50 protein-coding genes are annotated in these 40,636 nt (G+C 33.2%); 42 read left to right on the top strand and 8 right to left on the bottom strand.

Annotated features, from left to right (window positions below; translation table 11 throughout):
• Window positions 1–1,275 precede the first annotated feature (1,275 nt).
• A complete protein-coding gene (locus BHU72_RS05270) occupies window positions 1,276–1,881 on the bottom strand; it encodes a hypothetical protein (protein WP_069701596.1) in 606 nt (201 codons plus the stop codon).
• Window positions 1,882–1,900: 19 nt separating this feature from the next.
• The gene (locus BHU72_RS05265) at window positions 1,901–2,986 is read right to left on the bottom strand and encodes a hypothetical protein (RefSeq protein WP_176720413.1); all 1,086 of its coding nucleotides are present in this window, start codon (window positions 2,984–2,986) and stop codon (window positions 1,901–1,903) included.
• A gap of 308 nt (window positions 2,987–3,294) precedes the next feature.
• Here BHU72_RS05265 and BHU72_RS05260 point away from each other — a divergent pair, with 308 nt between their 5' ends.
• From BHU72_RS05260 to BHU72_RS05250, 3 genes are all read left to right on the top strand, one after another.
• Complete coding sequence (locus tag BHU72_RS05260; RefSeq protein ID WP_069701594.1) at window positions 3,295–4,908, top strand: SIR2 family protein; 1,614 nt, start codon at window positions 3,295–3,297, stop codon at window positions 4,906–4,908.
• A gap of 451 nt (window positions 4,909–5,359) precedes the next feature.
• Complete coding sequence (locus tag BHU72_RS05255; RefSeq protein WP_218076104.1) at window positions 5,360–6,034, top strand: hypothetical protein; 675 nt, start codon at window positions 5,360–5,362, stop codon at window positions 6,032–6,034.
• A complete protein-coding gene (locus BHU72_RS05250; RefSeq protein WP_069701592.1) occupies window positions 6,027–7,829 on the top strand; it encodes an NPCBM/NEW2 domain-containing protein in 1,803 nt (600 codons plus the stop codon). Before BHU72_RS05255 ends, BHU72_RS05250 begins: the two co-directional genes overlap by 8 nt.
• 92 nt (window positions 7,830–7,921) lie before the next feature.
• Here BHU72_RS05250 and BHU72_RS05245 read toward each other — a convergent pair whose 3' ends face one another.
• The 4 genes from BHU72_RS05245 to BHU72_RS05230 all read right to left on the bottom strand — a co-directional run bounded on the left by BHU72_RS05245 (window position 7,922) and on the right by BHU72_RS05230 (window position 10,534).
• Entirely contained in the window at window positions 7,922–8,401 is a 480-nt protein-coding gene (locus BHU72_RS05245; protein ID WP_069701591.1) for an ImmA/IrrE family metallo-endopeptidase, read from the bottom strand.
• Window positions 8,402–8,405: 4 nt separating this feature from the next.
• Window positions 8,406–9,383 (bottom strand): DUF3800 domain-containing protein, encoded by a 978-nt coding sequence (locus tag BHU72_RS05240; RefSeq protein WP_069701590.1) that lies wholly within the window; start codon window positions 9,381–9,383, stop codon window positions 8,406–8,408.
• Window positions 9,384–9,502: 119 nt separating this feature from the next.
• Entirely contained in the window at window positions 9,503–9,922 is a 420-nt protein-coding gene (locus tag BHU72_RS05235) for a hypothetical protein (RefSeq protein WP_069701589.1), read from the bottom strand.
• A gap of 210 nt (window positions 9,923–10,132) precedes the next feature.
• Window positions 10,133–10,534, bottom strand: a complete 402-nt coding sequence (locus BHU72_RS05230) for a helix-turn-helix domain-containing protein (RefSeq protein ID WP_069701588.1) — start codon at window positions 10,532–10,534, stop codon at window positions 10,133–10,135.
• 159 nt (window positions 10,535–10,693) lie between these two features.
• Here BHU72_RS05230 and BHU72_RS05225 point away from each other — a divergent pair, with 159 nt between their 5' ends.
• Window positions 10,694–10,939 (top strand): helix-turn-helix domain-containing protein, encoded by a 246-nt coding sequence (locus tag BHU72_RS05225; RefSeq protein WP_069701587.1) that lies wholly within the window; start codon window positions 10,694–10,696, stop codon window positions 10,937–10,939.
• A 77-nt stretch (window positions 10,940–11,016) separates the two neighbouring features.
• Here the strand turns inward: BHU72_RS05225 and BHU72_RS05220 are convergent, their stop codons facing one another.
• Window positions 11,017–11,340 carry a hypothetical protein gene (locus tag BHU72_RS05220; protein ID WP_069701586.1) on the bottom strand — a complete coding sequence of 108 codons (324 nt, stop codon included), beginning with the start codon at window positions 11,338–11,340 and terminating at the stop codon, window positions 11,017–11,019.
• Between the two features lie 176 nt (window positions 11,341–11,516).
• On the opposite strand from BHU72_RS05220, the gene BHU72_RS05215 reads away from it, so the two are divergent.
• The 38 genes from BHU72_RS05215 to BHU72_RS05045 all read left to right on the top strand — a co-directional run bounded on the left by BHU72_RS05215 (window position 11,517) and on the right by BHU72_RS05045 (window position 40,158).
• A complete protein-coding gene (locus tag BHU72_RS05215; protein ID WP_069701585.1) occupies window positions 11,517–11,741 on the top strand; it encodes a hypothetical protein in 225 nt (74 codons plus the stop codon).
• Complete coding sequence (locus BHU72_RS05210) at window positions 11,738–11,950, top strand: hypothetical protein (protein ID WP_069701584.1); 213 nt, start codon at window positions 11,738–11,740, stop codon at window positions 11,948–11,950. The genes BHU72_RS05215 and BHU72_RS05210 overlap by 4 nt, the downstream gene beginning before the upstream one ends.
• A 463-nt stretch (window positions 11,951–12,413) precedes the next feature.
• Window positions 12,414–12,572, top strand: coding sequence for a hypothetical protein (locus tag BHU72_RS15820; protein ID WP_176720412.1), 159 nt, complete (start codon window positions 12,414–12,416; stop codon window positions 12,570–12,572).
• 50 nt (window positions 12,573–12,622) lie between these two features.
• On the top strand, window positions 12,623–12,898 hold the full coding sequence (locus BHU72_RS05205; protein WP_069701583.1) for a hypothetical protein: 276 nt from the start codon (window positions 12,623–12,625) through the stop codon (window positions 12,896–12,898).
• Window positions 12,899–13,074: 176 nt separating this feature from the next.
• Window positions 13,075–13,257, top strand: coding sequence for a hypothetical protein (locus tag BHU72_RS05200; protein WP_069701582.1), 183 nt, complete (start codon window positions 13,075–13,077; stop codon window positions 13,255–13,257).
• Between the two features lie 16 nt (window positions 13,258–13,273).
• The gene (locus BHU72_RS05195; protein WP_069701581.1) at window positions 13,274–14,512 is read left to right on the top strand and encodes an Alp7A family actin-like protein; all 1,239 of its coding nucleotides are present in this window, start codon (window positions 13,274–13,276) and stop codon (window positions 14,510–14,512) included.
• Window positions 14,496–14,888, top strand: coding sequence for a hypothetical protein (locus BHU72_RS05190; protein ID WP_141709259.1), 393 nt, complete (start codon window positions 14,496–14,498; stop codon window positions 14,886–14,888). Before BHU72_RS05195 ends, BHU72_RS05190 begins: the two co-directional genes overlap by 17 nt.
• A gap of 39 nt (window positions 14,889–14,927) precedes the next feature.
• Complete coding sequence (locus BHU72_RS05185) at window positions 14,928–15,410, top strand: hypothetical protein (RefSeq protein ID WP_218076103.1); 483 nt, start codon at window positions 14,928–14,930, stop codon at window positions 15,408–15,410.
• Between the two features lie 238 nt (window positions 15,411–15,648).
• Window positions 15,649–15,984, top strand: a complete 336-nt coding sequence (locus BHU72_RS05180; protein WP_069701579.1) for a helix-turn-helix transcriptional regulator — start codon at window positions 15,649–15,651, stop codon at window positions 15,982–15,984.
• 47 nt (window positions 15,985–16,031) lie between these two features.
• Window positions 16,032–16,193 (top strand): hypothetical protein, encoded by a 162-nt coding sequence (locus BHU72_RS15815; protein ID WP_176720411.1) that lies wholly within the window; start codon window positions 16,032–16,034, stop codon window positions 16,191–16,193.
• Between the two features lie 61 nt (window positions 16,194–16,254).
• Window positions 16,255–16,482: a DUF551 domain-containing protein gene (locus tag BHU72_RS05175; protein WP_069701578.1), complete on the top strand. Its 228-nt coding sequence runs from the start codon at window positions 16,255–16,257 to the stop codon at window positions 16,480–16,482.
• A gap of 41 nt (window positions 16,483–16,523) precedes the next feature.
• On the top strand, window positions 16,524–16,766 hold the full coding sequence (locus BHU72_RS05170; protein ID WP_069701577.1) for a hypothetical protein: 243 nt from the start codon (window positions 16,524–16,526) through the stop codon (window positions 16,764–16,766).
• A gap of 190 nt (window positions 16,767–16,956) precedes the next feature.
• Entirely contained in the window at window positions 16,957–17,127 is a 171-nt protein-coding gene (locus BHU72_RS15810) for a hypothetical protein (protein WP_176720410.1), read from the top strand.
• A gap of 197 nt (window positions 17,128–17,324) precedes the next feature.
• A complete protein-coding gene (locus BHU72_RS05165) occupies window positions 17,325–17,702 on the top strand; it encodes an ASCH domain-containing protein (RefSeq protein ID WP_069701576.1) in 378 nt (125 codons plus the stop codon).
• A gap of 51 nt (window positions 17,703–17,753) precedes the next feature.
• Entirely contained in the window at window positions 17,754–18,014 is a 261-nt protein-coding gene (locus tag BHU72_RS05160; protein WP_069701575.1) for a hypothetical protein, read from the top strand.
• Window positions 18,015–18,131: 117 nt separating this feature from the next.
• The gene (locus tag BHU72_RS05155; RefSeq protein ID WP_069701574.1) at window positions 18,132–18,818 is read left to right on the top strand and encodes a hypothetical protein; all 687 of its coding nucleotides are present in this window, start codon (window positions 18,132–18,134) and stop codon (window positions 18,816–18,818) included.
• Between the two features lie 32 nt (window positions 18,819–18,850).
• Entirely contained in the window at window positions 18,851–19,825 is a 975-nt protein-coding gene (locus tag BHU72_RS05150; RefSeq protein WP_069701573.1) for a hypothetical protein, read from the top strand.
• A 609-nt stretch (window positions 19,826–20,434) separates the two neighbouring features.
• Entirely contained in the window at window positions 20,435–20,842 is a 408-nt protein-coding gene (locus BHU72_RS05145) for a hypothetical protein (protein WP_069701572.1), read from the top strand.
• Window positions 20,839–22,611 (top strand): DEAD/DEAH box helicase, encoded by a 1,773-nt coding sequence (locus tag BHU72_RS05140; protein WP_083248272.1) that lies wholly within the window; start codon window positions 20,839–20,841, stop codon window positions 22,609–22,611. The genes BHU72_RS05145 and BHU72_RS05140 overlap by 4 nt, the downstream gene beginning before the upstream one ends.
• Window positions 22,612–22,861: 250 nt before the next feature.
• Window positions 22,862–23,032 carry a hypothetical protein gene (locus BHU72_RS15805; RefSeq protein ID WP_176720409.1) on the top strand — a complete coding sequence of 57 codons (171 nt, stop codon included), beginning with the start codon at window positions 22,862–22,864 and terminating at the stop codon, window positions 23,030–23,032.
• On the top strand, window positions 23,019–23,246 hold the full coding sequence (locus BHU72_RS05130; RefSeq protein WP_069701570.1) for a hypothetical protein: 228 nt from the start codon (window positions 23,019–23,021) through the stop codon (window positions 23,244–23,246). Before BHU72_RS15805 ends, BHU72_RS05130 begins: the two co-directional genes overlap by 14 nt.
• 280 nt (window positions 23,247–23,526) lie before the next feature.
• Window positions 23,527–24,684 (top strand): three-Cys-motif partner protein TcmP, encoded by a 1,158-nt coding sequence (gene tcmP / locus BHU72_RS05125; protein ID WP_069701569.1) that lies wholly within the window; start codon window positions 23,527–23,529, stop codon window positions 24,682–24,684.
• Window positions 24,668–25,441 carry a radical SAM protein gene (locus tag BHU72_RS05120; RefSeq protein ID WP_069701568.1) on the top strand — a complete coding sequence of 258 codons (774 nt, stop codon included), beginning with the start codon at window positions 24,668–24,670 and terminating at the stop codon, window positions 25,439–25,441. Before tcmP ends, BHU72_RS05120 begins: the two co-directional genes overlap by 17 nt.
• Before the next feature lie 12 nt (window positions 25,442–25,453).
• Complete coding sequence (locus BHU72_RS05115; protein ID WP_069701567.1) at window positions 25,454–26,674, top strand: PIN domain-containing protein; 1,221 nt, start codon at window positions 25,454–25,456, stop codon at window positions 26,672–26,674.
• A gap of 299 nt (window positions 26,675–26,973) precedes the next feature.
• The gene (locus BHU72_RS05110) at window positions 26,974–27,609 is read left to right on the top strand and encodes a recombinase family protein (protein ID WP_083248271.1); all 636 of its coding nucleotides are present in this window, start codon (window positions 26,974–26,976) and stop codon (window positions 27,607–27,609) included.
• Between the two features lie 330 nt (window positions 27,610–27,939).
• Window positions 27,940–29,910 (top strand): DEAD/DEAH box helicase family protein, encoded by a 1,971-nt coding sequence (locus tag BHU72_RS05105; protein ID WP_141709257.1) that lies wholly within the window; start codon window positions 27,940–27,942, stop codon window positions 29,908–29,910.
• A gap of 412 nt (window positions 29,911–30,322) precedes the next feature.
• On the top strand, window positions 30,323–30,598 hold the full coding sequence (locus BHU72_RS05100; protein ID WP_176720408.1) for an HU family DNA-binding protein: 276 nt from the start codon (window positions 30,323–30,325) through the stop codon (window positions 30,596–30,598).
• Window positions 30,599–30,650: 52 nt separating this feature from the next.
• Entirely contained in the window at window positions 30,651–31,220 is a 570-nt protein-coding gene (locus BHU72_RS05095; RefSeq protein WP_069701564.1) for a hypothetical protein, read from the top strand.
• 12 nt (window positions 31,221–31,232) lie between these two features.
• Window positions 31,233–31,481 carry a hypothetical protein gene (locus BHU72_RS05090; RefSeq protein WP_069701563.1) on the top strand — a complete coding sequence of 83 codons (249 nt, stop codon included), beginning with the start codon at window positions 31,233–31,235 and terminating at the stop codon, window positions 31,479–31,481.
• A 7-nt stretch (window positions 31,482–31,488) separates the two neighbouring features.
• Window positions 31,489–33,987, top strand: a complete 2,499-nt coding sequence (locus tag BHU72_RS05085) for a type IV secretory system conjugative DNA transfer family protein (protein WP_069701562.1) — start codon at window positions 31,489–31,491, stop codon at window positions 33,985–33,987.
• Window positions 33,988–34,159: 172 nt separating this feature from the next.
• Entirely contained in the window at window positions 34,160–34,363 is a 204-nt protein-coding gene (locus BHU72_RS05080) for a hypothetical protein (protein WP_141709256.1), read from the top strand.
• Complete coding sequence (locus BHU72_RS05075; protein ID WP_141709255.1) at window positions 34,360–35,211, top strand: hypothetical protein; 852 nt, start codon at window positions 34,360–34,362, stop codon at window positions 35,209–35,211. The genes BHU72_RS05080 and BHU72_RS05075 overlap by 4 nt, the downstream gene beginning before the upstream one ends.
• Window positions 35,198–36,082 carry a hypothetical protein gene (locus BHU72_RS05070; protein ID WP_069701559.1) on the top strand — a complete coding sequence of 295 codons (885 nt, stop codon included), beginning with the start codon at window positions 35,198–35,200 and terminating at the stop codon, window positions 36,080–36,082. The genes BHU72_RS05075 and BHU72_RS05070 overlap by 14 nt, the downstream gene beginning before the upstream one ends.
• A gap of 15 nt (window positions 36,083–36,097) precedes the next feature.
• Entirely contained in the window at window positions 36,098–36,964 is an 867-nt protein-coding gene (locus BHU72_RS05065; protein ID WP_069701558.1) for a hypothetical protein, read from the top strand.
• Window positions 36,964–37,299 carry a hypothetical protein gene (locus BHU72_RS05060; RefSeq protein ID WP_069701557.1) on the top strand — a complete coding sequence of 112 codons (336 nt, stop codon included), beginning with the start codon at window positions 36,964–36,966 and terminating at the stop codon, window positions 37,297–37,299. Before BHU72_RS05065 ends, BHU72_RS05060 begins: the two co-directional genes overlap by 1 nt.
• Window positions 37,289–37,642, top strand: a complete 354-nt coding sequence (locus tag BHU72_RS05055; RefSeq protein ID WP_069701556.1) for a TcpE family conjugal transfer membrane protein — start codon at window positions 37,289–37,291, stop codon at window positions 37,640–37,642. Before BHU72_RS05060 ends, BHU72_RS05055 begins: the two co-directional genes overlap by 11 nt.
• Before the next feature lie 112 nt (window positions 37,643–37,754).
• Complete coding sequence (locus BHU72_RS05050) at window positions 37,755–38,213, top strand: Panacea domain-containing protein (RefSeq protein WP_069701555.1); 459 nt, start codon at window positions 37,755–37,757, stop codon at window positions 38,211–38,213.
• Window positions 38,214–38,223: 10 nt separating this feature from the next.
• Window positions 38,224–40,158, top strand: coding sequence for a hypothetical protein (locus tag BHU72_RS05045; protein WP_069701554.1), 1,935 nt, complete (start codon window positions 38,224–38,226; stop codon window positions 40,156–40,158).
• Between the two features lie 281 nt (window positions 40,159–40,439).
• Here the strand turns inward: BHU72_RS05045 and BHU72_RS05040 are convergent.
• The coding region (locus BHU72_RS05040) for a transposase domain-containing protein (RefSeq protein ID WP_141709254.1) at window positions 40,440–40,636 on the bottom strand (197 nt) is incomplete at its 5' end.

The following is a 40,636-nucleotide window of genomic DNA, read 5'->3' as shown; positions in this document are numbered from 1 at the left end:
AATGACATATATACCCTTTGCGAACTGCTTTGCTTAGCATTGCAAATTGGAGTAAAATGAAACCAACGCTAAGTTTATCCATTCTATAACCATAAAAGATAATTAAATATTATAAATCAATTTCAAAGCTACTGGTGCAAATGTGTTACATTTTAATTGGACAAAAAGTGACATGGTAATATAAACATGTTGGCGCACCTGCAGATTACTTTTTAGATAATCACTACAAATATAAAATAGTCTTCCATAACGAAGTAAAGACATAAGGGAGTTATCCAAAGTTTAATCAATTGTTAAGTCTGCCTCTGCGAGAGAAAGGGACATACTACTTTTACAACGCCTGAAAAATAGGATCGACAATGGAAGTAATGTATGGTGCGGTATAAAAATAGGGGAAGGGTCCAAGTTCTATCCCCATAGATTGTCCACAACTTCCTTAAAATTAGTTACCTTTGTTTATTCGAGAAACTAAGTACGAAGTAATCCACATAATAAAAGAAATCAATAGCACTAATACTGAAGTATAGAAATTATTCATATAATATGCAAACCCACGCCATTGACCATATAATATTACTGCTAATGGAAATTCCCAAATTAAATATGTGTCACTAATAAAAGAATATACTATTGTAAACGCCATAAATACGTTTAGAAACCAAAAATACACGCAATACCTTATTATTGTTTTATTATAACTTGCTGTCCCGAATAACAAGATTAAAATCCATATTAATACATAGGAAATGGTGACGTAAACATCTAACATGTTTGCTTTAGAACCGTTTAGGAATGAATTAAAATTTATCAACATCCCAGATATAATAGCTAGCAAAGAAAATAATACTACTAAAACATTTGAAATTTTTATCTTATTCATTTTAATCCCCATTTTTATTATGGTTTGAAAAAATAATGTTAATTTTTGATAATCTTTTTCATTAATTTAAAATATTTTAGAAATGGATTCATTACCATTTTCTTATTGACTACTACTGATAATTTAAAATAGTATTATTGTAGTTAGATCGATAATATTATGCATTTATTACGAAAAAATGTATTAAGCTTTTTCTTATAATTATAAAATGATTGCATATACACACTGCTTAGCTTTTTTTATAATAAAAAATAATAGAGGATAATATTTTGACGCTATCACATGAAAATGCCTCAGCACAAGACGCAAGTGTTTACATAAACCTCTTAAAAAGGGTTTAGACTGCCGAGGCAAAATTGCTCTACAGTCTAAACTTTTTGATAGATGTATAAAAATTATGGTTTCGTAGTTTGAACTAGAGTCATATAATTTTGTGCTTGAGTATTTGGGTTTATAGAAAGTGATGCATGTTCCTCAAAATATTTTACGCCCTTTCTAGTTATATCCCAATATGTACCTCCATAAATTTTGAAACCATGCCATTCATAGCAGTACTCAACCACACCATCACATCTTAAACTAATTATGTCACCAGGGTAAACCCAATTTGGATCTCCACTTAAGTTGTAATTAATTTGATATAAAAAATTATAAGATATTGACTCTTCTGTAAGCTTTTGAGATGTTGCTATTACTAAATCTCTTGCATATGATGTCATTGCTTGATTTGGTCTATATACACCTTTGAAAACATTATTATCAATAAAACAACACCACTGATGCTTTATTACTCCATTTGAATCACCTAAAATATGTGTAACAGGGTACCAATCATTTGAAGTAGGAGAATTCATAAGTCCAGCATGCCAAATACCAGTACCTATTACACCATCTCTATATACAGCATATCCTGCATTACCAGTAGCTGCATCTGTTATATTAACTGGTACTGATAGAACAAGTACTACTAATAAAATAATTAACCTAAACTTCATCTTCATAAGAAACCTCCTTTTATATTTAATAGTTAATCCACTTTTTATTAACAGGATTACCCTCTGTTTCAATTAAACTAGTTGAAAATTGTTTATTTGGTGATTGCTCCATTACCTTTTTTAATGGAGTTATTAAATCAGTTATAGGGTATATATTCATAGCTTTAATAACTATTTCAATATTTTCATCTGATAAATTATTATTTATCATTGATAAGAGGGTAGTATAATTTTGGTCTATACAGTAAACTTTTAGGTAGTCTTCAACATCATTACTAGATAATATGTATGATATTGCTGCTTCATTTTGTAGTTCTGATAATGAAAAGATCGCTGTATCTTTCATTAATTCATATGATGGGTTCTCTAACAATTCTATACATAATGATATAAAAGCATCAGACTCTTTCGTTAATGATTTGTTATGTCTAAAAAATTCGACTTTTGCCTTAACAGCAGATCTAACCCTCTCATTTTGTATTTTATCAGAGTAATATTTAGCAATTATTTTGTCTGCTATTTTTATTGCTTTTTCAGAATCATAAGATCTTATTTTTTTCATTGCTTGGAATGCTAGTTTTTCATCATCATTAAATACGATATCTTCAAGAGTACTTGTTGTTGCAGAATTATTGTTAAGCGTCCAAATCAGATTTTCTCTAACTTCCTTATCTATGTTTTTATTTTTTACCATTTTCAAAAATTCGGAATCAATATTTTTATCTAAATTACCTGACTGATTTTGTAAAGATTGAATTAAGATTATTTTAAGATTATTACTATTTGATTCATCTTTAATATTTTTTACTACTTCTTCATCAGATATCTCATTTAACCTTTTAGATACAGTATTAGCATGAGCTATTAAATTTGAGTTGTTTATACCATCACCGCTAATAATATTAATTTCTTCAAATACTTTAGATAGAGGCTTCTTTGACAAATCTGATAATATTTTTTCTTGATTGGAGTTAGCGTAGTTGATTTTTATTGAATCAATTTTATTCAAGCTCGAAAATCCAGTAAGTATTATTAAGCAGAGAACAACTGAAACCATTAATACTCTTCCATTCATAGTATAATGCTCCTTTTTAGTATCGATTTTATTCATGTGTATTTAAACTTTAGAGCTTATATATATCAGTCCTTTCTTATTTCTATTTCCATATAATAACATGCTATTTTCAAATAATTTGTCGAAATTTGTAAAAATTACATAAGGCAGGAAATTTAACTTCCAAAAATATACTAAATTTACATATTGGCTCTAGCTAAAAATAACATTTCACAAGCTACTAAAGGTTCGCAATCTTGTAGTCAATACGTTTGCGAACTGAAGAAATCAGACTTTGTCATAAGGAAGAGTCTTATTTTTTTTGCTAAAATATGTTACTATTTATAAAAAACGGGAGAGATTGTATGAGGACAATATTAGACGATTTAATTGAGAACAATGAGTTTCCGTTAGTATTTATTGGTTCGGGTATTTCAAAGCGTTATCTAGATGGGTTTCCGAATTGGACTGGCTTATTAGAAGAATTTTGGAACGCAGTTGGCTTTGGTCTTAACTTTTATGGGGAATTTAATAAAAACATAGATTCTTTAAAGGCAGTTAATCCTGGGTTATCAGAAAAGGAATTAGAACATTATTCAAATATAAGAATGGGAACCATCTTGGAAGAGTCATTTAACGAAGCATTTAATAGTGGTTCAATTACCTTACCAAACTTTAATCAGAAAGATGCTTATCAAACTAAAATATCCCCATTTAAAATGGCAATATCAAAAAGATTCAGTCAATATACTATAAAGGAGAAACTATTAGAAGAATATAATTCCTTTAAGAATATGCTTATGAAGACTCAGATTATTTTAACAACTAATTATGATTGTTTTATAGAGAATTCTTATAACGAGATAAGTAGAAATAAAGTAACTAAATATATCGGTCAAAAAGGTTTCTTCCAAGAAACTTTCGGGAGCGCTGAACTATATAAATTACATGGGTGCGTAGAAAGTCCAACTGATATTGTTATTTCGGAAAAAGATTATGAAAGATTTGATAAAAACTCTGTGCTAATCAGTGCAAAAATAATATCTATGATGATGCACTCCCCTATTATATTCATGGGATATTCTCTAACAGATGTAAACGTAAGAAAAATCATAAGTGATTTCACAAGATCATTAAATGATCAAGAACTTCAAATATTAGAAAATCGCCTTATAATAATTGAAAGGAAACAGGGGGAAGACCAGCTAATCCAAGAAGTAATAAGTGAAAGAGATCTGGGCTGCAAACTTAAAGTGATAAAAACAGACAACTACAAATTGATATACGATAAAATTAGTAAGATAAATCAGGGGATAGCACCTACAGAACTAAGAAAATACCAACAGATAGTTAAAAAACTTATAGTTGACAGAGGTAAGAAAGGAACGTTAAAGTCAGTTCTTATATCACCAGAGGAATTAGATAATTTAGAAGAAAATATTCAAAATAGAAATCTTGTTGTAGCTCTTGGGGATGCTAAATATATATTTCAAATTCCTGACATTGTAAGTTATTGCCTGGATTACATTTCTGATACTGATGAAATAAGTAATGATACTAGAATGAGATTTGCAGTTAGTCGAAACGGAAGATTCCCCATTAATAAAATATTAGATGAAAACTTAATAGAGAACAGTAACCTGCACACTTCAGAAAAAGCAAAACTTATTAACAAAATATCTGAATGCACAAATTTCGATGAGCACTATGACAGTATCAATCAATCATCGATACTAACTAAAAGAAAAACAAGTGTCGAAGAAATCTGCAAAATGGATAGTAAAAGAAATAAAATATATGCAACAATCTCCTATCATATTAAAGATTTAGAACTAGAGACAGTAAAACGATTTCTAATAGCTAACTTAGCGGATTTAAAAGATAAGGGTGAAATTTCTATTTCAACTGAACTAAGAAGACTATTATTGTTGTATGATATTTTGGTAAATGCAAAAGGAGCAACGACGAACCAACCCTAAGTTGATTGTCCTTGCTCCCAAGCACTAAAGTTTTATTTAGTCACATCCTATATCATAGGATATAAGATGTCAATTATTATTATGTGTCAATATTGTGAAATATAACCTAACGGCACCTGTTTAGATTTTATTAATAAAGTTCTGAGGTAGTTAGAACGACGCTCAATATGAGTGTCGTTTTTATGATTTTAAACCATGGCAGGCAGACAATATTTTTAGCCTAATTCAACATAAATGTGCAAAATAAACAAAACACTAATGTAACAATTTGTCGAAATTTGACAAGCTTTGTAAAATAGAAGGATTTTTACAGCATCATTTAGAAATGTTATATGTTGCAATAAAACGCTATTTTCTCTTAATGGGATTACGCTTGGATTATTGCATTTCGGAAAATGATACTTGACAAAAGGAGCTGTAGAAAGTGAAGAAAAATATTTATGTATTATTATTGAGTGCAATGCTGCTAGTCATGCTGCTTACTGGATGCGCTGACATTCAAGTAAGTTTAAATCCAGATGGATCGGGAAAAGCAACCTACACCATTGCAACTGGTAGCTTGATTCCACCTGAAGAAGTCAAGAAGGAGTTAGAAAAAGAGATAGCTAAAATTAACACTGAAGTTGGTAAACAAGTAATAAAAGTAAATAGTATTTCTACCAAAAATAACGCATTTACTGCGAATCTTGAGTTTGAAAACGTAACTCAATTAGACAAGTCCTATTTATTAGTCACAGTAGAAGACTTCATGGACTATAAACCGTCTTTATTAAACAATCTAAAAGACCAAAACAATAACAACGTATCGAAAGATGAATTAGAAAAGTATAAAGATTATGCGCTTTTGAATATCAATAATTTTGACAAAAATTCAGTAGGTTTAGTTATTACTCTACCAAGCAACGTGGAATACATGTCTGAAGGTGTATTATTTGTTGATGGTAAAAAGAATAAAATTCGTATAGACGGAAGAAATACAATAGTCATATATAAGGCGAAAGGGTCAAATATCATAAACTATTTAATAGCAATACTTCTAATTGTAGCAGGTTACTTTATATACCGAAAATATGTTGCACATAAAACAGAGGATAAATTGACTGAAGGAGGTGTGACAAATGAATAATAGTTTCAAGTATTTACTGTTGATCTTTACCATTCTCTTATTGAGTGCTTGTAGTGGAAATGATTCTAGCTATAAGAAGGAAATGGACAAAGCGCGAGCTGCAATGGAAAATTTAGAAATTGAAGAAGCAGTTAAATCATATAATACTATCTTAGGAATGGATCCTGAAACTCTAAAGTTTGGTTATGGAAGGCACAAGATAACGGAGGAACTACTAAGTAACGCGAATAAATTAAAAGAAAACCTTAATAAACTCGTATCAGAGTTAGAGGCCGTGAAGAATAATGTTAATGACGTAAGCTTTGAAGATCCTAATTATAATCAGGTCATATCAACCCTTGATAACATTTACGTACTACACAGCAAACTAGAGAGCTATGCTCAATCAAAAATGTTCAAAGAAATTGAAGAAATTAGAGTTGCTTATACTAGTAAAGTTAAAGACATTGTTTATCCTAGACTAAAAGACGAGATAGACCGTGGTATAGAAAATTTACTGCTAGATACAGCTGAAGTTAACCTTGTTGCTTTAAGCTCAATAAGTAAGAATCTGCCAGAGTTAGTACAACCAGAGGTAATTGTACAGTATCAAGAAAAGATTAATTCGGAACGAGAAAAATATATAACGTTTCCAACGGAAATTAAGACAAGAGGACAAGTTTTATATGATGATGGTACTAGTAAGATTACGTTACTAGGAGAAGGTGTAGATAATAAACGGAATGCACTTTTTTATAAATACGAGGGACCAGCTCGTTACGCTGCAGAAAAGATGAATTTCGATTTTGAGACTAGAGTTATCTTCGACAATGGAAATCACAATACTAATAATTCAAAGCAATTTCGTTTTTATAAAGATTATGTTATTGGCATTCAGCATCTTGATAAAGATATGGGTCTTAAGATAGTTCGAGTCGATTATCGTTTCCCAGCACTAGCGAATCAAAGCGAATACAAGACACTTTTATTTAGCGATACAACAGATAGCACTATATTGCCTGGTATGCAGCGTCACCAAACAAATGGTTTAGAAATTGCATCTGATGCAACATACTCTAATGAGCAATTTACAATTGGTATAAAAAAAATAAAAATAGACAACAACAATATTACTGTTGAAGGTACTATTACTCCAAAAATTGACTTCTCGTTTAATGGGCGGAATCATTTATATTTGCCATTAACAAATAAATTAGTAAGCCAATTCTATAAAGAGGAATTTTTTAAAGATATTCCAAAGAGCTTTATTATTTCTGATAAATTCGATCAAGATATATCCACTGAACATGAATTTGTGAAACTATATGTATTAGATCATCTATTCAATATAGATTTGACGAGTGGTAACATTCATGTAAGTAATAGCGAACAGCTAACGCGTCAAGCATACTGGGTGAATGGGAGTATTGAAACACATGTAGAAAGTGGATTCATGTCAACTCGCTTTATTAAAGACGTAGATAACATAACACATCTAAATTCATACATTATGCATGGATCATATGCAAGGAGTGAACCAACATTACGATTCGCGCTTAACAAATATTATAAAAGGCTAAGCGTTGGTATAGGAATAGATCATCGTTTTGCGTCTGACAAATATGGATCAACAAAATTAAAAATTTTAGGCGATGATAAAGTGCTGAAGGAAATTAATATCGGTCCAGGGTTTAAAACAACTAATTATGAATTAGATGTTACAGGCATTGAACGTCTAGTGTTTCAATGTTCCTATAAAACCAATAGCTATGAAACACAACGTTTGATTATAACGAATGGAATACTATACCAATAAGACTTTGATAAGATCAATAATCTAACAAAGTTAAATACAGCATATTATAATAGCCCGAGATATCGATCTCGGGCTATAAATGTTTTACGGTCTCAAACAACTTCCCCGGTTCTTAACTTTGTATTAAGTGAATCAATTATAAGTTGTTTTCTAATTGTTATGAGTTTTTCTGGTACTCCATAGAGCTCTATCCAATCATATTCTTGATAACCGGCGTTTAGGGTAAACAACATATGTTTATCGGGCATAAGAAAATATGCAGCGAAGACATCAGCTTCCTTTTCTCGTCTGTTATGAACAACTTTTGTTTCGAAAAAGTGATTATTAGGATGTAAGATAATATGTCCGAGCTCGTGTGCTAATTTATATCTGTAATCGGCCGTATCATCAATCTTTGGTGGAGATATAATCGTATTATCAATGACAATCATCTGGTTCATTTTTATACGATGACTAAAGCAAAACTTATTGGTAGATATTATATTCTCTATGATGTGAATTGGCACGGGGAATACATCGATTTGAAACTGTGCATGAATACTATTAACCTTTCTTAAAATGCTACGGTACAATAGATCAGCTCCGTTTATCTTTGCTAAAAGTTCTTGCTCTTCCTTCTAGCTCATTTATATATCCTCTCAGAGTTTTAAGTCGAGAGTTAGCATAACCCATTTCTTTTAAGTAAAAGCTTTCTAAAGCATTAGGATTATTATCAATAATAGTTTTTAATTTGAACATTTCTTTGTTGTCATAATTATTTTTATGCAAGAGAAAATCATTAAGATATTTAGAATAAGAAACTTCAACTAACTGACTATCCATGTTCCATACAAAAATTCGGATTTTATCTTGCATATCTTTTAATCCTGTGTGTATTAATCGATATATAAGTTCGCTTTTTACTTTTGAGGCTATACTATTATTAGAATACTTTTGCTCAATAACAAAAGAAGTGATACCTAGTAGATTATCAATTATTTGGAGAAAAATATTGTCTTTTGAATCATGATCCGTAACTTCGTTAATTATATATTTTAGGTTTCTATAAGCAGATTGAGCGTTTAATTGATCTTTTATTTTTGAATTTAACAAGAGTGCTGTGTATTCAGCCGATTTATCAATATAGATATTAGTAGGCTGGGCATTTGCGTTATTAGTCTCGATATCACGCGTTATTCCGTAGATTAAACGCTCTGGTATTTTAATATAGAATAAATTCCGAATATCATTTAATTTTAAATTTAAGTATTTTGAAGATTTAAGCACAGATATATTTACTAGCATAATTACATTGATTTTTATGTTCTTTTTTAATGCTGTACTAAGCACGTTATAATAACGGTCTATTAAAGTATCGCTAGTGAAATCTACAAAATGCAATTCATTTTTCCCTAAGAATGATTGAACTTCACTTTCTAATTTTGTAGCGGAATGTTGGTCTATCCCAAGTGCTCCATAAAATGAATATATAGTATTAGGGTTGCTTTCAATTTTATTTGACTCGTCAAAATATATCTGATAATACTGAACCTTTGAATTTGAACAATTGTTCATATCTTACCCTCCATTGACAAAACGGATTTTTTTTTGCTATAATTAGTTAACTCCTTACCACACGGCGAGGCTATAAGATCTAAAAGACCTTTCGTTACCATACGGCGACGCGGGGTCTTTTACTTTTTAATTATAATTCTATAAGTCATATTGATATTTCTAAGTATTTCTTCGATTTTTCTGGAGCTGATTTCAATTCCTGCATTTTTCATTTCAATTAGTTCTTGATATTCGTAATAGTGAGTACGAACGTGACAATTTAAATAATATTTACAATAATTATCATCTAAGCTTTCGTTATTGAGCTCTACGTTTTTAATATCTGGGATACAAAACGTGATTTGTTTGTTATTGTCTAAAGACTCTAAGTTTAGAATTAAAAGATATCCTGTGACGGTAAGTAATAAATTGTGACTAATGTGTTTATATTGCTTTTCTTCAATAGGTATGTTTGGAGTAAAACTTAACTCTATTGTATTACTCTCGTTCAAATCAGTTTGGAAAAATCTGAATAAAGCTTCGCCAGGAGTAGATTTCATTGACTCATACCAACCTTTCTTATTTAAATCTTAAATAATGGCTTAAGCAGAAGTGATAATATTTTACTGTGTGTTAAATCTTCGTCGTTCACCTAATTTTTCACAACCTTCCTTATTATTAAACCGACAACATATTTCATATTTCAACAAAATTCGACAAATGGTATAAAAGCAGAAAAACGACTACTCTATTTTTGAGTGTCGTTTTTCTTATTCTGATAATTTATTTACATCTCTCGACATTTTTTTCGCCCGTAAATATGCAATCAATTCTTTCTTATCGTCGTCTGACCAATTATCATAATCAGAGAATGCAACTAACATCGTAGGATCAGATAATAATTCCTTTAGTTGCTCGTCAGGAGTTTTTTCATCCTCGATATTATGAACTTCAGCAATGGACGGGTTATTGGTTCTTCCAAGGAGGTAGTCGGTTGAACAATTAAGTGCTTGAGACAATAATGCAATGTCCTCATGGTCTGGGTCAGAGTATTCTCTTTCCCAATTAGAAATAACTTGAGGCGAACGGTTAACTTTATCGCCTAATTCTTTTTGTGTAAACTTACGAAGCTTTCTAAAATATTTAATCCTATCCCCGGTTCCTATAGACATATAAAACAACCCTCCAATCATCTATAATATAGCAGTTACTAACGGATTTGGGTATAAAACTAACGATAAATGAGAAAATATCTAAATTATATATTGACACTAACAAAAATCGTTAGTATAATTCAACTAACGGAAATCGTTATTATAGGAGGTGAACATATGAGTAATGTAAATGAAAATGTAGAAAAAATCAGAATTGCTAAAGGAGTATCAAAAACACATATGGCAAAACGCCTTGGCTATAAGACGATACAAGGATATAAACATTTAGCATCAGGAAGCACTAAATACACTGCAGAGAGGATTATGATAGCTGCTGACACATTGCAAGTTAATGTCCAGGTTTTTTATGACAACAAACTAACGGAAACCGTTATAACGGAATATTCTAGAACTACAGCGTAACTTTTCGTAGCTATCGAAAAAAGAGGCAAATGGACTTAAAGATTAACATCCACTGCCCCTACTCTAAATTTACAGTATTACTCTTTTTCTGCTATTTGCTTCAAATACTCTGCGGAACGACGAGTATTATCTGCAATATTCACAACAAGTTGGATAATTTCGGCGGTTAGTTTTATCATCGCCCATAGAAACGCAGCCCCAACTGTGTAAAGCAGAAACTGAAAAAACTCACCATCGAATAATGCATTTAATGCACCAATAAGTACCACACCACCAGCGATTAAGGCTAAATACGTATAGATAAGAACGATGAAACTCAATACAGGATATGCCTTCATGCTGTCTTTGGAAGAAGTTCCAAGAAAGATATTCTTCCAATCGTAATCAAGATTTGAATTCATAATGTCACTCCTTAGTAAAATTTAACAACAAGGAAATAAATTCTAGATAACTTCAATAAAAACCTTCTCACATTAGAATTTTTATCTAGAAAAGATAGCTTTCTAAGTTGATCGGTCTTGATTTTGTATCGGGTGACAGTAGAAGAGAGAAAAAAAGTAGAAGGTAGGGATGTTTAATGATAGAGCAAGAAAAAGTAGTTGAGTCTATTACTGCTGAGATTGCTCAAATACAGCAAGAGCTTGTTAAATGTTTTCAAGAATATATCTTGGGCGAAGAACTCACACTTGAAGAAATCAAAGTTCTAGCTGAACAAATCTCTAATGATATTCGTTTTAATGTTATTACACCAAAGTTATGTAAACACAAGTTGAGAATAGTCGAAACGGAGGTTTCACTATGAATGAAAGAAAAGAACTGAGCACAAATCATGAATTAAAAAGCAAACTTAAAGACTGTACTGATCGCTTGGGTGATGCAATTTATCGCTTGATTATTGCAAGAGATTTAACAGTCATAGAAGCGATGGTCGTCAGAGATAGCGTAGATTATACAATCGAACAAAAAGTGATGCAACAGGCTATTGACAATTTAAAGTTTAAAAAAATATAGGCTGGGCTAAATTTAGTTACTTATAGTAAGGACAATCTTTATATTTGGCAGTGCTATGCCATTCCTCTTTTGTCAAACAAAATATTTTAGAGTGGTTATCATCAATGTTCCTATCTTCAAAGGATACCTTGCAAATATGTTTGTCACTAAAAAAAGTAGATTTTTTACATGAATAATGTTGGCAAGTCAAATTGATCACTCCAATATGTGCCCAGCCTATAAAACTTAACTGAATTTTAAAGATAGTTGTCTTAGTAAAATTTAACAACTAAGAAATAAATTCTAGGTAACTTCAATAAAAACCTTCTCATATTAGAATTTTTATCTAGAAAACATAGTTTTCTAAGTTGATCGGTCTTAATTTTGTATCGAGTGGCAGTAGTAGAAAAAATAATAGAATTTGGGTGAGAAACTATGGTAGTCCGATGATCATCACCGCATATTCTGTAACGAGGTGATATGTATGAGCAGCAAATTAAAGCTAGGAAAAGAGAAATTCAATAACGCAGATGCTGCCAAAGCTTTCAATGATGCATTTTCCCCGTATTTTCAAAGTGTATCTATTAAGCCTTTAAGAATTACATCTACGAAAAGCCCCATAAAAAAGGTCGTTAATGGATAGCAGAGAGTATTCTCTGCGTATTGGACAAGTATTAGAGAGGAGGGAAACAAATGTTACGAGCTGAACCAAACGAAGAGGCATTAAAGGCAATGGCTTTAATAGAACTAGACGGACATGCAATCGAGCTCATATGCCAAGGATTAGATTTAGGTATTAAGGAAGCTAATGCAGAAAGTTATGAGTTACGCGCTAAGTACATGGAGAAGTTACGAGAAGACTTGCAGGAAAAAAAGAAGCAATTCCATGATGCCTGGGCCAAGAAACTCCTAGCTAAATACAACATAGAAAAACAGACAAAGAAAAAACGCACTAGGTTAGGAACCTAGCACGCTTTGGAAAATCGGATATAATGACGCTTGACACCCTCATTATATCCGATATTCCCTCGAAATACAACAGTTTTTTACTAGTAAATAATCCCTTAAAACCATTCAATTTCTTTTCAATCAAAATCACCTTTAATTACCGAAGATCGAATTTAATAATAAAAGGAACTTTCAGTATGTTTAATTCTGAAAATTTTGACTACGGTTGGTTTGCCAGTTTACCGTTTACGGATCCCAATCAAGCTATATCTATAGCTAAGCTATATCTAATTGACTGGGAAGAAGTTGACATACAATCTAAGACAAGCTTAAAGGGTCAACCTGTATGGATCATCCTATATCGAAAAAAGAGAATATGAGAGGAGCAACATTATTATGAACATTACACGTTGTATCAGTGATTTCGGAAACTCTATGAGCCAGCATCTAATCGATGGGAATTATTTCGAAATGCCATCAAGTATTACTGAAATTTCAGAGAAGAAGGCAAGTTCGTTATTTACGGATAGTGTTGATATGGAACAGCTAAAAGAACAATTAGTTATCAAAATCAATCTTGATGGAAAAGACAGATATTTCAAAGTCGGGCGGAAGGCAGAGACTGATATTTTCGGCAATGAACACATTTTCAAGCTGCATGATAAAACGGAGTCTTTAACGGTTATTGTAACTTGGCTAGCAGCTCTAGCATTCTATCATGTAAATCAGTCTATTTCAGATCCAGAACAATCTATCGAAAGCGAATTGAATCAAGACGTTTATTTAATAGATATTGAGTATTTCCTTACCATGCTACCGATATGGTTAATCAAAAAATCGGATAATTTCGGCGATATGCTAAAAAAGATGGAACAACGATTTGAGAAAAATCATGAAGTAGAGTTGATCACTCCCAATTACCAGCGAGTATTAAATATTACCGTAAAGAAAGCAGTATGCAGAGTAGAAGGAGAAACATCAAGATACGCACTCAAATTCGATCTCCAATTAGCCCCGAAAAATATCTCGAAGTTTGATATGTCACATTCAGTCATTTGCGACTGGGGAGCACAGACTTTGGACCTTACGAAACTACAACCTAGATTACGCAAACCAGCCGACACCGATGATTTTGCATCCTTTACAGATAAAAGTTACTTAAAAAGCCTTGAAGATTTAAGAACTACAAAGCTGATGGATTACTTCGGCGATGTAAGAACCTTAGAACGGTTTATTTTAGAGAATATTAAGTTTGGAATATTTGAATATGAGGATCCAACGACAAAAAAGAAAACCGATTTTACAAGCATTATTGAAAACGCGCTCCAGGAATTAGCAAGTATTATAGTTATTAAAGCACTCAATACCTTTCATTTCTCCCATGGACAAACAGTTTATTACATCTGGACCGGTGGAGTGTCAGAGATACTGAAAAAGTACATTGAGCAAGTATTAGTACAAGCATTAAATAAAGATATAGCAAGTAATTATCACATATTTCCTGATGAATCTCGAAAACTCAATATCTTTGGCGGAGAGATATATGCTAAGAGCCAACTTGCGAAAATGGGATTGATTGAAAAAACTACGGTTCCAACTACTGAAGTTGGTGAAGTAAATGACAACCAGGAGTAGAAAGAAGCAGCTAAATATTACTACAGACAGGATGACAGAGGAAGTTTATAACTATCTAAACTCTTTATCTGATCAAAGGTTATTAACCAAGCAAGCGATCAAGTGGGCAGAACAAGATTTAGCGTTCAGTTCTAATCAATTAACTAATACCCACCAGAATCAGAGATCTAATGAATTACAAATTAGTAGAGAAATCGCTGATCTAAAATCCATTGTCTTGTCACTATCAGTTGAGATTCAAAGACTATCAAATCAAGGTTTCGTTATGAATCATCAATATCCAGTAAACACAGAGATTGATAAACCAATGGAACGCTTATCGAACGACATTTGTTACAACGTTATAGACGATGAGGACAGTGAGTACGGATATTAAGGACAAAACCCAATTGATCAAACGAATGGAGGCGAAAACGTGACTGTACTTGATCCAAAAGCTGAATGGAAAGAAATGTTGAGCGATTATGCCCAAAAGCAGAGAGAAGACTTAAATACGAAGGCGAATCGCGAGGATATTAAAATATCTCTCACCGACAAAGAGTATAGCAACTTGAAACTAATGGCATATAAAGCTGGATTCCGAGATGCAGGGGAGCTTATATCATCTTTTGTTGGAGATTTAACCGGTTGGCAATCGAATGGATCTGATGAGAGGGATAAAGCGAATGAGTGGTATGAAAGAGCCTTCGGTACGAGTGAGTACCACTCGAATATCCGCCATTACCTATATGACAACGATTATAGCCTAGATGACATGAATGATTTATTAGAAGATGAGGATTACTTCGAAGAGATATACCAAGCCTACATCTCAGAGAATAGCAGAATGAACAATGAATCGAAAGAGCAATGTCTACAAACCCTTAAAGACATTGTAAGTAAAGGGGTAGAGTTGTAACTCGTAAGACTAATAAAAATATAAAAAGAGAGATAATGTTCCCGCATTATCTCTCTCAGAAAGGACTGGTGAAATTGTTACATTTCATCCAATCAATAGGTTATCTAAATTTTATCATGATTTCTATTTTAGGTCTAGTGCTTTTCCCAACATGTTTGTATCTATTAAGCTTACCAACACTCAAAAGCCAAGAATCACATCAATACATGAATATTAAGGCAATAGGAAGGAGATTAACATGCTAAATTCCATAAATGATTTACCGGAAAGATTAGTTAATGAATTCCTCAGTGAATATAAGCTTACCAACACAGAAAGAGAAGTTGCGTTTCATCTTCTAACAGCAAACGAGAACGCAGTAGGAATAGCCAAGATGATGCATAAATCGGTTAAAACATTAAAGAATCAAATCAGTTCCATTTATATCACTACTAACTCTAAAGCTAGGTCAGACTTTCAGGCCAAGTATATAGAATATTTACATAAAAACATTCAAGAACTAAGCTCAAAGCAAATATTCGACATTCCCAGCTTTCGAAGAAGAGACGGAAAGCAAATGAGACATGCAATCTAGATTGCGTAATTTGATTATAATACGCAGTACTAAGGGGTGAATTGATAATGTTAAAGAATGGTGACAAAGTAGAGTATGAAGGGAAAATAACGACTTGCTTGTCGGATGAATTTAAGCTTTTTGGAACAGGACCACTTGTAGTTATGCTAGAAGGTTTTCAGGGCTTGGTTAACGCAAAACTTCCTATTTCTATTGAAGAGGGCGAATAGGTTTAAATGAAAGACAAGTTAGATAACCCTATAAGTTAGTTAATAAGGAAGGGATGATTTTGTGAATAAATGGATAGATGTAAATGAAAGAATGCCTGAAACAAAAAAAGATTGTTGGGTGTGGGTACAACCTACAAATGGTGAAGAAGGTTTCTGTTCGAAGATGTATCTAAGCTCATCTGGTAGATGGCATATAACTATGATTAAAAGCTTAGACGATAGCGACCAATACCAAGTAGTAGCTTGGCAACCTTACTACGAGCCAGAACCGTATGTTGCACATAAATAAGAGAATGTGAGCTGAGTCTTCAATCATATAGGGGGAAGGATATGAAAATCCATACATGCAATCCTATTTTAGAAAAGAAGCTAGAAGATATGGTACAAAGTAGTCATTCACAGAGAGAATCGGTTTTAGAGCATGATATCGATAACATACCTTTTGATGAACGAGAGTACCTATTGTTTTTAGTAGATGCAATAATGGGTAACTATATCCATCATGTGAAAGAGTTAAAAATATTAAAAGATCGATTACTACTTACCAAACCAAATTTAAAGGTTATCACTTGATGATTAGAATATGTAGCAGATAAATTGAAAGGATTGGTTCAAGTGTCAAAGACTTTATTAACTCCGGATGGTTTAAATGTAATAAAAAATGAGTTAGAAAATATTCGCAGTAGAAATAGATGGCCTATCTATTACACATAAATAAGATGATGCAACGGATCGTGATTATATTGCAACGGAGTGATTTAAAATGAAATATGAAATATGTAAAGGGATTCAAGATGGTGACAGTTTGATTTGGACAGCCATAGCTTGGAGTGATGTGAAACCATATGCGGAATATGTATTATCTGCTCTAAGTCTTGCTTACGACAATAGATTTGCTATCCTTTGTAATGGCAAAGTTATTAAAGAAAGCTAATTTCACATTGGATCATCTGTTAAATCTTCGTGAGTAGCTTCTACATGCTCCATAAATTTTGTCAAATCTAACTCTGACTTCAAGCCAACGCATAATATCATGCAATTACTCCATAAAATGGATGAAGCCGAAAGACAAGGATACGAAAAGATTAGTTATTACACATCTATAAGACAATGATGATCAGGAGGAATGACATGAAAGAAATAATTCAAAGCATTCATCCAAAATGGACAAAGCTTATATTTGACGGCAGAAAAACAAAAGAATTAAGAAAATCAAAGCCAAGAGACATTACTTTTCCCTTTAAAGTTTATATTTATGAAACAAAAAAAGGCGTTGGCGCAGTAGTAGGAGAGTATATTTGCAAAGGTATTACAACAACTAATGTTCCTCAAGTATTTCAGGATGGTAGTTGCGTTCATCTGGATGAAATTATTGATTATATGGGTAATGGTAAGATTTCGGGTTGGGATATTTCTAATGTTAAAAAATACCCTAAACCTATACTAATTTCAAAACTTGGATTGACTACAGCTCCGCAAAGTTGGCGGTATATTGATACACAAAGATAAGATACTCATACAGAAAATGATTTGAATGTTCACCAGGATGGAGGGTCATTTATGGGATATATAAGGTACGAGCCTGTTAATACCATTATAGATGGAGAAACAATCGAAATGATAAATAGTTACGGATGCTACACTTCAAAATACGTTAGATTATCAGGAAAACCGTACTATAAGGGAATCGAGAATAGACCAAAAAATTTGTATTCAAAAACACAATGCAAAAACATGAAAAGGCAAGTCGGTGAAAAAGAAGAGCCCGTTGCTTTTTCAAAGGCTATGCATGGATATTATCCTTTGTTTTTGAGGGTTTAAGCTAGAGGATGGCTGTGCATCTAAATAACTTACAGTGGACTATAGACATTTGCAAATAATAGCAGTGAATTTAGAAGGTGCAAAGACATTGAATTTAATAGGAAGGAGGAGCGCGGTGTGAGTCTACCAAACGGTGAAAAGCAGTTGAAGCAATTGTATATACGGCAAAAACGCTATTTAGAGAAGATTGTCCATCCGGATGTTAGAAACGAAATACAGATAGAACTAGATATGATTAAAGATCAACTGATTAAAGTGGCAAAGAATAAAGAAGCTATTAGCAATTTTTTAAGTGAGCAGCTGGTAATAGATGAATGCCAAGCTCCTTCTCCTAAAATTTATGAGAAAAAAGTGGTCCAATGGTTAAAAGGAGAGTATATTAGCGCCTTAAAAGAAATGAAGCACTGTCTAAAACGTTCTGAGGACAAGAAACTATATGTACATAATCTTCCTAATAACACTGCAAGCTATAGTGATTTAGAAAGGGTTGTCGGTGGAGAGATTCATCTTAGTAAAAGCGAAAAGGTGCTAATAAGACTAGAAGAAAAATGTGATGAGTTTTTTGCTAGATATCTAGAACTAAAGCTCAAAGTAGACGACATGGAAAAGATATTAAGTTGTCTAACATTAGAGCAAAAGGAAGTTGTGCGCATCAAGTATATTGAACCATTCACTAGGGGTCAAAATGCTAGAAGCGATGAAGAGACAATAGCAGAATTACCTTTCGAAAAGACATATTTCTATGAACGTAAACTAAAATCATCTGCGCTGGCTGCATTAGCGAATGCATTAGGATATATGTAAACACAGATAATAAAGAGAGGAGGGAAGTAGAATTGAGTTTTCTTCAGACAACATACAACCGGGCATGTAGAAGAATGTTAAACAGATATCCTTCAAAACTCAACTTTTCTATTAAAATCCCTCGTCTCTTTTTATTAGAGAAGTCAAGAACATGGACCAAATCAGAGAATGAACTGATGGAATACTTATATACAGTTTGTGATCCCTCAACAGGAATCGTACAAAATTATGAGCATTACAAGACCGCACTAAGCTTTAATATGCCAATAGAGAGTTATATGAGAGCCTTTAGAAAACTAGCGGATAAAGATGAATTTACATATATAGATTCTAAGAAAACTATATTTCTCAAAGACTATCAAAAAATGCATTTAACAAATCCAATCCATCATAAAGATCTTCCACTCGAAGAACAGAAGAATCTTGGTGGATATATTACCGTTTCTATCAAACCGATCATATCCGGTATAAATCGCTTAATTCGACCTAGAGCTAAGCGTATATTGTTATATCTACTTGCTAGAATAGGCAAGCGAAAAGAATCATTAAAATTTGATCAGAAGAAACTATGTGAAATATTCGGGTTAATGCCCTGTGAATTAAATAGTTATATTTATGAATTGATTCATGTAAAAGCTGTACATGGTGAATTTAATGATGCCAAGAAACAATGGGAATTTGCTTTAGGTGATAGTGTAGTGGATAAGAATGAAGATACACTATCTTTCTTGATGGATTTGAAAAATACAGCCCCCGATATTATATCCAGCCTTACATCACAGATATTAAAGATGTTAATTATGTACCAATTCACAACGAAATTTAAGATCAGTGAGGCGATGACAATCGTGAATTTAGCTTGTGTATATGGGGTATCTGCGATTGACGATATAATGTTTAGGCTGCGATCGAAAATAGACTACGAAAAAGAATGGCCAAAAAATATCATAGGATATATAACCAATGCTGCTAAGAGGAATACAAATACAGCAGCACAGTTAACATAAAGACGGATAGACTCAAACGATCCGTCTATTCGTGTTTAGTAATAATAGAAGCAATTTCTACAGTCATGGAAATACGAGGTGGCAATAACAGTCTTGGATGATAACAAGTATAAAAAATATACAAATTAACGGTCAAAATTACAGATTATGTATTTTTGACCGTTTTTATGTCTGTGGATATTCCCAAATTCCATGAAATAAATAATATCCACAATCAAGTGCTCCCAAAAGCCATAAGAAATTATACGTTATCTACAGGCATTATTCCTAAATTCCATACGCCCTTGATTATAAGAATTGATGTAGTAGGCATTGTACGCAACTATTCCTGGCCTATATTTTTGATTAATTACTTTTATATACTTAATATTATTAAGATAGATTTACTTTTATGGCATTCTTTATTTTGCCAATAACAATAATGCTAATAAATAAAAAAACGCGGAGAAAATGCGGAGTTTTGCGACTGAAAAATGTGGTATTATGATTATAGTAAGAAATATACGGTAAGCAACTTAATAATATGCGCGGGTTAGTAGATAATCTATCGTGCTCAACGGGTCACCTATCGTGGGTGGCTTTTTTACTTTTAAGAAAGGGAGTGTGTAAATGCTATTTAGAAACCTAGCAAATCAAAATGTAAATGTGCCTTTTATCATTAAACTTTTAAAACAGTTAAGGCTTCCGGTAACAACCTCTGAGTTTGATATCCAATACGAAATTAAAAGGATCCTTGATCAAAACAACGTAGAATATGAGAAGGAAAAAGTATTGGCCCCACGAAACCGCGTGGATTTTTTTATTTATACGGGTGATAACACTGGAATTATAATTGAGGTTAAAAAAGGCAAGCCAAATCGAAATCTTGTCATTGATCAATTAGAAAGATATGCACAGTTTGAAAGTGTATTGGCTGTTATTTTAGTCTGTGATAATCGAGTGAAGGTTCCAGAAAAAATAAACGGTAAAACGTGTGTTAGTATAGGCTTAAATCGATTGTGGGGGGTGTCCTTGTGAATGCAGCTAAACAAATGAGTAGGAATTATTCTGCCCCAGCATATTTACAGCCTCAGAGAGAAACAACGTACTACGGAAGTATTGATTATGAAGACCGAACCGGTTCTTGGATCATACATGCACAACCAATCGTTCTGCAGCTAATAAAAAGATTATTTCCATCAGCTGATAGTCGAGGATCTGGTGTGGCAAGATTTAAGGCTAATAAGAGATCAACAGGGGATCTTAATTGGTTAATGCTCCGGTACCCACTAGAGGTTAAGTGTTATGAGAAGTGGGATAGCGAATACGTTAAGATTGTTAACCATGCGATAGAAAGTAGGAAAATACTTTTTCAACCAAATCAAAAGAATCCAGGTAAGATATTCAAAGGAATATTAAGAAAGTATCAAAAAGAGGGCTTAGCATGGATGCAACATTTCAAGAAAACATTATTGGCCGATGAGGTGGGGCTTGGGAAAACAGTGCAATTTTTAGCACTTGTAGCAACGGTAAATCAGTGGCCTGTCTTACTGGTTGTGCCAAAACATTTGATGAAGCAATGGCGCAGAAAAATTGACGAGTTTCTAGAACTTCCGGTTATGAAGGGACAGAACTATGCATTATTTGATAGGGATGACAATATTCACTTCATCACGGGTACCAAGCCTTATGAATTGCCACAGGTTCCTATGTATATTACACACTATGGGTTAATCGGTTATTGGAAGGACGCATTAGATGCTTACAGCTTCCCAATTGTAGGCTTTGATGAAATCCATCATTTACGGCACACAGGTACACAAAAGTATAGTGCAGCGTCCTTGCTTAGTGAACAAGCTGAATACTCAATAGGTATGTCGGCCACGCCAATCTACAATTACGGCAATGAGATCCATAGTGTATTAAATATTATTGAACATCACTGTTTAGGGGATTGGGAAAGCTTTTCGAGGGAATGGTGTACCGGTTATGGTACCAAACTTGTTGCCGAGCCTGAGGTGCTAAATAATCATTTGAAAAACGAAGGATTGTTATTACGTAGGACTGAAGATGAGGCTAAGCTGGAATTACCACCATTAAACCGTAGTATAGTTGACATCGATATGGACCAAGATCTATTCGAAAAGTTACTTAAGGAGTACGAAACATTAGATAAAGCAAAGAAATACAGTGAGACCAGTGAATGGAGCCTTAAAGGGCAATTAAAAACGAAAATAGTGGAAGAAACCCGTAAAGCTACAGGAATAGCGAAAGCTGCCCATGTAGCTATTTTTGTGAAAAGTTTACTGGATACAGGGGAAAAGGTTCTGTTATATGGTTATCACCACCAGGTGTACGAGATTTGGGAAGAAGAATTTAAAGAATATAACCCAGTGTTCATACATGGAAAGTCAAAGAATCGAGATGAAAGCCTGGATCGATTTATGAATGGGGATTCGAAGCTATTGGTGATGTCTCTTAGAACTGGGGAAGGAATTGATGGCCTGCAGCATGCTTGTAGATTCATTGTGTTTGGTGAACTTGATTGGTCAGCTGGTATTCATCATCAATGTGAGGGCCGATTAGCTAGAGACGGTCAAAAGAGAACTGTATTTTCTTATTACTTAATTGCTTCTAATACTTCTGATGATCAAATCTTAGAGACTGTAGGGCTAAAGAAAAGTCAGTTTATACAGTTGATGGGTGATAAGCAGGAAACGCCAGATGAACAACAGCGATCAGAACTTCTTGCAAATAAGCAAATGGAGGTAGTGATAGATAACTTAAAAAACATGAATGTTAAGTGATTAGGAGGTCAATATAATGAATTTAGGTGAGAATTGCAAGCTTTGCTATTGTTCCAGATGCGAAAAGATTGAAACATGTGATATCAGTGATCTGGATACTAAATCGTATTGTGAGTATAAGTGTAAAGGCAAAAAGGAGTATGTTACAAAATGCTCTGATTATAACCGGACATCAAGATCTAAAACAAAAGAAGCATCTTAATTAAGCACCTAATGTAGGTGCTAAAATTATTTTAGGAAGGTGATCTTTGTGAGTCGTAAGAATAAGAGGTGGTATTTATTATTTAGAATTGAAAACGAACAAAAGGTAACTGTGTATGAGCCATTAACATTTCATGAGCTTAATAAAAAATTACGAGCTGGCTGGAGAGTTATATCCCTGGATCATGCTGAAGGAGGGAAATATCGTGATATTAGCTAATCAAGCGAAGATGGGTAGAATCTTGGTACCTGTTTTAAAAGATAATGCACCAATACTTAAAGAAATGCTTACAGATGAAGGGTACCGGGTGAGGCTAAGTAAACATAACTCGAAAAATCAAAACTTTGTTATCTACGAGGTTACAAATAAGAGTAGTAACTATGATTCCATACAGTTGATCATAGAAAAAGCAAAGAAACTATACGCAAGCTAGGAGGCGAAAGATGATTGAAATCTTATTGTATTGGTGGAAGTATATACTTTATGTTGTAACAGTACTTGGTGTTGCTGGATGCATTACTCATTATTGGGTACTAAAAGATTAGATAAAAAAATTCAGATTGGCTTTTAGAGTTTTTTTAGGCACTAAAACTTTAGTTTCCATAGCAGATTTTGTCGAATAATGACTAGTTTTGTCGAGTTGAAGGTTATCTCATTTCTTTGTAGAATAGTAAAAATTATTACTAACTACTAAGAAATGGGATGATAGGGCGATGGCAAAAGATACATTCTTTGTTGAAAAAAAGGAATGGTCAAAAACGAAAGATAAGTTATTAGGACATTATCTAAAATTGTATTTTAATAAGATCTTAGCAACTAGGGCTAATGTAAAATATATTGATTGTTTTGCGGGGAAAGGTCGTTTTGATGATGGAGAAATTGGTTCACCACTAATGGCATTAGAAATAGCAAAAGAGGCATTAAAAATATCAAAAGTACACAACAGTATTGATTTTTGTTTCATCGAAAAAATGTATTCTAATGACCTTAAGGACAATACACAACAATATAAATGCACAATTTATCCTGGTGCATATGAAACTTCATTACATCAAATATTGGAAAGCTGTAAATATCAGAACGTCTTTCTATATATTGATCCATTCGGAATTAAGAGCTTACATTTTGATATTTTTTCTTCTTTAAAATCTTACTCCTGCAGGAGTATGGAAATGTTGCTAAACTTAAATTCATTTGGGTTTATTAGAGAGGGTTGCAGGGTTTTAAACGCAAAGCCACTTTCGGAGGAGATATCTGCTCTTGAAGAAAGAGAGAACGATTCTGGTAGCACTAAGAACGACATACCGAACATGAATCGAGTAGCAAATGGTTCATATTGGCAGAAAATCATAACTGATTATAATTCTGGAGCAATAGATGCTTTTCAAGCTGAAGACCGATTTGTTGAAGAATACTGCAACCAACTTCGTAACGTATTCTCTTATGTTATCAATATACCGATTAAAGTTAAAATACAGAATATGCCTAAATATAGGATGGTTTTTGCTACAAATCACAAACATGGATTAGTTGAGATGGCTAGTAACATGTGTAAAAAATCGAGCGAGCTGATTAATGGTGGACAAATGACACTTTTCGATTATAGTAAAGGTGATGGTGTAAAAGAGGTAATAATGAACTTCATTTCATCTGCCGACCAAAGTTATGATGATATATTGGTATCATTTTATTTAGAAAAGGGGCCTCTGTATTCTGAATCAGATATTAACGCTGCCATTAAAGAATTAGAGGCTATGAATTCGATTGTTGTATCAAGAAATCCACCGATCACGGAAACTGGAAGAAGAGCTACATGGATTTCATATAAAAAGGATATGAAGGTGAGGAGAGGATATGAAAAGTGTCACTGATTATATCCAGAGAAAATCATTATTGTATAAAACGAACGTAGAATATGGCGATTATACAATCAATCACGTACAAGGCTGCTCTCATGGATGCTTATATCCTTGTTATGCATTTTTAATGGCTAAGAGATTCGGAAAGGTAAAAAGTTTCGAAGAGTGGTTGGAGCCTTGTATTGTTTCCAATGCTTTAGAGTTATTGGAAAAAGAAATCCCAAAACATAAAAGTAAAATAGAGTCAGTCCATTTAAGTTTTACAACGGACCCTTTCATGTATCAATATGAAGAGATTTCTGATTTGAGCATTGAAATCATAAAAAAATTAAACAGCAACGGAATTAAGTGTACTGTATTAACAAAAGGGATTTTACCAGAGGTGCTAGCCGACTTTTCTTTGGACAATCAGTATGGTATTACACTGATTTCATTAAACGAAGCTTTTAGGAAGGAAATTGAGAAGAACTCTGCGCCATATATAGATAGAATTAACAGCTTGAGAAAATTACATGAAAAAGGATGTAAGACATGGGTAAGTATTGAACCATATCCTACGCCAAACATTATTGATCAAGATTTTTTAGAGATTTTGGAATCGGTTTCTTTCGCAGATAAAATCATTTTCGGAAGGACTAATTATAATACAACGGTATCAAAGTATCCGGGAGTTAGAAGCTTTTATAATAATTTGTGTGAAAAACTAATCGATTTCTGTAATGCACGCGAAATTGAATATTATATAAAAGATGGTACTTTGACAAAATAAAAGGATGATATTATGTATATTTTCTTAGATACCAACACCATTTACAAGGATCCTTTCTTTACAAAAGGTAAGAATAAACTTTTGATGAAATTGGCAAAACTTGACGATGTATATATTGTGATTAACCCTACTGTATATGAGGAACTTTTGAGAGCTCACTTAGAATTTTTAAAGAAACAACTAGCGGATATCCAATCAGCGTACATCAAACTTAGGCCATACTTAGAGGGTAATGACCATATATTTCAAATGAATACAAATTTAGATGATCTTATTAAGGAATTTCATGATAAATTTTATCAATATCAAAAAAATGACCAATTGATAATTGTCGATTATGAAGCTGATATATTAAAACATATTGTAGAAATTGATATGTATGAAAAAGCCCCGTTTATAAAGCAATGTCATGTAAAAACAAAAGATAACGATGCGTTTAATTACCCTAAGAAAGAAATTAGAGATGCTATAATTTGGTACTCGTATCGATTATTTATCGAGAAAAATAGTATAGATGATTGTCATTTTATTTCTAATGATATTAAGGCTTATTGTGATGTTATAACGAAAGCTACCCCGGATGGTCAATATCAAATTCATCATGATATTAAGGGAAACGTTGATATCAAAGCTTATAAGTCAATAGAAGATTTTTTAACGATTAATGATAATAAAGTAAAAGAATTGCATTCGCATATTTTATCACAAGATTTGTATAATAAGTTTTTAAGTGATATGAAAAATGGTATGGCCGAAGAAATTATTCTGAAGTACTTTTCCGATCAGATTCTTTCAGAAGTAGATGATTACATTTCTAACTTAAGTCCGGAGAATATTCGTTCAAATTATTTTATTGACGGGTACATACAAACTTATTTTGATGGAGATATAGTAAATGTAAGTTTAGAAGATATTGAAATATTAGGCGATGATATTATGGTAACAGCTAGTGTAATAGTAGAAAAAAATGTAGAGATATATGCTTACAATCCAGTTTATGATACTAGAGATGAGAAATTTACATCGGTTGGCGAAGATGAGATAGAAATTACATTATTGGTGAAATTTCTTTTAGATATTGATACAACTAAAGATATAGACGAAGCGAATTTTTCAATATTAGAATACATAGAAGGAAATGATCCGTGGTCTGTTGATATAGAAGTTAATAAATTAAAAAATTTAAACTATGTCATACCACAATATGAAGAAGATTATGAATATAAGCTTTGATTAATTAATAAGAGTACCAGATTTAGATATATATCAAATGAGTTTAAAGTGACTAGAAACATTTTATTTAACCATCTGAATAGGTGGTTTTTTATTTTGGGAATCTATAAGATCCTATTTTGACTTAAGGATATTTCAGTGGTTTATAAAGGCAGACGTTTAAGGAATAAAGATAATAAAAAGAATAAAAGTTTATAAAGGTATTAAAATACTTTGCAACTGTTTATAAAATCCCTAGCACACTATCCAAACGTATGTAGTGTTATAAATGTATCAGATAAGTAAAAAGGAGCATTGAAATGAATAAAACATTTGCTTATGTGAGAGTAAGTGCTAAAGACCAATGTATTGATAGACAATTAGAAGCGCTTAAACCTTATAATCTGGATGATAGAGATATATTTATCGACAAGGCTACTGGAAAGAACTTCGAAAGAGTCGCATATCAAGCCTTGAAATTAATCCTTCGTCCTGGTGATGAAATCATAGTAAAGGAATTGGATCGCCTTGGTCGAAGTATGGACCAGATAAAAAAGGAATGGAACGAACTTCGGAGAATGGGTGTTGAGATTACAATAATCGATACTCCTATCCTGAATACAAATAACAAGACGGATCTTGAAAAGAGTCTGATTTCTAATATCGTATTCGAGTTATTATCTTACATGGCGGAAAAAGAACGCCATAAAATAGAAGCTAGACAACGTGAAGGTATAGCAGCAGCCAAAGCAAAGGGTAAGCATCTTGGTAGGCCGAAGATGAATCTAGATACGCTTACTAAACACCAAAGGCAACTGCTGGATAAACACTATCAGGAATGGAAAAAGGGTAAAATAACAGCTGTCACATTTCAGAGTATCCTGGATGTTAAGAAGAATACGTTTTATAAGATTATTAAGCAATACGAGATGAATTATTCGGAGCAAGTGAAGTGATGATTCCAGCTTTCAAAGGAGCGATTATATTGATTTTTGTGATAGCCTTAGGATTCATAGGACTTATGTTAATGGTTTTAAGTGAGATTATTGAAAAAGTACGTTAATAAAACTACTTTTTTGCAAAAAAACTTCCTATTTTCGAAATTAATGGTATAATACAATTATTATGCTGGTTGCAGAAACCCTGTTGCTGGTGTTTATGAAATGAGAGGTGATGGATATGGTATTCTATTTCTTCTGGCATGGTTCATAAATTCCAAGGGTAATGCTTTATGCATTGCCCTTTTTATATTTATTGAACTATACAAAAAAATGGAGGATACAAACATGAGAATAAATGAATTGGTTCAGAGCTTTGCAGGAATGATATTGCTGCTTATTGGTAAATCAGGTGTTGGAAAATCCACTTTTATTAAGCACTTAATTCTAAAAGATTTTAAAAAATCATTTAATGTACTTGATGGGATTAAATCTACGACTACAGTACTGATGCATTATTTGTTTAAGAAGGACATAGATAAAGTAACAGTTGGTATTAAATTTAAATCAAAAGAGAAATTAAGAATTTTGTTTGCTGAGAATTTATTTTCAGGGCTTGAGAGACTTATGGGGCAATATGTTTCAGGGCTACCCAAAAATATGAGTCCATATGAAGAAAGTGAATGGATTAAGAAACAACTTAACGATATAGCTACTAAAGATTATACAAAATTCTTTAACATTGACAAGTTGATAGCAGACGACAAAGATGTTTTTGTGAAAATGATACACGATAAAATCTACATGGAAATGCAGTATCTTTACCAAGAAAAGCGTAGTTTAGATAAAGTAAAAGATAAGCAAGAAGATCTTAGGCTACAGATAGCATCAGCATTTAGCACTAGCTCAGTTATTCAATCGAATTTTAATGACATTTTTGAATGGCTATACGAAAAGGCTACTAGTAATATAATAAATAGTGGTTTTGCTTTTAAAAATGATAATGATGATAATGACGAGGATGTTTACTTTGAAGGTAAATTTTTGAATGGATCATCATTGCAAAAGGCATTACTATCTATAAATAATTCAAACAGAAATTATAAGTCGCAAGATGATGTTAGTTCTATTTCTATGGTTGAAGAGATTTTTTTAGAATTGCCAATGTGTAATAATGATTGGCCTGATCATTTTGTTATTACAGATAGCTACGGACTCACACATGACGGAAGCAAGAATATAAACGAAAACCTTGAAGCAATACTTATTGGACAAAGATACAATGGCATTATTTTATTTAAGGAGTACGCAGATGATGACGGTATCGAGAAAATAGTAAAGAATTTGTTAGATTCTGCTCATTCATGCCATGTTATTCCAGTAATAAATAAAATAGATGAAATATTTTCATCATATAGTAGTGACGATGAAGATGATGAAGATGAGTTGAATAACGACTTAATTACACAGTTGCTTAATAGATATATACCACAAGAAGAAAATAGTTTTAACCAATTAATTAAAGAATTAGTAAAGGATCAGATTCGATTTAAAGTTGGTTCTGTAATTAGTAGCACTAGTAAAAAAACCAATTTCAATCTTCCAGAAAGATTTTTGATGGATTTTACGGCTAAAGAAATAATAAAGCAGGGGTATTCTGCATATAAACGTGCTCAAGTTTCAATTAAGTTAAAAGCTAAAACTCCTGAAATACAAAATATGAAGTTTTACGATCAATATTTGATATTTGAAGAATCACTATCTATTTTTACTCCTCAAATCATTGCAGATTTAAAAATTGGTGTTGTAAAGCAATATCAAGAATACGTTGCAAACTCTGATGATTATCATGGCAATACAGTGAATACATTAGTAGCTCAATGGATGAATGGATATGGACATAATTCTAATGCACAAGTTTATTGTAACATTTATTCCAATCCATTTAGAAGCATTCAAAATACGGTTATTAAAGCTATAAAACATTCTAAGAGTATAACATTAAATGATCAAGTAGTAGATTGTTTGGATGAATCGAGCAAAAAGGACTTGATTGAGGCTTGTTGGGTAAGTTTTAAGTTGCATTTATATAATGGTTTAGTTAAAAAGCTTGCATATGACAATTTAGGTGTCAATTCTAGCAAAAAGTCTTTGAATTTAAGGAACATTTGGTGGTATAGTAAACACCATAAATTAAGTGTTTTGCTTAAATTACTAGAAGAAGTATGTTCCGAACCAGAATTAGTTAAGGTAATTAAAGAAGCGTTAAGCAATGCTAGTCATACAACCATAAGTAATGCAAACCTTACGTGGGAATAAAAATTGAGTTCTTTAGCAATAAAGTAAATTTGAAAAGATACACCAATCATATTAATAAACTAGAGATAGGAAGTTTTGCTTAAATACAGGTTCAAACCAAGTCAATCTAATTTTTAAAAGACAAGTTATAAATAACTTGTCTTTTTTATATCTCTCTTTGTTTTTTAAACGAGTTAATTTGTTATAGTCCATACGAAATCAGATTTAACTGAATAAATTTCGCGGAGAAATTGCGGAGTTTTTCACTAATTATTTCTGCTATAATTAATATAATCGAATAATATCAATCGCTGGGGGAAAATCTCAGCGATTTTTATATTTTAAGGAGGTGATTAGAAGCAAAAAGATTGTACATAATGGTAAACAAGTCACTCCAGTTCTATGAAAATAATAATTTAAAAGGAGAATGAACATGAATAAAACAGATCTAATTAACAAGGTAACAGAAGTAACTGGGTTAAGTAAAAAAGATGCTGCAAAGGCAGTAGAAGCAACATTAAGTAGTATTTCCGAAGCATTAGTAAATAACGATAAGGTCCAACTTATTGGGTTCGGAAACTTCGAAGTCAGAGAACGTGCTGCTAGATCCGGACGCAATCCTCAAACTGGGCAAACAATTTCTATCCCAGCTTCAAAAGTACCTGCTTTTAAGCCAGGTAAAAAATTTAAGGAAGCTGTATCAAGCTAAGCCAACCATTTAAAGGTTGGCTTTTTTATATCACTAGAAGGGAGGAAAGCCCATGAGTAGGGTTAAGCTCAATAAGCCAAAAAAGCCAATTAAGCCTGGTAAGCAGGTAACAATCTATTTTAATAAGGAAGTACCTGCTGAACTCTTTCATGTAGTAAATGCGAATATAAAGAACGCGAATTCATTTTTATTAGAGGTGCTATCTGTAGTATTTGAATCTCCAGAGCTATATGAAAGTGTCAGAGGCTATATGGGAGAAATACCATCCGGGAGAATCTACAACTTTCCCAATGTCCACAAGTCTAGTGTAACTCAAAGTACAGTGAAACATGATGTACTCAGTAACCAGCATAAACGTGTTCCGATGGATAGAGGAAAAGATGAATCCATTGATTCATCGAAACCACTAGATACATTGAGTCTGCAAAATATTGAGCAAGCGGTAGAAGTAATGGATTCACCGGAATCATCGGAACTAGTGGAACCACAACAACCAATGGATACACTGGAATCACTGGAAATAAAGGAACCGCAAGATACGTCAGATACAGCATCATCTAATGCACTAGATGATAAAAAGCAAAGGGAACCAAAAAACAAGTCAGTTATGTGGAAAAAATAGGAGGGCTTAACTATGAATCGTTCAAACGTAGAAAAACAAAAGAGAGATTTAATGGAGTTTCTATTATCTGTTGCAGCTGTTATGTTGTTAGCTGCACTAGGAGCAGTTATTGGAAGTGTTAACGGGATGTTTTGGTTTAGTGCTGCTACTTTTATCGTAGCATTCATCCAATTACATAAACGTGATTCATTTTATAAATGGATCCACGCGTTTTTACTGATCGTAATTGTAATCGTTAAATTTAGCAACTTAGGAAGTTGATCAACCTATGCTTGAGTTACTTGGAATATCAGAAACCGTAATATTTGGCTTTGGAGCGGTTTTATTTACATTGGTAGTACTCACGGTAGGGATTTTGTCATACTTAGAACAAAACGCTCAAAAGAAAGACCGAGAATTTGTCCAGTGGTTTGAAATTCAACTTGGTGATCAGGACAAGCCTCAAGAATCAGTAGAGCTTGCTTTTGTAAACAACTTCTCACATATGGGCCGCCATGGTCTTAAGAGAAAAATATTTGGATCACTTGGATTTAAAATGTATTTTCTAGGTATGAATAAAACCGTGAGGATTTTCCTTTGTGTACCTAATACTAGAGCAATTCAAATAAAGAAAACAATTGAAGCTTTATACCCATCAAGCGTGTGTAATAAACTCGATGATAATCCTGTAAAAGATATTGTAACTATGGATGGATCGTCCTTGGCTCTGAAAGCAAGAAAACAAAATGCTCCATTTCAGCCTTATTCCTATAAACAACTACCAATCCTAGATCAAGTCATAGGTTTATTAAAAGCTGAAGACGAACCAACATTGTTAGAATTAAGTATTTATCCAGAAGACCGTAGATTATTAAAGTATAAAGAAAAGGATATGAATCTAAGTGATTCACTGCCATCTGTAGAAGTAGGAGACTACATGAGTAAGGGCCTTGCATCTATTGGTAGTGAGCTGTTTGGCAAATATAATCCTTTTATACATGAGAGTTCAGGGGCAATTGGTTCTCGCAAAACTACCAGTTCTAGTCAGAAAGAACTTGATAAGTATTTGCAAGGGCGAGAGAGCTTTGCTCAATTAGCGTTTCATGTTGGAATTGTATTATATGGCAAGGGGAAAAATACTAATTCCCGTCTCGGTACCATAGTAACTACCTTCCAAGGTATGAATCTAGTAAATGGCTTTAAGGTAGTGAAAAAAGGGAAAAAGCTAGTTTCATATATTCATAGCAGAAAGAAATATAAAAGCATTCTATCGCTAATGGCTAGTAGTGAACTGGCGAATTTCTTGCAAATTCCGAATAATAATTACCGTAGCTGGCCACTCATTAAAGAAGTGAAAAAGTATGAGCCTCCTAAAGCTATGTTATCAGACCGAGGCCTTAGAATTGGTCTTTGTAATTCGTATGGCTCGTTTGAAGAACAAATAATGCGTGTGAAAACTGAATCATTTCTAAGCCATGGATTCATAGAAGCAGCCCCTGGTTCTGGTAAAACGAATCTACTAGGAACAATGCAAGTAGATTTAATTGGACAACAAGTGCTAGAAGAAAAAGGGAAACTAAAGGCTAAGAGTCCACGTGAACAGGTACCAGGGTTTACAATGTTTGATCCACATAGTGATTGTGTAGAAAAGGTACTCACTCATTTACCACCAGAGTTATATAATCGGACCCATTACATCAAAATGTCGGAAAAGGACTTTCCGCGAGCTATTAATGTATTTGATATGGAAAGTATAGATCACGAAAATGTTGCGGATATATTCGTCAAAAGCCTTCAAGACTTGTATCCAGCTGGTAATGCAGTCCGTATGGAGAATTTCTTGAAAAACGGTGTCTTAACACTTTTGAAAAGTAAAACGGAAGTTACACCGCTGCATATTCCTTTAATTTTCCGAAATCCTGAGTTCAGAAGGGCCATCCTGCAAAAGGTACAAAAGTCAGATCCATTCCTTATGGAATTTTGGCATGGTAGCTTTGCAGCTGAAGAAGGAAATATCGATAAAGTGTTAGGGCCAATATGGAATCGATTAAACAATCTCATATCATACGATATCATGCGTAACATGTTCGGACAGACTCGCACATTCATTAATATAAGGGAACTCATGGACAGGGGGAACAACTTATTAATTGATGCAGCGGGTATTGGACCCGATAATATGAAGTTAATGGCAACATGGCTACTTATTCAATACCATTTCACAGCACTTGGACGCTTCAATATTCCTGAACAAGATAGAAGAGGACACGTCTTTTTTGGTGATGAATGTCATGGCTGGTTGAGTGAAATAGCTGCTAAGATCATTGATGAGGATCGGAAATATGGACTTGGCCTATGGATGGCTACTCAATACGCAGAACAGATCGAGAATAAACGGCTATTTAATTCAATCCTGAAAAACGTTGGAAACTATATTTCGCTACGATCGAAACCTGACAATGCGATAGAAGCTGGCAAAAGGCTAGGCATTCGTTCAGAGAACATCATAAACCTACCGGATAACGAAGGTTATGGAACAATTTTAGTTGAAGAAGGATTTTCAAAAACGCCGCATCTCATTAGCTTTAAAAATCCATACTTGAAAAAAGGTATCTATGACCCTAAACCTTTTAAGGATTATGCAAATGAACGTGATGGTAAACCTGTTAAAGAAGTAGAAAAAGAAATGATAAAACGGTATGCAGTATCCAATGATGAGATGGAATCATTAGTTCCATCGTTACAAGGGAAACAGGGGAAAAAGATTAAAAAATTCATTGAAATGTAGATTCACAACCATAGTAAATGTAATAGAAAGAGCAATAGTAAAAGTTCAGTAAAAAAATAAGGTAATTATTGTGGTAAAAGCTATGGAAGTGTGAATCACGCATAATCGTCTATAAACCTTGATATGGTGCGGTTTATAAGATGTGTAAATATAGGATAAGCAGGAGAGAGGAATGAGTGAGTGTGTGGAGTGTGGGCGCAGATTTGAGTTTGTGGAACGAGGAACGAGTGAGACAAACGAGAATCGAGCAACATACGGAACAACACGAACGAGTGACGAACGACCTGCGCGGACGAGTGGCGGAGCAGGAGGACGGCCGAGGCGGAGCCGAAGGCAAGCGAAGCACGAAAGGCGAGCGACAGAGCACGGAGGGTGAGCGAACAAACTGGTGAACAAGAGGTGAAAGTCATGAGACATAGCCAGTATATAAAATGTCCTTTAGAACCTGATTTTTTTAGGAAATTAGGAAAGGTTCATTCTAGTCAGATTCGTCGAAAACTTATTTCTATATGGAAACTTGATAAGAAGCATTACGAAGAAACAATACGGAAACGTATTAGAGACTTCGGTTGGATCACATCTACTGTAGATAATACGAACGAATGGAGAAAAGCTTTTCAATTTAGTAAAGCTAGGAATAAATACGATGGCTACCAAAAGGATGCCACCCGTATGGATGAAGAAATTAAGCTTGGTAATATTATCGTCGAACAAGGACTGATAACGACTGATGAACCAACATGGTTATCCCTAGCCTCCCTTGCTTTTCAAAAAGATTCTGCCAAAGAAAGCCCCAATCACTTCTTCCTAAAAGAATTGATGGGGCTATTTATGTATCGTAAATCAGTAAGTATAGTACAGGATTATGAGGTATCAGATATATTATATGGTCAACCAGTACGGTATGACATGGTATTCAAGTACCCAGTGGTAAATCAATACGACAGTACATCGGATACACTTAATACCTCAGATACCTCAGATACATCAGTATATAGCAAACAGCATTCACTCGATATATCGGATTCATCAATATATGACATACCGTATATTATCGGAGAAGTGGGTGACACGGAACTATGGAAAGTGATGGGTATCGTATACCGAGGGAACCAATGTATTATTCTGCCCCATTGGACATGGCAAAAGATAAATCCGTTTATAACAAAGCACTTGCATTATCCATATTATATGTTTAGGAGGAAAGGAAGTGGGACTATATAACATTCTTGAATCTCTTTATGAATATGAAATCATGACAGCGAAGCAGTTAGCCATAGTGAATGGCTATAAGCTCAAAACGGTATATGAATATATTCATAAGTTAAGTACCTTTAAAGATAAACATGCAATGGAGGTAACTCCAAAGATACGCAAGATAGACCTTGCTACTAAAAGAGGTGCAAAAGCATACTACCTAGCGCCAAGAGCTGCCAAAGAAATAGCCGAAGCAAGGAATGAAGTTCACTATTTCCGAGAAAAAGAGTGGGAAACGGTACCAGGAGCTTATTATAATATCTTAGTTACCAATCAAGTGATCTGTGAGATTATCCAGTCTGGGATACTTAGCATCTCGGAGTGGACCGGAAGAAAAACTCTACTAAAAAGATATACTGAAGATGAGAAAGGCTATATTCCAGTTTTTAATGCGTTGTTTGAATGCCAAAACAACACGAATTTAGGGTATGAGAAACGTATTGTGTATTTAAGTGTAATATCTGCTAAAACCGATAAATCTGTAATAAGAGAAATGATGAATACGTACTACGATATTTTAAGAATGAGCTATGAAGGAGGATCCAATAAGATTCTTCTTCTTTTTGTTTATATGGGGAAAAAACTTCATCAAGAGCTGCTTTCTTCATGGAGTCGTTTTTTCGTAGACAAGGCAGATGCACCATACTTTGCTGTAGCAAGCTTTGAAGAGTTAGGGAAGGAGGGCGTTCTTTCTAGTGTCTGGCAAACTAGTCAGTCTTCCGAACGCACATCCATTGTTAATATGCCCTACTACGAGATAAAACAAGAGATTGCTCCGGTTTTAGGTGTGTTAAAAGTGGATGATGAGTTGCAATACATTCAAGGTTTTCATATGTAAAGGAGGTGATACATAATGAGAGGTAAAGAGTGGAGCCAGACTTCACGATGGAAGATATTTTTGAACAAAGGGATTGCTGTTTTAGTCTTAATTATCTTCGGAGTTGGCATACTAGGTTGGCTTGATGGCTGGGGCAATAACATCACACAAGAAGTAACCCAGGTAACAAAAGAGGAAGCCGATGTCTTTTCCGAACCTTCCTTGGTCAATGGAGCTGTAACGGTACTTATTCACAAATGGTTTGATTATGTAGATGGTAAAGAGCTTTGGCAAGATGTAATTCTAAATCCAACTATCATGAATTACAGTGTCGATACACGATACCGGTCTCGTGTCATAGCTTCATCTGTCGATCAAGTCATAAGACTCAGCGACAATACCGCTGAGGTAAAAGTAATGATGCTAAGAGAAGTAGAGATATTTAACGAGAACCGGGAAGCTGAAACGATTCAAAAGGTAGAAACTGTTAGAATCCCACTAATGTACAAAGATGGTGCGATACAACCACTTTCAGGCCCTATTATAGAATCTCGAAACCGAAGTTACGGTCTAGATATCAATCACACACCTATTGTCATTACGGAAGATGAAGATGCTGAACTGAAAAAGCTAGTAGAAGGTTTTCTAAGTTCATTAGGTAATGGGAATAAAAGCCAGATTGGATTCTTCTTTAAGGATCAGAAATTAGCACCAAATCCCATGGTAGGGACAATTAAATTCGTAAGATTAATTCCGATTGCCAAGAAAGGAGATGAGATTCAGTTTGTAGTGCTTGCCAGACAGAAAGAAGGTCTGGGTCTAGAACTAAATCATATCTACAAAATAACTGCCGAGAAATCAGTAGATAGATATCTAATTAAAACATTTGAGGTGGGATTATAATGAATCTTTATGAGAAGCAATTAGAAAATAAGCAACAACACTACGTCAGAACAGCGAGTATAGTTCTGACGTTTTTATTTATCTTGGTAATGGGCCCGACTTACGCTGCGTGGAATCCAAAGAGCTTATTCGAAGGAATAGTAGATACGGCTACGTATCTAGCCGCTGTGGCTTGGGCTATATATCTTATAACGTTAGGCATCCAAAGAAAGTTTCTATGGTTTGGGTTAGTCTTTTTCTTTGGCGGACTTGGGCTTTCGCTCCTAAATTCTAATACAAAAGATTATGCAATTAACATGTTAGGAGCAGCGTGGAGGGCTATTCTTGGAGCATAATATTAAATTCTATACAAAGGTACTTAGGTTTGAGCGAGAATTTGTATGGCCTGTGCTCGGCCCTGTCACGTTTTTGCAGCTTAGTGTAAGCATAATGACCTTTTTAATATCAACAGCCATCTTTTTTATGATTCTCCCTGTGCAGGTGGCTCCTGTAAGCGGTTTTGTGATTGCTATGACTATGTGGTTCTTATATGGAGCAGTAAAGCCAGATGGGAAGAGAATTCACAGATTTGTTCTGGATGTAATCCGATATTACGCACGGCCTAAGAATCGAAACATGGGTCAAACTCTGAACAGGACTAGGAAAAAAGTTCAGAAATGGGTCCGTTTTCAACAGTAATTGGTTTCTTTCTGCCAGATTTGCGGTTAAGCAGCAAACTGGCAGAAAGATTTAATGACATGAATCGTAATACAATGATACAATTGCCTTGAATTATTAGGAGGTGGTAATGATGTTATCTATAAAAGACGTAACTAATTTTTTCTTATGTAAAAATATACCAAATTCTAAATATGAAATTACACACCTAAAATTACAAAAATTATTATACTATGCTCAAGCTTGGCATTTAGCTATATTTGACGGTCGGCCATTATTTGATGAAGATTTTGAAGCTTGGGTGCACGGGCCTGTGAATAGAGAAATATACGAAGTCTACAAAGGCTATGGATATAACATATTGCCAGTATGCTCAAGTGAAATTTCGCTTAATATAACAGAAGAACAAAAAAAACTTTTAGAAGAAGTATGGATAAGTTATGGCTCTTTCACAGGAAAGTATTTAGAAACACTTTCCCATCAAGAAAGACCTTGGTTAGAAGCTCGTGGTGGAATTAAGGCGAATGAGACTAGCACTAATGTAATTTCTAAAGACAAAATAACAGATTATTATAAACTCTTATTATCTTAGGTGAGGAAATATGGTATTTTTCAAAAGATTCCTTTTATATATAGTTGGCTCTCTAGTAACCATAGTTCAATTTATTAGTGGCTATTTTTTTAGTATTATAGGTAGTATTATCAACTTTCTTATTGGAGCATCAATTGTAGTTGTTATTTCTATAGGATCTCTAGTTGTTGGGGCCGGGTTAATATTCGATATTTCCCAAAAAACAGATATACTTATATTCATTTATCACATTATCGGAATAGATAATCCGAATGATTCTTTATCTATCGAATTAATAACTAAGAGCAGTACATTTATAGGTGTGATTGCTTCAATTAGTTTTACAATATATTTGTTTGCTTTTAAGGAGCAAAAAAGCTTTTCTGTAAGTTCTGTAAACAATATTTCAAAACATCTTGTATCATTAATCTTTATAGTAATGTGTATCGTTACTATTGCACTTGGTTTTTTTATGGAGAACTTAATGCTTCAAAAAAATATTTCTATTAAAAATAGTTCTATTGAAACTCTATTGGCTAAGGAAACAAAAAGAAAAATAGAATTTTTAGTCTCAAGCAATCCCGGTCTTTCAGAAAATGATATAAAATCGGAAATAGAAAAAAGGAAAATGCTAATAAGAGAGAACTACGTAACGTTATATTATTTTATAGCTTATTCAATCTGGAGCACTTTTTTTCTAATATCAATAATTTCAACTTTAGTCTTTTTAATAAATATTGTAAATATGCTAAATCTTCGGTGGCAATTTAAACAATATATACATTTATTAAATATAGAATTAGGGATATTACCACTTATATCTAAGGTTAAAATATTTAAGCCTATAAGAGTGTACACATACGATAGTATTCACTATTATTTTGAATGTGTATACCAAATGCTATTATTTTGTTTAAACAATAACATGTATAAATTATATAAAATTTCGTCTAATAAACTTTTTAATATTATACTAAGTATATATATAGAAAAGAAAAAAAGGCTATATGATAATTATACCTATGCAGTTCTCAATAATGTTGATTCTGAAGAATTTAAATTGCTAAATAAAGCAATTTTAAGAAATCAAATATCATTAACTCTTTACCATTGTGATAAATATCAAATAGAAGAGATGACAAACTGTATAGATGTTATTTTTGATATATATCCGAAAGAAGCAACTATTGATTTAAGAGTCATTTATTTAAATTCAATATATGAGTTATCTATGATGCTACTTAAAAAGGATATTATTCGCTTTGAACCTTTTCTTACTAGACTAGAAAAGATAAATAAAGAGGATTCTATTAGTATTTACGAATTACTTTTAACTCAATCACTATTAAAAAATGATATTAATACTATTTGCTCAGTTACATATTCTCTAGCAAAAAACAGTACATCTAATGGAGTAAATATTAATAACAACAATTATCCGACCAATTCTATTCAAAATGGTATTGCAAATCAATACACACAATTAGAGATATTCACATTATTAAAAACACTGTTAAAAAGCATAGAATTATTGTCACATTCTATGTCTGGCTTTTTAATAAAGTTTCTTATTTCGAATTTTAAGAGTGATAAGCTTATCTTAGCGCTTTCAATGTTTAACATAGAGAATGTCGTTTCTAGTGTAAGAGAAAACCAAGATTTAATTTGCAATATTGATTATCAAAATAAGATAATTGATGGTACTTTCCATTTTAACTCAGAAACATTCGATTATAGTTGTTCGCGTTTGAAGTTCTTATTGTTAGGTCAACAACTTTATATAAACCGTATGAATTTACAACCGAATAACAATCCAGTTGAATTTGTCAATCTAGCTGTAAATGAATCTTATTGCGAGCACTTATTCGAAGGAATTAAAAATAATAAAGAAAAATATGGTCTAGAATTTCTAAATGATAATAGCTTTTTACAAAGATATAAAGAGATATTACTCCAATCATTATAATTTTTTAGAAATAAAAGCACTCTACAATAGAGTGCTTTTTATTTTAGGGAGGGAGACTTTTGATTTATATATTTCTTTACATATTACTCATAGTACTACTAGTCGGATTCTTTAATTCGCAAATTCTGGGATTTATAGACTGGTTGCTAAGAAAAATTGATTAAGACAATGTTGATCACCACAAATGTGGTGATTTTTTTATTTCTAAAGATCTAAGGAGGAGTTATTAATGGTAACCGCTCAATAACAGGGTGCCAAAAAAGAACTAATACCATGTGGCACTAGTTCTTGCATTCAGCTAGTATACGCGGAGACCAAGGCATTAAATCTTCTAAATCTTCTGGCCTATTCCGGTAATCAGTATCCGGCATGTATAAGAGAAGATAGTTTAGGTAGCTGTATATGTTCAGTCCATTTGCTTTTGCTGTCTCGATGATGCTGTATATAGCGGCACTAGCGGAGGCCCCTTTAGGAGTAG

Origin of the sequence: Desulfuribacillus stibiiarsenatis (assembly GCF_001742305.1) — a bacterium.
Lineage (GTDB): Bacteria > Bacillota > Bacilli > Desulfuribacillales > Desulfuribacillaceae > Desulfuribacillus_A > Desulfuribacillus_A stibiiarsenatis.
This window is presented reverse-complemented; position numbering and strand designations above follow the sequence as displayed.

Coding starts and splice junctions, on each gene's coding strand:
- BHU72_RS05225 (WP_069701587.1), top strand. CDS start 10,694: ATGAGTAATGTAAATGAAAATGTAGAAAAAATCAGAATTGCTAAAGGA.
- BHU72_RS05090 (WP_069701563.1), top strand. CDS start 31,233: ATGAATCGTTCAAACGTAGAAAAACAAAAGAGAGATTTAATGGAGTTT.
- BHU72_RS05250 (WP_069701592.1), top strand. CDS start 6,027: ATGAATAATAGTTTCAAGTATTTACTGTTGATCTTTACCATTCTCTTA.
- BHU72_RS15820 (WP_176720412.1), top strand. CDS start 12,414: ATGAGCAGCAAATTAAAGCTAGGAAAAGAGAAATTCAATAACGCAGAT.
- BHU72_RS05205 (WP_069701583.1), top strand. CDS start 12,623: ATGTTACGAGCTGAACCAAACGAAGAGGCATTAAAGGCAATGGCTTTA.
- BHU72_RS05190 (WP_141709259.1), top strand. CDS start 14,496: ATGACAACCAGGAGTAGAAAGAAGCAGCTAAATATTACTACAGACAGG.
- BHU72_RS05230 (WP_069701588.1), bottom strand. CDS start 10,534: ATGTCTATAGGAACCGGGGATAGGATTAAATATTTTAGAAAGCTTCGT.
- BHU72_RS05160 (WP_069701575.1), top strand. CDS start 17,754: ATGGGATATATAAGGTACGAGCCTGTTAATACCATTATAGATGGAGAA.
- BHU72_RS05095 (WP_069701564.1), top strand. CDS start 30,651: ATGAGTAGGGTTAAGCTCAATAAGCCAAAAAAGCCAATTAAGCCTGGT.
- BHU72_RS05265 (WP_176720413.1), bottom strand. CDS start 2,986: ATGAATAAAATCGATACTAAAAAGGAGCATTATACTATGAATGGAAGA.
- BHU72_RS05110 (WP_083248271.1), top strand. CDS start 26,974: ATGAATAAAACATTTGCTTATGTGAGAGTAAGTGCTAAAGACCAATGT.
- BHU72_RS05240 (WP_069701590.1), bottom strand. CDS start 9,383: ATGAACAATTGTTCAAATTCAAAGGTTCAGTATTATCAGATATATTTT.
- BHU72_RS05260 (WP_069701594.1), top strand. CDS start 3,295: ATGAGGACAATATTAGACGATTTAATTGAGAACAATGAGTTTCCGTTA.
- BHU72_RS05050 (WP_069701555.1), top strand. CDS start 37,755: ATGTTATCTATAAAAGACGTAACTAATTTTTTCTTATGTAAAAATATA.
- BHU72_RS05200 (WP_069701582.1), top strand. CDS start 13,075: ATGTTTAATTCTGAAAATTTTGACTACGGTTGGTTTGCCAGTTTACCG.
- BHU72_RS15810 (WP_176720410.1), top strand. CDS start 16,957: ATGAAATATGAAATATGTAAAGGGATTCAAGATGGTGACAGTTTGATT.
- BHU72_RS15815 (WP_176720411.1), top strand. CDS start 16,032: ATGTTAAAGAATGGTGACAAAGTAGAGTATGAAGGGAAAATAACGACT.
- BHU72_RS05060 (WP_069701557.1), top strand. CDS start 36,964: ATGAATCTTTATGAGAAGCAATTAGAAAATAAGCAACAACACTACGTC.
- BHU72_RS05145 (WP_069701572.1), top strand. CDS start 20,435: ATGCTATTTAGAAACCTAGCAAATCAAAATGTAAATGTGCCTTTTATC.
- tcmP (WP_069701569.1), top strand. CDS start 23,527: ATGGCAAAAGATACATTCTTTGTTGAAAAAAAGGAATGGTCAAAAACG.
- BHU72_RS05270 (WP_069701596.1), bottom strand. CDS start 1,881: ATGAAGATGAAGTTTAGGTTAATTATTTTATTAGTAGTACTTGTTCTA.
- BHU72_RS05180 (WP_069701579.1), top strand. CDS start 15,649: ATGCTAAATTCCATAAATGATTTACCGGAAAGATTAGTTAATGAATTC.
- BHU72_RS05115 (WP_069701567.1), top strand. CDS start 25,454: ATGTATATTTTCTTAGATACCAACACCATTTACAAGGATCCTTTCTTT.
- BHU72_RS05120 (WP_069701568.1), top strand. CDS start 24,668: ATGAAAAGTGTCACTGATTATATCCAGAGAAAATCATTATTGTATAAA.
- BHU72_RS05105 (WP_141709257.1), top strand. CDS start 27,940: ATGAGAATAAATGAATTGGTTCAGAGCTTTGCAGGAATGATATTGCTG.
- BHU72_RS05100 (WP_176720408.1), top strand. CDS start 30,323: ATGAATAAAACAGATCTAATTAACAAGGTAACAGAAGTAACTGGGTTA.
- BHU72_RS05170 (WP_069701577.1), top strand. CDS start 16,524: ATGAAAATCCATACATGCAATCCTATTTTAGAAAAGAAGCTAGAAGAT.
- BHU72_RS05220 (WP_069701586.1), bottom strand. CDS start 11,340: ATGAATTCAAATCTTGATTACGATTGGAAGAATATCTTTCTTGGAACT.
- BHU72_RS05215 (WP_069701585.1), top strand. CDS start 11,517: ATGATAGAGCAAGAAAAAGTAGTTGAGTCTATTACTGCTGAGATTGCT.
- BHU72_RS05195 (WP_069701581.1), top strand. CDS start 13,274: ATGAACATTACACGTTGTATCAGTGATTTCGGAAACTCTATGAGCCAG.
- BHU72_RS05235 (WP_069701589.1), bottom strand. CDS start 9,922: ATGAAATCTACTCCTGGCGAAGCTTTATTCAGATTTTTCCAAACTGAT.
- BHU72_RS05065 (WP_069701558.1), top strand. CDS start 36,098: ATGAGAGGTAAAGAGTGGAGCCAGACTTCACGATGGAAGATATTTTTG.
- BHU72_RS05045 (WP_069701554.1), top strand. CDS start 38,224: ATGGTATTTTTCAAAAGATTCCTTTTATATATAGTTGGCTCTCTAGTA.
- BHU72_RS05080 (WP_141709256.1), top strand. CDS start 34,160: ATGAGTGAGTGTGTGGAGTGTGGGCGCAGATTTGAGTTTGTGGAACGA.
- BHU72_RS05085 (WP_069701562.1), top strand. CDS start 31,489: ATGCTTGAGTTACTTGGAATATCAGAAACCGTAATATTTGGCTTTGGA.
- BHU72_RS05210 (WP_069701584.1), top strand. CDS start 11,738: ATGAATGAAAGAAAAGAACTGAGCACAAATCATGAATTAAAAAGCAAA.
- BHU72_RS05165 (WP_069701576.1), top strand. CDS start 17,325: ATGAAAGAAATAATTCAAAGCATTCATCCAAAATGGACAAAGCTTATA.